Here is a 54,817-nt window from a genome sequence, read left to right on the forward strand (position 1 = left end):
CCGATGGCACATCAAGGGAGCTGCTGGTACCGCTGAAGGACCGCTGGCTGCATGGCTGCCTGCGCCGGGTGCCCAACAGCGATCACGAGACCCTGATCACCTTGACCGACAGCACCGCCGCCTGGCACTGCGAGATGGATACCCGAGTCCGGCTTACCGAGTGTCTGACCGCCGTGCGACGTCACGGCGCCGGCCTCTCAAGCGCCGCAGAAGCCCTCGGCCACCTGCACTCGTCAACTCATGCGACCAACCAGGCAACCAACCAGGCAACCAACCGGGCGACGGGGCACACGCATGATCAGGAAACGCAGCTGCCCGCCGCCCCCTCGATACCTTCCCACGAAGCGCTGCCGGCAGCCTCACTGGGCAGCCGCGAGGCTCCTCTGTCCTCGCGGCTCGCCGACATCATCGACGAAGAGAGCCAGGGCCTCGGTCAGGCAATAGACCAGCTTGGCAAGTCGCTGGAGGCCCTCCAGCGCCAGGGCGAACGGCTGGCCCCGCTGTGGTCGAACGATCTGTGGCAGGCCCTCAACGATCGCCTGGCCGGCTCGTCGCTGGTGCTTACCCCAATCGGCATGCCGGCCTGGTTCAAGGCCGATGCCCCGGCTCTGCTCGTGATGCTCGAGGCCTTGACCAGCCGTCTTGGTGAGCTGGCCGAAGTACGCCATCTTGACGCTGAAGTCTGCCTGGGCAACAGGCGCGTCTACCTGGACCTGATCTGGCTGGGCACGCCGATGACACAGCACCAGTTGGCCGGCTGGAAGGCCCTGCGGCTCGACGCCTTGCCGCTATCTCCCCGCATCGAGGACCTGCTGCACCAGCATGACAGCGACCTTTGGAGCCTTCAGGACCCTGATGGCCGTCATGCCCGGCTGCGATGTCCGCTACCGGCAGTCGAGCGGGTGGGTGCCCCACTCACTCGTCCATCGCCCCGCCCGGAGTTCCACGACTTCGGCATTGCTGACCTGCCGCCCCCCGAGGCTGAGCTGGCCGCCTGCCCGCTGGCCCAGCTCGAGGTAGTAGCTTTCGATACCGAGACCACGGGACTGGCCCTGCGCCTGGACGACCGGGTGATCAGCATCGGCGCCTGCCGCATCGTCAACGGGCGCCTGCTGGCCGATGACACCTTCGACGTGCGGGTCGACCCGGGGCGGCCGATCCCCCCGGCCAGCACCGCCATTCACGGCCTGACAGATAGTGATGTACTGGGCGCCCCGCCCCTGAGCCAGGCACTGCCACGCTTCCGCGACTATCTGGGCGATGCGGTGATTCTTGCTCACAACGCCGCCTTCGATCTCCTGGCTCTGCAGTCGCCGGGAGCCGAGGTGGCGCTCAACATGCCGGTGCTCGATACCCTGCTGCTGTCTCGTGCCCTGGACCCATCGCTCGACGGCCACGACCTGGACAGCCTGGCAGATCGCTACGCCCTGAGCTTTGCCGAAGGCACTCGCCACACGGCGCTGGGCGATGCCCGGGTCACCGCCGAGCTTTGGCTGGCTATGCGTACACGCCTGGAGGCGCGCGGCGTTCAAACTCTGGCCGATGCCTTGGCGCTGCAATCAAGCGCCTTCGACCATCAGGATGCCAGCGCATGATGGCGCCGCGCCGCACAGAACGCCTGGTGGCGCTGGTCATACTGGCCGCCCTGCTATTCACGCCACCGCTGATCCTGCTCGTCGACCGCCCGGTCGGCGGCCTCTCCTGGCTCGCCGCCTACCTGTTCGCGGCCTGGGCCCTGGTGATTGGCCTGGCGGCCTGGCTACTGGAGAGAGGGCCCAAGGAATGAGCATCACTTGCGAAAGCGGCCGGCATGGATAGTGAACTGAGCGTGATCGTGGCAGCGTTCGGTTACCTGGCGCTCCTGTTCGTGATCGCCGCCTGGGCCGACCGTCGCGCCAGACAGGGGCGCTCGGTGATCGCCTCCCCCTTCGTCTATACGCTGTCGATCGCCGTTTACTGCACTGCCTGGACCTTCTACGGCAGCGTGGGGCGTGCCGCCGACGCCGGCCCCAGCTTCCTGCTGATCTATCTGGGGCCGACGCTTGCCATGCTCTCCGGCCCGCTGATCATCCGCAAGATGGTGCGCATCGCCAGAGCTCAGCGCATTACCTCCATCGCCGACTTCATCAGCGCCCGCTATGGCAAGAGCAGTCGCCTCGGTGCGCTAGTGGCCCTGATCGCCCTGATCGGCATCACCCCCTACATCGCCCTGCAGCTCAAGGCCATCACCCTGAGCCACGCAGTGCTGATGCACTATCCGGTTGCTTCATCTGTTGCGACATCGGCGTCGAGCTTTCTGAGCGACAAGTCATTCTGGGTGGCGCTGGTACTGGCAGTATTCATCATGCTCTTCGGCACCCGGCATCTGGATGCCAGCGAGCGCCATGAAGGCATGGTTGCCGCCATCGCCGTGGAGTCACTGGTCAAGCTGGTGGCCTTCCTGGCGGTGGGCCTTTTCACCGTTTTCATGCTCTTCGACGGCCCTGCCGATCTGTTCGCCAGGGCCGCCGCCCAGCCACAGCTGCAGCAGGCACTGAGCCTGTCGGCGGTGCCGGGGGGTGCGCTGGGCTGGATCGGCACGCTGCTGCTGGCCTTTCTGGCCTTTCTCACCCTGCCCCGCCAATTTCAGGTGCTGGTGGTGGAGAACGTCGACGAGCGCCACCTGCTCAGGGCCAGCTGGCTATTCCCTCTCTACCTGCTGATCATCAACCTGATGGTCATTCCGATCGCCCTGGCCGGCCTGCTGCTGACCGGCACCGGCAGCGACCCGGACAGCTTCGTGCTGACCCTGCCGCTTTCTGCCGGCCGAGAGGGGCTGTCGCTTTTCGTGTTCATCGGCGGGCTGTCCGCAGCCACCGGCATGGTGATCGTCGAAACCATTGCGCTCTCGACCATGGTCAGCAATCAGCTGGTGATGCCTCTGCTGCTGCGGGCAACGCCGATATCCCGCCGCCTGCGCGGCGATCTCTCGGGCTGGCTGCTGGGCATCCGCCGGATCGCCATCGCGTTGATCCTGCTGCTGGGCTATCTCTACCATGCCCTGATTGGCGACGCCTACAGCCTGGTGACCATCGGCCTGGTGTCCTTCGCCGCCGTCAGCCAGTTTGCCCCGGCCCTGTTGCTGGGGCTCTATTGGCGGGGCGCCTGCGGCCTCGGTGCCGGGCTCGGCATGCTGGCCGGCATCGCCGTCTGGAGCTATACCCTGCTGCTACCGGGCTTCGCCCAGTCGGGCTGGTTGCCGATGAGCTTTGTCGAGCAAGGTCTTTATCATCTGGCCTGGCTGCGCCCCTATGCGCTGTTCGGTCTTGATGGCCTGGACATCTACAGCCATTCGCTGCTGTGGAGCCTCATGGCCAACATTGGCGTGCTGGTGGGCGTCTCGCTGTTCACCCGCCAGAACCGGCTCGAGCAAACACAGGCGGCGCTCTTCACCGGGGCCTTGACCGAAGGCATTGATACCGCTTCGCTATGGCAGGGACAGACCACCCGCGGCGCCCTTCGCGACCTGCTCAAACGCTACCTGGGTGGCACCGCGACTACTCGCGTGCTGGCAACAGCAGACGCTAGCGATCACACCACCGGCATGGAGGCCGGTGCCGGCACCACTGACGGTGAGAACGCAGCCGCCATGGACGCCTCCGCCTCGCCGCAGCTGATCGCCCGGGCCGAGCAGGCACTGGCGGGGGCGCTGGGCAGCGCCTCGGCCAGAGTCTTGATCAATTCAGTGGTGCGCGGTGAGGCACTGGATATGGAGGCGGTACTGCGCATCCTCGATACCACCTCCCAGACGCTTGAGTACAACCGCCGTCTGGAGCAGAAGTCGCGGGAGCTGGCACGCATCGGCGAAGAACTACGCGGTGCCAACGAACGGCTTCGAGAGCTCGACCGGCTCAAGGACGAATTCGTGGCCATGGTCAGTCATGAACTGCGCACGCCGTTGACCTCGATTCGCGCCTTCGCCGAAATCCTGCGCGACAGCCAGGACATGCCCGACGACAAGCGCGCCCAGTTCCTGGAGGTAGTGGTACTCGAGAGTCAGCGCCTGTCACGACTGATCGAGGAGATTCTCGACCTGGCACGGCTCGAGTCCGGGCGTCTGACACTGCACCCGAAGCCGCTGGATTTGGTCGCCCTGACCCGCCAGAGCCTGGCAGCCGTGCAGCACCCGATCGAGGAGCGAGGTGTCCACCTGGAGGCGATCATCGACCTCGACGAGGCCCAGGTGATCGGCGACCCGGATCGCCTCGAGCAGGTGATCATCAACCTGATCGACAATGCCGCCAAGTTTGCCGCCGAGCTGTCGCCACACGTGCTGCTGCGCCTCGGACGCCGCCAGGGTCAGGTCCGGCTGTGCGTGGAAGATAACGGGCCCGGCATCGCCGCCGAAGAACGCGAACGCGTCTTCGAGAAATTCCATCAGCTCGAGCAACAGGGCGTTGCCAGCGGCCACAGCCGTGGGCGCCCCCGGGGCAGCGGTCTTGGGCTGCCCATCAGCCGCGGCATCGTGTCCCAGCTCGGCGGACGACTGTGGGTCGAGGATGCCGCCACTCTGGACGGCGCCAGCCTGATCATGGAGCTGCCCGATGCGCCCCGGGAAACCCAGGCCCCTTGAGCTGCGCGCGAGCCACAAGTCACCGGACCTAGCGCGATGAGGCGCCAACCAGATCCTTCGCTCGACCCACCAGGCGGCGGATGGCCTTCAGATCGAGACGCAGCAGCGTTTGCTCGGCCTCGTCGAGATCGGCAAGCACGACCCAGCCATCGGCCAGTCCCCCTGCGCCAAGCCGGCGACACTGTGTTGCCAGCAGTATGGCCTGCAGCCGATTCATGGCAGTGTGCAGCGTCAACGCCTCACGGGCGTCCAGCGCACCGGCACACACCAGCTCGCTGAGACGCAAGCGAGTATCCACCCCGCGACAGCCGTACAGCACGCTCATCAGGCGCACGGCATTTTGAAGCGGTATCAGCCCCTGGCGCTTGAGATTCAAGGCGCCGCTCTGAGGCGCCTCCTTGTCATCACCGTGCAGGCGCCCAAGCCGGTCCAGTGCTACCGGGGTCTCCTCAAGAAGGTCTGCCATCTCGTCGAGAAAGCCACCGGCGCGGGCCAGTCGGGCAAGGGCCCGGTCACGCAGGGAATCGGCCAGGCCCGCGTCCCCGTAGACGGCGGCGAAGTCGAGCAGAATATTGGTCTGCTGCACGCGCTTGACCCGCCGCTCGGCGCTCCAGATGGCCAACTGGGCGTCCCACTCGGAGAGCCGCTTGCGCCACATCGGCCAGCGGGCCATGACATGGCCCTGACACAGGGGCAGGCCGGCGGCGGCCAAACGATCGGTGAAGCGCTCTCCCAGTGCCTGGAAGTAGCCGTCAACCTCGCTATGGCGAGCATCCGGGTAGTCGCCGATGATCATGGCATTATCCTGATCCGGCGCCAGCAGGCTCTCGTGGCGGGCCATCGAGCCCAGTACCAGCACGCAATAAGGACGTGGCGGCGGCCCCCAGCCGGTGGCCAGCATGTCATCAAGCGAGGTCGCCACGGCCTGACGGTAAAGCCAGTGACCGTGATCGCTGATCAATTGGCTGATGCGCCAGGCAGGCAGGTCCAGGCGCATGAGGGCCTCCACCAGCTCAAACTGCCAGGCCTTGGCCGCCGCCAGGCTGGGCGTGGGCCCCAGACTCTCCAGCGCATCCACCAGCGGCGCCAGCAGGGGTGCCAGTGCTGGCGCAAGCCCTGACGAAAGCCCGGCGGGATCGGGCAGGCTCTCGCCGGCGAACAACGCGCGCCACGGCGAGCTTCGATACAGAAAGCGCATAGGGGCTCCATTTCAGCCTCCCTGAACCTGGAGTGTAGTGCCTTCCCGTAAACAACGACGCCGCTGCCCGAAGGCAGCGGCGTCGTTGCGGATAGCTGTCGCAATGCTCGCCCATCGCAATGCAGGCCCATCACAATAGAGCCCCATCGCAATGGTGGTGGCGCGTTATCAGCGCGGCTTGAACATGTCGTCACCGACATCGTCGATAAAGCGCTCGGCCTTGCGCACCATCAGCTCGTCGCAGGCCTCGCGACCCGAGACGACGTCAGAGCGCTCGAAGCGGTGCTCGAGGGTTTCGCCGCCGGCGACCGGCTTGCGAATGAAGCCGCTGACGCGATACTGGCCGCCGGTATCCTGGGGATCTGACGCGATCAGATACCCCTGATACTCGACCGGTTCGGCCTCACGGGACTTGGCGGATTCTCCGGCCCCAAAGAGCCCGGGGAAGAGTTTCTTCAGCATCCTGCCCTCCTCTTCTCTTCTGCGCCTCGCCGCGCCAGGGCACGACATGGCCCCTGGCGGTCAGCCTCAGCTTTGGTCGCGCCCTTTGCCGGCGGCGATGCGCAGGCGCAGAGCGTTGAGCTTGATGAAACCTTCGGCATCTTTCTGATCGTAGGCGCCGGCGTCGTCTTCAAAGGTTGCGATGGACTCGTCGAACAGCGACTGATCGGACTTGCGGCCGACGACGGTGGCGCTGCCCTTGTAGAGCTTCATGCGAACCACGCCGGAGACGTCCTTCTGGGTCTCGTCAATGGCGGCCTGCAGCATCTTGCGCTCCGGGCTCCACCAGTAGCCGTTGTAGATGACCTCGGCGTACTTGGGCATCAACTCGTCCTTGAGGTGGGCCGCTTCGCGGTCCAGGGTCAGGGACTCGATGGCGCGATGGGCACGCAGCATGATGGTGCCGCCCGGTGTTTCGTAGCAGCCACGGGATTTCATGCCCACGTAGCGGTTCTCGACGATGTCGAGACGGCCGATACCGTTGTCGCCACCCAGCTGGTTGAGCTTGGACAGAACTTCGTGCGGTTTGAGGGTCTCGCCGTCGATGGCGACGATATCGCCCCGCTCATAGGTCAGTTCGATGTAGGTCGGCGTATCCGGCGCTGCCTCCGGAGAGACGCTCCAGCGCCACATGTCTTCTTCTGCTTCTTCCCACGGATCCTCGAGGTTGCCGCCCTCATAGGAGATGTGCAGCAGGTTGGCGTCCATGGAGTACGGAGACTTCTTCTTGCTGGTGGAGAAGTCGACCGGAATATCGTGCTGCTCGCAGTAGGCCATCAGCTTCTCGCGAGAGTTGAGGTCCCACTCACGCCACGGCGCGATAACCTTAACGCCCGGCTTCAGCGCGTAGGCGCCGAGCTCGAAGCGCACCTGGTCGTTACCCTTGCCGGTCGCACCGTGCGAGATGGCGTCGGCACCGGTCTTGTTGGCGATATCGATCAACCGCTTGGCGATCAGCGGGCGAGCGATGGAGGTGCCCAGCAGGTATTCACCCTCGTAAATGGTGTTGGCGCGGAACATCGGATAGACGTAGTCGCGCACATACTCTTCGCGCAGGTCCTCGATGTAGATTTCCTTGACGCCGAGAGCCTCTGCCTTGGCGCGCGCCGGCTCGACTTCCTCACCCTGGCCGATGTCGGCCGTGAAGGTCACCACCTCACAGTCGTAGGTCTCCTGCAACCATTTGACGATAACGGACGTGTCCAGGCCGCCGGAATAGGCGAGAACGACCTTCTTGACATCGGACATTCTGGGCTCCTTCGCTTGCTGTGTGTAGAGGCACGTCACCGCGGCGCCGTGCCCGTTAACATTGTGAGATAGCCATCAAGTATAGCGCCGATGAGCGCTGGAGAATACCGCCGGGGCGGGGCGCATGGCTGACAAAGATGGTAGACTCTCGCGCATTCGTCAGCCGATGCCGACGCAGATTTTCATTTTTGGTTAGGGAGAGGTGCATGAGCGAGGCGAGCGCCCAAGGCCTGATGGCTCAGCGATTTCGCAGCTTTCTGCCGGTGGTGGTGGACCTGGAAACCGGCGGCTTTGACGCCAAGGGTGACGCGATCCTCGAGATCGCCGCCGTAACGCTGAGCATGGATCCGGACGGCAACCTAATTCCGGACGCGACCTATGCCTTCCATGTCACTCCCTTCGAGGGAGCAAATGTCGAGCAGTCGGCACTGGATTTCACCGGCATCAACCTCGATGACTCGCTGCGCAAGCGAGTAGCGCTGAGCGAGTCAGAGGCCATGAACGAGATATTCCGGCCCGTGCGCAAGGCGATCAAGGCCCACAACTGTACGCGCGCGGTGCTGGTCGGGCACAACGCAGCCTTCGATCACGGCTTCCTGAACGCCGCGGTCAACCGCTGCAATATCAAGCGCAACCCCTTCCACCCGTTCTCGAGCTTCGACACCGCCAGCCTGTCGGGACTGGTGTATGGTCAAACGGTGCTGGCAAGAGCCTGTCGCGCTGCCGGCATCGAGTTCGACAACACCGAGGCCCACTCGGCCCGCTATGATACCGAGCGGACCGCTGAGCTGTTCTGCTCGATCGTCAACCGCTTCAAGGACCTCGGCGGCTGGAACCTGGCTCAGCGCGAACAGGGCATGGACGAACTCTAGCCCTGCCACTCACCATTACGGCCCCGCGCCATCACGGCCAGACGTCATCTCCGGCCAAGAGTGAAAGCTAAGGCCCAGGCCAAGAGATAGCGCCGGCCAAGAACGATCTGAACATGGAAAAGCCCCGCCAGCCAGGCTGACGGGGCTTTTTTATGCCACGAGCGAGTATCGCTACAGCGCTTATTCGCTGGCGCTTTCCTCGTTGGCCTTGGCACGCTCGGCGGCGGCTTTTACCAGCGTTTCGAGCTCACCGTTCTGGTGCATTTCAACGACAATGTCGCAGCCACCGACCAGCTCGCCCTCGACCCACAGCTGCGGGAAGGTCGGCCAGCTGGCGACCTTGGGCAGTTCGGCACGGATATCCGGGTTGTCGAGCACGTTGACAAAGGCAAAGCGCTCGCCGCAGGACATCAGAGCCTGAACGGTCTGGGCGGAGAAACCGCATTGCGGAAGCTGGGGTGTGCCCTTCATGTAGATCAGGATCGCGTTTTCGCTAATCTGCTGCTGGATGTTCTCAACGGTCGTGCTCATGAAGAATTCCTTCTGATGAATGCTTGGTGTCATAATCATTCTACTGATGCCAGCAAGACGAATATAGCCCCGCCATCGGCTCCCTCGTCGCATCGCGTTGCGTGATGTACAGCGGCTGGCTAGGATGGAGGTTTTTGCGCGCGGAGTAACCTCATGGCGACACGCCATTTCCTGACCCTGCTTGACCTCTCTCCCGAGGAACTGACGCACCTGGTGCGTCGTGCCATCACCATCAAGAATGGCCTCAAGACCCACGGCCCGACCTACACGCCGTTCGCCAACCGCACCCTGGCGATGATCTTCGAGAAGTCCTCGACCCGTACCCGGGTATCTTTCGAGACGGCCATGGCTCAGTTCGGCGGTCACGCCCTCTTCCTGTCCCCGCGTGATACCCAGTTGGGACGCGGCGAGCCGATCGGCGACACCGCACGCGTGCTCTCGGAAATGGTCGATGCGGTCATGATCCGCACCTTCGCCCATTCAGGGCTCGAGGAGTTCGCCGCCGCCAGCAGCGTGCCGGTCATCAACGCCCTGAGCGACGATTATCATCCCTGCCAGTTGCTGGCCGACGTCATGACATGGAGCGAGCTGCGCGGCAACGTGCGCGGCAAGACCGCGGTATGGATCGGCGACGGCAATAATATGTGCCATTCATGGATCAATGCCGCGCGCCAGTTCGGCTTCAAGCTGCGTATCTGCTGCCCCGAGGGCTATGATCCCGACCCGACGATTGTGGCCGCCGCTGGCGACCAAGTGAGCATCCTGCGCGACCCACAGGCGGCCGTCGCCGATGCCGACCTGGTCACGACCGACGTTTGGGCCTCGATGGGCCAGGAAGAAGAGCAGGCCAAGCGCGAGGCCGACTTCGCCGGCTTCCAGGTCACCGAAGCGATGCTCGATCTGGCATCCCGTGACGTGCTCTTCCTGCACTGCCTGCCGGCGCATCGCGGCGAAGAAATCAGCACCACCCTGCTTGATGATCCTCGTGCGGTGGTCTGGCAAGAAGCCGGCAACCGGCTGCACGCCCAAAAGGCCCTGCTGGAATTTCTGCTCTTGGGACGCGTTGAGAGCTGATGCGCCTGGAGGCCTGATAGCGATACCGGTATCGCCTTGGGGGCGATACCGGCCCTTCCTGTTCTACCTCGACGGCTGCCAACGTGCGCCATACCCGCCACGGGCACAAAAAAACGCCGCGAACCTAAGTTCACGGCGTTTTTCGGTATTCGGTTGGTGGAGCCTAGCGGGATCGAACCGCTGACCTCAACACTGCCAGTGTTGCGCTCTCCCAGCTGAGCTAAGGCCCCACAATGGCTACTTATCCAACCAATCGCAAACTTCACAAGAGTGTGATATCTGCTGTAGCGTGACTGGATGCAGCCTTGGCAACGAGGGCTTACCCCGAAGACGAGATGCATAATATACAATAGGTTAGGTATCGTCAATACTTTTTCCCCCAGCCCCCGGATCCGCCATAGCCCGGCCCAAGCCGCCATCGGCGCATACAGATAAAGACATGGCTATCATGTGCATCGCCGCACCCAGTAAATTAATGTAATCTAATGCATCAATGGCGGTATCATCCGCGCCCTGCCGAGAATGGCCACCCACCGCCGAAGGATCCACAGGAGGCATCTTGATCAAGGTTCTCATCGCCGACGACCACCACCTGGTCAGAACCAGTATTGCCCATCTACTCGACGCAGAAAACGGCATCAAGGTGGTGGGTGAAGCAGCCGATGGCGAAGATGCTGTGACGCTGGCTCGCCAGCTTCGGCCCGATGTCGTGCTGATGGATATCCGCATGCCGGGCATCGGCGGCCTGGAAGCGACGCGCAAGATTGCCAAGACCATGAACGACTGTCGCGTTCTGGTGCTGACGGCCTTCCTCGAGGAAACTTTTGCCCAGCGCTTGCTGGATGTGGGCGCCTGCGGCTTTATCGGCAAGGGCGCCGAGCCACCGGAAATGGTTCAGGCCATCCGTGCCGTATTCGACGGCAAGCGCTACGTCAGCCCAGCCATTGCCCAGCGCCTGGTGCTGTCCAAGCTCGACTCCCCGGAAAACCCCTTCGACAATCTGTCGCAACGCGAGCTGCAGGTGGCGATGATGATCGTCAACTGCCAGAGGGTCAGCGACATCTCGGACAGCCTTTTCCTGAGCCCCAAGACCGTCAACACCTACCGCTACCGCATTTTCGAGAAACTCGGCGTGCACTCGGACGTCGAGCTGACCCACCTGGGCCTGCGCCACGGACTGGTGGACGGCTACCAGCACGACGCCTGAATCGTCCCGGCCACGGGTTCTGGTATGCTGGTGCTTCACTCGTGAAGCACTAAGCCCCATGACCTTCGACGCCAAGCACTTCCTGAAGACCATCAGTCAATCACCCGGCGTCTATCGCATGTTCGACGCCAAGGGCGACACCCTCTATATCGGCAAGGCCAAACGGCTCAACGCTCGCTTGGCGAGCTATTTCCGCGGCGCCCTCAACACCAAGACTCAGGCGCTGGTAGTCCGCATCGCCGATATCCAGGTGACCGTGACCCACAGCGAGACCGAGGCCTTACTGCTCGAGCAGACGCTGATCAAGGAACTGCGGCCGCCCTACAACATCCTGCTGCGCGACGACAAATCCTACCCCTTCGTCTTCGTCAGCGACCGCCATCCGTATCCTGCCCTCGAATACAAGCGCGCTCGCAGCCGTCGAGATGACGGCCGCTATCTAGGCCCCTATCCGAGCAGTGGCGCGGTGCGCGAGACCCTGTCGCTGATGCAGAAGATCTTCCGCATCCGCAACTGTGAGGACAGCGTCTTTTCCCATCGCACGCGCCCCTGCCTGCAGTATCAGATCCAGCGCTGCAGTGCGCCCTGCGTCGACTACATCAGCGAGGAAGACTACCGGCGTGACCTGGAGCATGCGGTGATGTGCCTTCAGGGCAAAAGCGAGCAGGTCACCGAACAGCTGACCCGTCAGATGGAGGCCGCCAGCGAATCGCTGGCGTTCGAGGAAGCGGCCCGGCTTCGCGATCAGGTCCAGCAGCTGCGCAGCCTGCAGCGCCAGCAATATGTCGACACCGACGGGGGTGACGCCGATATCTTCGCCCTGGCACAGCGCCCAGGAGCCCTTTGCGTCTCGGTGCTTACCGTGCGCGAGGGGCGCATGCTCGGCGCACGCCACCACACGCCTGACAACGGCCTCGACCTGGGCCCTGAGGCGCTGCTCACCGAGTTCATCAGCCAATACTACCTGGGCCAGGTCCATGAACCCGTCGCCGAGATCATCACCTCACATCCGCTGGCGGACGCCGAACTGCTGCAGGGCGTCCTGTCGGAACAGGCCGGCCGCCAGGTCCGTCTGACCCATCGCGTGCGCGGCCACCGCGCTCAATGGCAGCAGCTCGCTCAGACCAACGCCGAGCAGCACCTGGCCACCCAGTTGGCCAATCAGACGCAACTGGCCAAACGCTTCGAAGCGCTGCGCGATGCGCTCGGCCTGGCCGAGGTGCCCAAACGCCTGGAGTGCTTTGACATCAGCCACAGCCATGGCGAGGCCACCGTGGCCTCCTGCGTGGTGTTCGATCATGACGGCCCGGTGAAGTCCGACTACCGGCGCTTCAATATCGAAGGCGTGGCCGCCGGCGACGACTATGCCGCCATGCAGCAGGCGCTAACCCGGCGCTTCAAGCGCCTCGCTGAGGGTGAAGGCAAGCGTCCGGACCTGCTGTTCGTCGACGGTGGCAAGGGGCAGTTGAACATGGCCCGCGAGGTCTTCACCGAGCTCGGCGTGACCGGTGTAGGGCTGATCGGCGTGGCCAAGGGCACCACTCGCAAGCCCGGCCTCGAGACCCTGTTCGTCGAGACCATCGACCACAGCCTGAGCCTCGAAGGCAGTTCACCGGCCCTGCACCTGGTTCAGCATATCCGCGACGAATCTCACCGCTTCGCGATCGCCGGCCATCGGGCGCGCCGCGACAAGGTCAGGCGCACCTCGACCCTCCAGGAGATCCCCGGCGTGGGCCCCAAACGCCGCCGCGAGCTGCTTCGCTTCTTCGGCGGGCTTCAAGGGGTACGCCAGGCCAGCCGTGAAGAACTCGCCCGAGTTCCCGGTATCAGTGACAGCATGGCGAAGGCGATTCATCAGGCGCTGCATGGATGATCGCGCGACGGCCATATAGAATGGTGACCCTCAGACTTCAGGCAAGGACAAGCGGCGCTCAGATGAACATCCCCAACATTCTCACCCTCGCCAGAATCGCCTTCATTCCGCTGTTGGTGGTCATCTTCTACCTGCCTTATAGCTGGAGCATGTTGTTGGCGGCGGCGTTGTTCGGGCTGGCCGCTATCACCGACTGGCTCGACGGCTATCTGGCCAGACGCTGGAACCAGAGCACGCCCTTCGGCGCTTTCCTCGACCCGGTAGCCGACAAGCTAATGGTCGCTGTCGCCCTCGCCTTGTTGATCGAACGCTACGATGCAGCCTGGCTGACCCTACCGGCACTGGTGATCATCGGCCGTGAGATCGTCATTTCCGCCCTGCGTGAGTGGATGGCCGAAATGGGCAAACGGGGTACCGTGGCGGTGTCGTCGATCGGCAAGGTCAAGACCACGCTGCAAATGGTCGCCCTGCTGCTGCTGCTCGGCTTCCCTCAGGACAGCCTGGTCGCCCAACTGGGCACCGTCACCCTGTACCTGGCGGCGGCGCTGACGCTGTGGTCCATGCAGCAATATCTGCGCGCTGCCTGGCCTCACCTGTCACGCTCGATGTAGCCCTGACAGAACAATGAGATGCGCATAAGCGCTTGACACTTACGCACTTATGCGTATAATTCGTCCTCGAGTCAGGCGGGAATAGCTCAGTGGTAGAGCATCGCCTTGCCAAGGCGAGGGTCGCGAGTTCGAATCTCGTTTCCCGCTCCATCATCGCGATGGTTGACTGACTCAGTGAGGCTGGATGGCAGAGTGGTTATGCAGCGGACTGCAACTCCGTGTACGCCGGTTCGATTCCGACTCCAGCCTCCATTTCTGTTTTGCCCCGCTCGAACCTCCCGCCCGGATGGCGAAATTGGTAGACGCAAGAGACTTAAAATCTCTCGGTGGTAACACCGTGCCGGTTCGAGCCCGGCTCCGGGCACCAGGTTATTGAGCCCCTCCCCCTGTTTTTATTCCTGATCACTCACAACATTGTGCGTGCTCGTTTTGCATGTCTTTTTTGCCGACCCCTTGTATGTGAGCGCGCATCAGGAAAGTCCCTGACGCTTTCATCTCCGCCTTGCTTCGTGACCATCGGCTAGTTTGCGGGACAGACCGTGACACAGTCCTTAAGACCGTCCTTGCAACTACCCTTGAGGATAGCGTCTGCCATGCCGCCAGGGTGCATGATACCCTAAGCACCTTCTAGCAGCGGGCGGCGCATACTGCGATTCTGGCGCTTCCCCCAACGCCCACCGCCGCTCTTTCGCTGCCGAACCGGCCACATTAGCAAGTACATCGACATGCCCCTTCCTCGCCTGCGCGACCCCTATATCAACTACCGCAATCGCCACCTGCTGCACGTGATGCGGGTCACCCTGGCGCTGACGATCACTTTCGCTTTCATCGATATCTTCAAGGTTCCCCACGCCAGCTGGGCGCTGGTCAGCACTGTGATGGTGATGGGCAACCTGCCCCATATCGGCGGCGTGCTCGATAAAGGCCGCCAGCGACTGATCGGCACCGTCCTGGGCGCCGCCTGGGGCATTCTCATTACACTAGCGCCCAACCCGCCACCTTTGGTGGTACCGATCTGGACGCTGGCCGGCATTGCCGCCGCTACCTACGTGACGTTCAAGGGCCGTTACGGCTACAGCGGCCTGATGTTCGCCATCAGCCTGTTACTGGTGGTCGGCGATGGCACGCAGGAGCTGGGTACGGCTCTATGGCGGTCGTTCAACGTGCTCGTCGGCACCCTGATCGGCATCCTGGTTACCGCCTTTGCCATGCCGCAGAAGGCCACCGACGTGCAGCGCTTCCTGATGGCCGAGACCCTCGACAAGCTGGCCCGGCTGTACCATGCCCACACCAGCTCTACCGGTTCTCCGGACCTCGATACTCAACCGCTGTTGAAGTCGTCGAGCAGCCTCGTCATCAAGCAGCGAGGCCTTGTCGATGCGATTCACCGCGAACGCCGCCTGAGGCGCGAAGAACTCGACACCATCATCTCTCTCGAGCGGCGGATGCTTTCGACCATCGAGCTGCTGCTCGAAACCCACTGGACGACCCGTGACGGCCATGATCATATCGCTGCCATGGAGGGACTGCGTGATCAGCAGCATCGCCTGGCTCGCGACCTGGGCACCCTGGCCTTCCAGGTGCGTACCGGCCAGCCTATCGACGTCGAGCTGGCCCCCTTCGATCTGGAGCGCTACGCAACCAATGCCCGCCAGGCCACGGCGACCAGCGGCCGAGCACTGTTCAGCCCGGCCGGCTACCTATGGCTCAACCGGGAGCTGGCCCGCCTCACCCAGGAACTGGTCGACACCCTCAGCGAACTGAGGCGCTTGCCCAGCCAGCGACTGCGCAAGCGGGCCAAGCATCACGTGCTGACCACGCACACGACCTTACCCGACGACAGCAACCCGCAAGGACCCGCCTCATGACGCGCGCTTCGCACCCGCAAGACGTTCTGATTCTCGGCGGCGGCGCGGCCGGCCTAGCCTTGGCACTCGAGCTGGCTGACAGTCGACCGGTTACTCTGCTGCGTCCAGCCAGCGACGATCACGGCGCCAGCCGCTGGGCCCAAGGAGGGATCGCCGCCGTGCTATCACCTCAGGACAACGTCGAAGACCATGTCCAGGACACCCTGATTGCCGGCGACGGCCTGTGTGACGAGAAGGCGGTACGCTTTACCGTCGAGCATGGCCGCGGTGCCATCGAATGGTTGCTGTCGCTGGGAGTCCCTTTCACGCTGGATGCCCGGGAAGACGCACCCTACCCCTACCACCTGACCCGGGAGGGCGGCCACGGGGCGCGGCGCATCATCCATGCCGCCGATGCGACCGGCCAAGCGCTGATCGAGACCCTGCTCGAGCATGCCCGCCGTCATCCTGCTATCACGCTGCGCGACGACCTCGGCGCCATCAGCCTGCTGCAAGATGCGAGCGGTGCCTGCCGCGGCGCCCGTTGCCTCGATCGACAAGGCAGCATCGAAGACATTACAGCCGCCGAGACGGTACTCGCCACCGGCGGTGCCAGCGGGCTCTGGCGCCACACCACCAGCCCACTACCGGCCTGCGGCGAGGGCATGGCGATGGCCGCCGAGCTAGGGGCCAGGCTGATGAACCTTGAGTTCCAGCAGTTTCACCCCACCTGCCTATACGACCCCGAGGGCACTCCTTTCCTGATCAGCGAGGCAGTGCGCGGCGAGGGCGGCATTCTGACCACGCTCGACGGCCATCGCTTCATGCCCGACATTGACTCGCGAGCCGAGCTGGCGCCTCGGGATATCGTGGCTCGCGCCATCGACGCCCAAATGCAGGAAACCGGTGCCAGTCATGTACTGCTGGACATCAGCCACCTGCCGGCGACCGCCCTCCAGGCACACTTCCCGACCATTCATGCCCACTGCCTGGGCCGCGGGATCGACATCACCCGACAGCCGATTCCGGTGGTGCCCGCCGCCCACTATAGCTGTGGCGGCGTGGCCACCGACCTCGACGGCCGCACCGGGGTAGAGGGATTATTCGCCATCGGCGAGGTGGCCTGCACCGGCCTGCACGGCGCCAACCGCATGGCCAGCAACTCCCTGCTGGAGTGCCTGGTATTCGCGCGAGCCGCCGCCGAGTCTCTCAAAGCCACGTCGCCAGAGCCTTCAGAACATGCTTCTCTGTCACGACAGCCCGAACTCGATGTGCCTGCCGACAACCGCACAGAGGCTCCTCGGCAGCATATCGATAGGTTATTCCAGCGACTGAGGGCGATCATGAGCCGACGCGTGGGCATCGTGCGAGACGATGCCGGACTTGGCCATGCCGAAAACGATATCGCCGGGCTCATCACGGAAAGCCGCGAACTGTGTCAGACCCATGCACCGGCCCTCCACCTGGCGAGCCTATGGCATGCAGTACGCCTGGCGGGCATGACCGTTCAGGCGGCCCAAGGGCGAGAGGAGTCTCGCGGCCTGCACTTTAACCGCGACCATTCCCACCAAGCACCAGGCAAAGCGCTTGCGTCGAGCGTTCAGTTGCCCGCCCAATGGCGGAACTAGGCATCAGATAGCATCGCGCCAGGTGGATCGCGCCAGGTGGATCGCGCCAGGTGGAAAGCAGCAAAGGGCGCGTCATGCAGGAAGGCTCTCAACAAGAAACGCATCGACACGCGAGAGCCAAAAGGCTAGAGGACGGGCGCGAGCGGCAAGTGGCTAATGCCGATGGGTTGAGAGTAGGGCTGAGGTGTAGACCCGATGAGAGTTGAACGCGGCCCAGAGAGCGTTAGATGTCGGCCTTCCCCGCCACCAGCAACCTGCGCAGGGCGCGGCCATCTTCTTTGCTCAGACTGTCCGGCCACAGCCAATGCGACTCATGGGCCAGCGTGAGCCCCACCAACCAGGGGCCGAGATAACCACAGCCCACAGAGCAGCGTGTCCAGCCAGCCTCACCGGCGGGCTGCACCTGCCACTCTCCGCTATCGCTCCACTCTGCCCCTAGCGGCCCCTCTCCCCCGGTTGCGTCCTGATCCACGAAGCGTAGCTGCCAGCCTCCTCGCCGCCGGCGGACATAGCCCCACAGCACTATCCCCAGACACAACGCCGCCGCAGCGGACAGCCACGGCGGCGCATAGACCATACTCACCATCAAGGCTCCCAGGGCCATGCCCAGATGGAGCGCAACGGCCAGTCTAGAGGGTACGATACTGATCGTTACCGGTGGTTTCGGCATAATCCACAATCATCTGCACCACGCGGCGACGCTGCGAATCCACAGGCCACTCGCGGCGCATCAGCCACACGAAAAGGTCCTGATCTTCTTCGGCAATCAAATCGCGATAGGTTTGCTTGTCGGCATCATCCAGGGCATCGAAGCGGTGCTCAAGGAAGGGGATCAACAGCAGGTCGAGCTCCCACATACCACGACGGGAGTGCCAGTAGAGCCGCTTGCGATCGATCTCATCGACGGTTTGCTGTTCGTTCAAGGTCAGCCTCGAAACTCTTACGGAATGTGCACACAGTATACGCTTGGCGACGCCGGGCGCCATGGGGTCAGGAACCGCATCCAGCCTCGCAATGGAAGACTCTTGCTAGTTCGTTGTTTTATCTCGGTTTGCACAGTATGCTGAATCAAACAATAGCGCCGAGATGTTGCCAATCTGCTGGCACCACTGCACGGAGTAAGTCGATGACCAAATCCGAGTTGATCGAACAGATAGCCATGCGACAGCCCGAGCTGTCAGTCAAGGATGTGGAAGCTGCTGTCCGCATCATTCTCGACGACGTCACCGATGCCCTGGCAGATGGCGGCCGCGTGGAGATCCGCGGCTTCGGCAGCTTCTCGTTGCACTATCGCGAACCCCGAACCGGGCGCAACCCCAAGACCGGCGATCCGGTCGAACTCGAGGGCAAATTCGTGCCTCACTTCAAGCCGGGCAAGGAACTTCGCGAACAGGTCAATGCCAGCAGAGCGCTGGGCTACTAGAATAGCGGCTTGCCCATCCGCCCCTTGTTGGCTTCACAAAGGACACTATCATGCGTTGGCTAAAAGGCGTTTTTCTGGGGATCATTCTGCTACTGGTGTTGCTGGTCGGCATCCTGTTTGCCGTCAACAACCAGCAGACCGTGCCTCTCAACCTGATCTGGACAGAGCTCCCGCCCGCTTCCTTGTCACTGTGGCTGCTGGGATCACTGACCGCTGGCGTCTTGCTGGGGATGCTTGCCATGACCGGCGTCTATATGCGGCTTCGTGCCCTGCTGACCCGGGCCCAGCGACACAATCAGCAGCAGCGCAAGGAACTCGACCGCCTGCGGATTCAGGAGCTCAAGGAAGTCGCCTAAATGCATGACCTCCTGCTGCTGGCCCTGTTGTTGGCAGCAGTCGCCATTGGCTGGTGGCTGGGCCGACGCGACCATCAGGGCACTGCCGATCAACCGGGACAGCACACGCTGTCCCGGGATTATTTCGTGGGGCTCAATTATCTGCTCAACGAACAGCCTGATCGTGCCATTGAGACCTTCGTCGCCGCTCTCGAAGTCAATAGCGATACCATCGAGACCCACATTGCCCTCGGCAACCTCTTCCGCTCGCGGGGAGAGACCGATCGTGCGGTCAAGATTCACCAGAACCTGCTGGCTCGCCCCGCGCTCACGCCCGCGCAAGGCAGCCTGGTGCAAATCGAGCTATCCCGAGACTTCCTCAACCTGGGCCTACTCGATCGCGCCGAGAAACTCCTCGAAAACCTGATCCACGACGGCGGCGATGAAAGCCAGCGCCAGCAGGCCAAGCTGCTGCTGGTCGACCTGCTGGAGCGCGAGAAAGAGTGGCAGGCGGCCCTCGATGTCGCTCAGCCAGGCCTGATTCGCCAGTATGACAATATCCAGCGGGCGGCCGCTCACTGGCTCTGCGAGCTTGCCGAACGAGACCTCGAGTCAGCCAGCCCATCGCTTGCTAGAAAGAAGCTTCGTCAGGCGCTCAATATCGACGGCCACTGTGTCAGGGCCACGCTGCTGCTGGCTCGCATGGAACATGACACCGGCCACTACAAGGCCGAACTCAAGCTGTTGAAGCGAATTCCCGACCAGGACGCGAGCTTTGCCGCGCTGATTCTCGAGCCGCTGCGGGATGCGTACCGGCTCCTGAATGATGAAGAAGGCCTCGAGAAGGCACTTCAGAAGTTGAACGAGAAGGTGCCGATGACCTCAACGGTCATCATGCTAGCCGAATGCGTTCAGCGGCGAGCCGGCCACCAAGAAGCGGCAGAGCTGATCCAGGCCCAAATGGAGCGCGCACCCAGTCTGCGCGGGCTTGATTACCTGCTTCATCTCTATCAGCAGGATGCGACCGCCGAGGAACAACGCTTTCTCGGCCCTCTCAACCACCACTCTCGCGCCCTGCTCGACGCCCGCCCCCGCTTTCGCTGCGGGCAGTGCGGTTTTTCGGGAACCGAATTGCATTGGCAGTGCCCCAGCTGCCGGCAATGGGGCACCACCCGGCCGATGACAGGCCGCAAGGGCGACTAACCGCTAGCCCGCGAGCTCGCTCTCGATGGCCGCCAGGGCCGCCATGGGGTCCGCTGCCTGCGTCACCGGACGACCTACGACCAGATGGGTGCTACCAGCCGCCATGGCATCGCTGGGGGTCAGCACCCGGCGCTGGTCATCGGCCCCCGCCGACGCCGGACGAATGCCCGGCGTGACCTTAAGGAAATCCTCTCCACACAGATCGCGCAGCGCGGTGGCTTCCTGCGCCGAGCACACCACGCCGTCCATGCCGCTTTGCTTGGCCAGACCCGCCAGCCTGGCTACCTGCTCGGCCGTTGACACCGTCACGCCCACCTCGGCCAGGTCCTCTGCACTCATGCTGGTCAGCACGGTCACCGCGATCAACTGTGTCGACAGCGCCTGGCTGTCCAGCCGCTCCCTGGCCGCCTCCATCATGCGGCGCCCGCCGCTGGCATGGACATTGACCATCCACACGCCCTGCTCCGCCGCAGCCTGTACGGCACCGGCAACGGTATTGGGAATGTCATGGAATTTGAGATCAAGAAACACCTCGAAACCACGGCCGTGCAGGGCTTCGAGCACATCAGGTCCGCTGCGGGTGTAGAGTTCCTTGCCGACCTTGACTCGGCAACGCGACGGGTCGAGCTGATCGGCCATGCACAGAGCAGCATCCAGAGAGGGGTAATCGAGGGCAATGATCAGCGGGGACGCAGGTGACATCGGACAGCGCACTCCAGGCGGGAAGAATTCGCGCGCAGTATATCAGGCAGACGCGGACTTCAGGACCCTTACCGCACACGGCTCCGATGACGACAGGCTCCAACGCTGCCAATCCCCAGGCCCTGGCAACTCCGTGCACTGCAATATCAGATTTTTCTTACCAAAAGGGTCGGCAATCGCTGACACACAGCATGCAGCGTGATGACTAGGCTGAATCAGGACACATGGAGTGTCGATTATCACCGTTAGCGGAGAATTCGCCCATGCAACGTCTCAGCCAGATCATCGCCCTGTCGTGCCTGCTCCTAGCCGCTATGCCGGCCCTTGCGCAGGAAACGTCGACCGCGCAACAGCCCGCGATCAACATCAATACCGCCAGCGCCGAACAGCTCGAGACCCTGCCGGGTATCGGCACCTCGCGAGCTGCCGACATCGTCGCCGACCGTGAAGCCAATGGCGACTACAGCAGTGCCGAGGACCTGATGCGCGTCAACGGCATCGGTGAGGCCACCGTCGACGGCATGCGCAACCGGTTAAACTTCTAGGCTTGTAACAACGCCATATCAGCAGCATGCAAAACGCCGGGCAAATGCCCGGCGTTTTGGCTGAGTTAGCGCAGGCGTGGCGCTAGACGCGCAGGCCGCCATCACACTCGATGACCCGTCCGCTGAAATAGTCGTTATCAAAGATATAGGCGACACTCTGAGCAATGTCTTCCGGCTGCCCCAGCTTCCCCAGCGGGATGCCCTTGGTGATCTTCTCCAGAACGTCCGGACGGATCGATGCCGTCATCTCGGTCTCGATGAAGCCCGGCGCCACCGCCCCGACCCGGATGCCGTTGCGTGCCAGCTCCTTGGCCCAGGTCACGGTCAGTGATGCGACACCCGCCTTGGCCGCAGAATAGTTACTCTGCCCCATGTTGCCGGCCCGCGAGATGCTGGAGATATTGACGATCACCCCGCCTTCGCCGGCTTCTACCATCCGGTAGGCCGCTTCCTGACCGCAGAGGAAGACCCCGGTCAGGTTGACGTCGATGACTTGCTGCCACTGCTTGAGACTCAGCCCCTTCTCGACCTTGCCGTCCTTGACCTTGACCAGCAGCCCGTCCCGAGTGATGCCGGCATTGTTGACCAGCCCCTTGAGCGGCCCCATATCGGCGACAATAGCCGCAAAGGTTTCACTGACCGAGGCTTGATCCGCGACGTCGAGCTCATAGGCCCGAGCCTCTATGCCTTGATCCAGAAGGGCATTGACGGCCTGATCCAGGGTGTCACGCTCCAGATCCAGAAGTGCCAGGCGAGCGCCCTGCTGGCCCAGATGCCGCGCCATGGCCAGCCCCAAACCACGCGCACCGCCGGTAATGGCAATCACCGCTCCTTTCATCTGCATGTCGACTCCCCTTGCGTAATCAAAGCTTGCATAATAAAAGCTTTCTTAATTTAACTTTAACTAATTCAATTATGATTAATTAAACCTTCGTTGCTTAAATCTTACATAATCCAAGATTTTGGGTGATTCAAGGTGATGTAAGCACATTGTGCAGTGCAGCATTTATCAATCTAGCATGTCTCGCCTCTTTACGCTCAACTCAATCACCACACTCAACCTACCCGCCAACGCCGCTCAAAACAGCAGAACACAGGCCCGATAGCCCAACATGCCTTGAAAAAGCCAATCCCGCCGCCATTATCCGTCTGTCACCGAACATGGAGTCATCATGCCCCTGCTCTTGTTTTTCAGTCTTTTTGCCTTGCTCGATTTCGTCATCTTGTTCTCTATCGGCAGCGAAATCGGCCTGTTGACCACCCTGCTGCTGGTCCTCGCCACTGGCTTCATCGGCCTGCATCTAATCCGCCGTGAAGGCACCGCCACGCTGGCGAGAGCCCAGCAGCGCTTTGCTCAGGGCGAGATACCCTCGAGTGAGCTAATGACCGGCGCGGCCCTTATCTTCGGCGGCGCCCTGCTGATGGCCCCGGGTTTCCTGTCTGATGGCCTGGGCCTGATGTGTCTGATACCCGATGCACGTCGCCTGCTTGGCAAGTTGCTGGCCCGTATAGGCATCAAGGGCCAAATTCTGGGCGGCACCACCAGCGCCGGTGCTCGGGGCGTGCCTCCCGACGGCTGGGAAGAGGCCAGCGGCGCCAAGCGTGAAGAGCGCCATGAAGAAGGTGCATCGTCTTATGCAAGCGACCAAGCACCTCTGGAAGGGGATTTCATCTCCCGGGATGAGCCACGTCGCTGAACGCAAACCTAAAATTTTTGCTCGTGAGCCCTTGAAAGGCCTTTGCCAGCCCCCACTCATGGCGTAGTGCTGAGAAGTAAGCTCAGCACCCCGTTTCGGCGACCGAGTCCAGGCCCGGTTGCCATCGACACAGAAGGCGCAAGCCTTCGCTTCGAAACCTCGGTTTCGAGGGTGATATGGACCCGCCAGGGGCATCCCTGGCACCGCTAAACTTCAGGAGAACGTGAGCAATGAACATCCGTCCCTTGCACGATCGCGTCATCGTCCGTCGCGTGGAAGAAGAACAGAAAACTGCTGGCGGTATCGTGCTTCCGGGCAGCGCCCAGGAAAAGCCGACGCGTGGTGAGATCCTCGCCGTTGGTAACGGCCGGATTCTCGACAGTGGCGAAGTCCGCGCGCTGGACGTCAAGGTCGGCAATACCGTCATCTTCAAGGACGGCTTCGGCGTCGAGAAAGAGAAGATCGACGGCGAAGAAGTCCTGATCATGAGCGAGAGCGACATCCTCGCCGTGGTCGAAGGCTGATTTCAGCTCACAGACACTTGCTCGTACATACTTGCTCAAGTTTCACGAACATCAAGTAGGAAGATCCAACAATGGCAGCGAAACAGGTTAAGTTCTCCGACGACGCCCGCAAGAAAATGTCTCGTGGCGTTGACATTCTCGCCAACGCCGTCAAGGCGACGCTGGGCCCGAAAGGCCGTAACGTCGTGCTCGAGAAGTCTTTCGGCGCACCGACCGTCACCAAGGACGGCGTTTCCGTCGCCAAGGAAATCGAACTGAAGGACAGGTTCGAGAACATGGGCGCACAGATGGTCAAGGAAGTCGCTTCCAAGACCTCTGACGTCGCTGGCGACGGTACCACCACCGCTACCGTGCTGGCGCAGGCCATCGTCACCGAAGGCATGAAGGGCGTTACCGCCGGCATGAACCCGATGGACCTGAAGCGCGGCATCGACAAGGCCGTGGCTGAAGCCGTCAAGCAGGTGCGTGAACTGTCCGTGCCCTGCACCGAGCCGAAGTCCATCGCCCAGGTTGGCACCATCTCCGCCAACGGCGACGCCAACATCGGTGAGATCATCGCTGATGCCATGCAGAAGGTCGGCAAGGAAGGCGTCATCACCGTCGATGAAGGTCGCGGCCTGGAAGACGAGCTGGAAGTGGTCGAAGGCATGCAGTTCGATCGCGGCTACCTCTCGCCGTACTTCGTGACCAACCAAGACACCATGGCGGTGGAGCTTGAAGACCCGTACCTGCTGCTGGTCGACAAGAAGATCTCCAACATCCGCGAGCTGCTGCCGGTGCTGGAAGCCGTCGCCAAGGCAGGCAAGCCGCTGGCGATCATCGCCGAAGACATCGAGGGCGAAGCCCTGGCGACCCTGGTGGTCAACACCATGCGCGGTATCGTCAAGGTCGCAGCCGCCAAGGCGCCTGGCTTCGGCGACCGTCGCAAGGCCATGCTGCAGGATATCGCTATCCTGACCAACGGCACTGTGATCTCCGAAGAAGTCGGTCTGACCCTCGAGCAGGCCAATCTGGATCACCTGGGCAGCGCCAAGCGCATCACCATGTCCAAGGAAAACACCACCATCATCGATGGTTCTGGTGAGGAAGCCGACATCGAAGCGCGCGTCGGTCAGATCCGCGCTCAGATCGAGGACACCTCCTCCGACTACGATCGCGAGAAGCTCCAGGAGCGCGTCGCCAAGCTGGCCGGCGGTGTTGCCGTGATCCGCGTCGGTGCCGCTACCGAAGTGGAGATGAAGGAGAAGAAGGCTCGCGTCGAAGATGCCCTGCACTCCACTCGCGCAGCCGTCGAGGAAGGCGTCGTACCGGGTGGTGGTACCGCTCTGGTCCGCGTGCTGACCATGATGCAGGAACTCCAGGGCGACAACGAAGACCAGACGCACGGCATCAAGCTGGCTCTGCGTGCCATGGAAGCGCCGCTGCGTCAGATCGTCACCAACGCCGGTCAGGAAGCATCCGTGATCCTGAACCGCGTCAAGGAAGGCGAAGGCAACTTCGGCTACAACGCCCAGACCGGCGAGTTCGGCGACCTGTTCGAAATGGGCGTGCTGGACCCGGCCAAGGTCACCCGCAGCGCCCTGCAGTCTGCCGGTTCCATCGCTGGCCTCATGATCACCACCGAGTGCATGATCGCCGATGATCCGGAAGAGAAAGAAGGCGGTGCCCCCGACATGGGTGGCATGGGCGGAATGGGTGGCATGGGCGGCATGATGTAAGCCAGCCCAGCCTCCTCAGGCCCTGATCAGGCCTTGCCTCGCTGCAAGGCCTGACGTCAAAGCCTGGAAAAGGGCCTAACGACAGGACCCTGAAGAAAGAGCCCTGAAGAAAGAGCCCTGAAAAATCAGCCCCACCGGCCAATGCCGGTGGGGCTTTTTTTTGCCTTCCTGCTTGCTGCCGGGCTCGCCTTCCCCACAACACCACCTCACGATCAGCCGTGAGGGCAGGCATCCGCCTAGCGTGTCGCGTAAACTAGTCGCCCCACTCTCCCAACGCCAGAACCGCAATGCTCTCCAACGTCCGAATCGTCCTCGTACAGACCTTCCACCCCGGCAATATCGGCCAGGCCGCCCGCGCCATGAAGACCATGGGGCTCGACGACCTGGTGCTGGTCAACCCGCGCTGCTTTCCCGACCCCGAGGCCACCCGGCTCGCCGCCGGGGCGGAAGACCTGGTCGACTCGGCTCGCGTCGTGGGAAGCCTCAAGGAAGCCGTCAGCGACTGCGTTCAGGTAGTCGGCGCCAGCGCCCGTCTACGAAGCTTGCCGCTGCCGCATTTCGATGAGCCTGACGATATGGCCAAAGAACTCACCGAGCATGCCGTCGATGCACCGGTCGCGCTGGTCTTCGGCCGCGAACGCTCGGGGCTGACCAACGACGAGATCGGCCACTGCACCCACCAGGTCAGCATCCCGGCCAATCCCGACTATGGCATTCTCAACCTCGCCCAGGCCGTGCAGGTGCTGGCCTATGAGGTCAATCGTACCTGGCGGCGCCGGCCGGACAGCGGCTATCACCCTACCCGGCCTACTGGCGAGAAGCTGCCCAGCCGCGAGCAGCTCGACCACTTCCACACCCACCTTGGTCGCGTCATGCAGGCCAGCGGCTTCCTGACCCAGCCCCATGCCCGCACCGAGGCACAGCTTCAGGCGCTGTTTGCCCGCGCCCAGCCGACCCGACGCGAACTGTCACTGCTGCGCGGCCTGCTCAGTGCCCTCGAGCCCAAGCAGCATTGACCCGACAACAGGCAAGCTTGATCGCTCTTCCAGTACACAAGAACCTTTCACGCGCTTTTTCTATCAATGACGCTCCCATCAAAGCGGCTTCCCTATTAAGCGCTTTGCCTATTAAGCGACTTCTCGATTCAGCGCCTTTCCTATCAAGCGCTTTGCTATATACAAAAAACGGCGCCCCAAGGGCGCCGTTTTGCGATCGCAATGTGCTCTGAGAACTGACTCTGTTTGCCTAAAACGTCATGGCCGCCAGCCACCCAAAGGCAATCAGCGGAATGTTGTAGTGCAGGAAGGTCGGCACCACGCTATCCCAGATATGATCGTGCTGGCGATCGACGTTGAGCCCCGACGTCGGCCCGAGGGTCGAGTCAGAGGCCGGCGAACCAGCATCACCCAGCGCGGCAGCAGTGCCCACCAGCGCCACGGTGGCTAGGTCGGAGAAGCCGAACTGCACGGACAGCGGCACGAAAATGGTGGCAATGATCGGGATGGTCGAGAACGACGAGCCAATCCCCAGGGTGATGAAGAGCCCAACGAGCAGCATCAGCAGCGCCGCCAGGCCCTGATTGTCACCGATCATGTTAAAGGAGCTCTGCACCAGCGTGTCGACCTCACCGGTCGCTTCCATCACCGCGGCAAAGCCCGAGGCAGAGATCATGATAAAGCCGATCAGCGCCATCATGCGCATGCCGCTGGTGAACAGATCATCCGCTTCGCGCCATTTGAAGATGCCACCCACCGAGAGCAAGGCGAAACCGACCAGGCCACCCAGCACCATCGAGCCGCTATAGAGCTGAATGCCCAGAGCCGCGAGAATGGCCACCACCGACATCACCAGACCAGAGGTGCGTGCTGCCGGGGCGCCGTCACCGTCATGGGCCGGATAGTGTGGCTGGTTGCTGGTGACCAGTTCGCTGTCGGCGTAGTCGCGCGGTTTGCGATAACTGAAAGCGATGGCCACCACCAGGCCCAGCGCCATGCCGGCCACCGGGACGCCCATGGCCAACGGCACCATACCGCGGGAGACTTCGAGGCCCAGCGCCTCGCCGGCGCTGTTGATATTGGCGAGCAGGATGTCATTGAGGAAGATGGCCCCAAAGCCCACCGGCAGCAGCATGTAAGGCGCCGTGAGACCAAAGGTCAGCGCGCAGGCCACTGCGCGACGGTCCAGACGCAGCTGGTTCATGACCTTGAGCAGCGGCGGAATCAGAATCGGGATGAAGGCAATGTGGACCGGAATCAGGTTCTGGGAGGAGATCGCCACCAGCAGCAACGAGCCCAGCAGCAGGTACTTTACTGCCCGCTGGCGGCGGTGGGTCGCGTCCTGGCCCAGAAGCCGAATCAGCTTCTGCGCCAGCATATCAGGGAGTCCAGACCGAGAGATCGCCACAGCGAAGGCGCCCAGGGTGGCATAGGCCAAAGCCACCTTGGCGCCGCCGCCTACTCCATCGTTGAAGGCTGCAAGCGTGCTTTCGAGAGACAGCCCGCCGGCCAGCCCACCGACCAGCGCGCCGACCACCAGCGCAAAGACCACCGACACCCGGGCCAGCGATAGGCCCACCATGACTAGTACCGCCAGAATTACCGCATTCATGCCTTTTTTCCACCGAAAGATATGTGTTAGGACGCGAAAGGCGGCGATTCTAGCAGAAATGAGCGCGTTACGGGGCGGTTCGTGTGGATTCCGGCCTGGATTGGCGCCGTCTAAATGTCACTATTTTGTTATTTAATTGTCACAAAATGTCGCTATACACTACCTTAAGGTCAGCAGGGAGTTGAGGGCAAACGACACCCCGCGGCATAAAGACAAGGGACACTGTCGACCAGACGCCACGGATGCGACGGCACAGGGAGTGCTCAAAGGACAGGCAGGACGCCTAAACACCCGGAGGGTGTTCAGGGAGGTCAGCATACCGCCATGGAGCCAATTCACTCCATGGCGTTTTTGTGCGCGTCGGATGGGTATTAACTGTGTATTGGGTAGGCCCATAGGAGAGCCCGGTCATGGCGGAAGAGCAACCACGCAAGCTGCTGCACAATGAATTGCCCGAGGAACACAGCGACCCGCTGATCCAGTCCCTGCACAGGATCATCCGCATCGCCGTGCGTGTGCTGGCAGTGCTGATGGTGTTCGTGATCATCTGGGGCATCGGCGATGTGCTTTATGTGCTCTATCAGCGCCTGATGGCACCACCGTTCCTACTGCTTGATATCAACGATATTTTCCAGACATTCGGTGCCTTCATGGCGGTGCTGATCGCCATCGAGATCTTCATCAACATTCGGCTCTATCTCGGCACTAACATCATTCCGATTCAACTGGTCATCGCCACTGCCCTGATGGCCATCGCGCGAAAGGTCATCGTCCTCGACCTGGACCAGGTCACGGCCATGGAAATTCTGGGCATCGCCGCCGTGGTCATCGCGCTTGGCATTACCCATTGGCTGGTCAGTCTTCACCGCTGAAGGCGCCGGCCTTACTCTCGGGCCTTTCGCATCAAGGGCCTTGCTCACGAACCTTTCTCAATGGCTTTTCTCAATGCCCTTTCATACCTGCGCTCACTTCAGTGCTCAGGCAGGCGTGAGCCATTCCTGATAGGCAGCCAGATCATCGCCCAAATCACCTCGGGTGACGCGACGATAGAGGCCCTGAAGCCGAGCGGTAAGCGAGTCCGGAGCGATCTCGCGCCCGGCCGCCCCGATGCGCCGACCATCGAGCTCACGCAGTGGCAGCAGTTCGGCAGCCGTGCCGGTCAAAAAGGCCTCGTCGGCCGTGTAGAGCTCATCGCGGGTAATACGCCGCTCCTGCACCTCGAGTCCCAGTACCTCGCGGGCCAGGCGGATCACGCTGTCACGCGTGATGCCCTGCAGACAGGAGGTCACCTCGGGGGTATGCAGCACGCCATCGCGCAGCAGGAAGACATTGGCCGCCGAGGCCTCGGCAACATAGCCTTCCGGATCGAGCATCAGGGTCTCGTCGAAGCCCGCCTTCACCGCGGTGTTAAGCGCCAGAATCGAGTTGACGTAATGGCCGTTGGTCTTGGCCCGGCACAGGCTGATGTTGACGTGGTGGCGCGCCCAGGATGAGGTCAGCGCCCGCAGGCCTTCACGAGACGCCGTCGCCGAGACGTAGTCACCCAGATCCCAGGCTGCCACCATCACATTGGTGGTCAGCCCCTTGGCACGCAGCCCCAGTCCTTCGGCGCCGAAATAAACGGTGGGCTTCAGGTAGGCGTTGGTCAGCCCATTGCGGCCCAGGCACTCCCGCTGCGCTTCAATCAGCTGCGCAGCGGAAAAAGATAACGGTATATCCAGGGAATGGGCGCTGTCGCAAAGCCGCCGGGTATGTTCGGCAACCCGGAAGAGGTGCGTGCCGTTGGGGCCGTCGTAGGCACGCACGCCCTCGAAGCAGCCCATTCCATAGTGCAGGGTGTGGGTCAGCAGGTGAGTGGTGGCCTCTCGCCAAGGCAGCCATTCACCGTTATGCCAGATGAAACCGTCGCGATCATAAAGGGGTGTCATCGCCGTCCTCTCAGAGTCTGATAGCGGAACAGGAATTTAGGACCGTGGATCTGCTATCGAAAAAATCGTTGTTTGATCAAGCATCTCGCCAGTCGCGCGCCCAGCCGTCGATCAGTTCGCGCTGGTGTGGCTGCAGGTCCTGGTATGCCCAGGCGGCGATCTCGTCATCCTGCGGGTCGGGCACATGAATCTCGCTGCCGGAAAGGGTCGCGATCACTGCATGACCGCACAGCGGCACGTAGCCCTCGCTGTAGCCGCCTTCGTGAATCATCACCAGGCGCCCCTCGCAGACGCGCTCTGCCAGCGCCTTGATATGCGATGTCATCTCGGCAAAGGCGCTGCTGTTGAGCAGCATCTTGCCTAGCGGATCCTTGGCGCAGGCGTCATATCCGCAGGCGATCACAATCATCTCGGGCGCAAAGGCCTCCAGGGCCGGCACGATCAATTGCTCGAATGCATAGCGATAGGCACCGATCCCAGCACCCGGCGGCATCGGCAGGTTGAGATTGGCACCCTGACCGGCCCCGCGCCCACGCTCCTCAATGAAGCCGCTATCCAGCGGAAAATTGCCGGCCTGATGGATCGAGACCGTGAACACCTCGGAATCGTCATAGAAGGCGTCCTGCTGGCCGTTGCCGTGATGCACGTCCCAATCGAGGATCGCCACCCGTCCGACCTGCCCCATGGCGCGAGCCCGTTTCACCGCCACGGGAATGTTGCCGAGCAGGCAGAACCCGCGACCGCGATCCGCCTCGGCGTGATGGCCCGGCGGCCGACACAGCGCATAGGCATTGTTAACTCGCCCGCAGGCAACCGCCTCGACAGCGGCCATCGCGAGCCCTGCGGACTGGTAGGCGGCCGCCACGCTGCCCGGGCGAAAGGGTGCACAATCTCCGGCATCACCGCCGCCGGCCTGCTCTCCCGCCGTCAGGGCATCAAGATAGGCCGAGGTGTGAAAATGCTCGAGATCTTCGCGACTGGCAGGCGTGGGCTTTTCCACCTCAAGCTCGTCGATCAGCCCCGAGACCTCCAGCAGATTCTTGAGCCGCCGCTTGCTCTCCGGACTTTCCGAGGCCGGCTGTGGCTGCAGGAATTCACCGGGGGAAGAAAAGACGCCGATCGCCCCCGGGTCATGCCAGAAGCAGCGCTCGTGCCAGAAAAAGCCGGTCCGCCCCTGCGGGCGGCTCGAGTTGGCGATGCTCATGCCGCCCCCTCTAGCTGCTCCCAGACCTCGATGGCGGCAGCCAGGTCCTCGAGCGAGGCGCCCACCGACTTAAAGACAGTAATGGCCTCGTCACTAGAGCGCCCGCTGCGCTCGCCGCGCAACAGTTCGGCCAGATCGGCGCGAATCTCATTGAAGGCAAAGGCCCCTTCCTCGATCGCCTGATGCACGTCGCCGGCCTCGCCCTGGGCGCCGGCATAGGTATCCACGAATACCTCGCCGCGCCGAAAGCAGTCGCCGTCACTTTCGCGCATGCTGTGACGAAAGGCACCTACCAAATCCAGATGGGCACCGGGCTTGAGCCAGGCGCCCTTTACCAGTGCCTGAGTCGATAGAGTCGCGCAGCTGACAATGTCCGCCTCGCCGACCGCCGCCTCCAGGTCCTCGACCGCCTCGGTCGCGAAGCGATCAGCATAGGCACGGGCCAGCTGCTCGGCCTTGGCGAGCTTACGCCCCCAGATCTTGACCCTTTTTATCGGGCGGACCGCCGCATGGGCTTCGATCAGCATCGGCGCCAGTTTGCCGGTACCAACGATCACCAGCGTTTCGGCGTCTTCCCGGGCCAGTTCCCCGGCCGCTAACGCCGAGGCCGCGGCAGTGCGTCGGCGCGTCAGCTCGCTGCCTTCCAGGCAAGCCAGCGGCTGCCCGTGCTGCCCCTCACTGAGGAAATAGACGCCGGCAATCGCCGGCAGTCCCTGATCGGCGTTCTGCGGAAAGACGTTGACCATCTTAACGCCGATATACCCAGCCGGCTCCCAGGCCGGCATCAGCAGCATGGTCGCCTCACCGTCCGGGCGGTGCATGGAGTGATGGTGGCGTGGCGGTGCCTCAACGCCCTCGCGAAAGACCTTGCCCAGACGCTGAATCAGCGCGCCCCAGGGCAGGCCCTGAGCGACCTCATCACTGGTAATCATCCGCATATCAGGCTCCCGGCAGCGCCGCCACGACCATGATCTCGACCTTCCACTCGGGCTTGGCCAGCTTGGCCTCCACCGCTGCACGCACCGGCGGACGACCGGGCACGACCCAGGCGTCCCAGGCTTCGTTCATCGCCGCGAACTCCTCCATGCTGGTCACCCAGATCTGCGCCGAGATCAGGTGCTCCTTGGAGGTACCAGCCTGCTTAAGCAGGCTATCGACGCTTGCCAGCACCTGCTCGGTCTGGCCCTTCATGTCGGCGCTTGTATCGTGGGGTACCTGGCCGGCCAGGTAGACGGTTTGATTATGCACGGCGACCTGGCTCATGCGGGCATTGCTGTCTTGGTAGGTAACGGTCATAAGATTTTCCTCTGGTGAATGGACGGCCTGTTGAAGCCGTCAAATATGAATCAATGAGCGCAAGAAGCATACGAAGCGTCATTAGTCGCCGCGAAAGCCCTTGAGAAAGCCCTTGAACTAGCGCTTGAGAAAGCCCTCGAGAAAGGCAGATAGATTGGCGCCCAGGGCAGCGGTCGGATAGCCGCCTTCCTGAATCAGTACCATCGGCACGCAAAGCTGGCCCAGGCGAGCGCCGATGCTGCGAAAATCCTCGGTCTCGAGCGAAAGCCCGGCAAGCGGATCATCCTTGTGGGCGTCGAGACCCAGCGCGACCACCACCGCCTCTGGTGCGAAGTCGTCGAGGCGCTGAAGCAGGGTCTCCACGGCATCGAGAAAGACCTTGCCATCACTGCCCAATGGCAACGGAAAATTGACGTTGGCCCCCTGCCCTTCACCGCTGCCGGTCTCGTCGGCGCCACCCCAGAAGAACGGATAGAACGCATCGGTATCGGCATGCACCGACCCGGTCCAGACATCGCCACGAGCATAGAAGATATCCTGGGTGCCGTTGCCGTGGTGAAGGTCGACATCGACGATGGCCACCCGATCGTGTTGCTCGCGCAGAATGGTGGCCGCCAGCGCCGAGTTATTGAGAAAGCAGAAGCCGCCGGCCCGCTCCGGCCCGGCGTGATGCCCCGGCGGCCGGCACAGCGCATAGGCACTTGGCTCGCCTTCGCACACGCTCATCGCCGCGGCTTCGGCACTAGCAGCGCTGGCCAGGATGCCGGCGAAGCTGTCGGCGCCGATCGGGCAAGCCATGTCATGCAGGTGCCAACCGGCCTGGCCCACGGGGTGGCTAGGATAATGATGTCCGCCGCCACAGGGGTGCACGTTGGGCGCTACTAGGGCTGATGCCCCCGGCATTGCCTGCCAGCGGGCATGGATGGTCTCCAGAAAGGTGAGATAACGCGGGGTATGAATGCGTGCCAGGCGCTCCCGCAGGCGCGGCGAATCCACCTCTGCGGGAGCATTGAGGGTCAGGCCCAGTTCACCAATAGCGTCAGCGAGGCGCACGGCCCGTTCGGGGCGCTCCGGCGACGGGGCCGGTTGGCCCCGCAGCAGAAAGGTCTCGGGGGCATGGCTATCCTGGGCGGCGGAATAGAAGAGTTTCATCAGGCTAAGTCCAGAAGGCTCAATCGAGAAGGTTTAATCGAGAAGACTAGGAATCCAGGTCGACAGCGCCGGGAAAGCGGCTAGCAGCACAATGACGGCCAGGAAGGAAAAATAGAACGGCAGTGAGGCGATGATGGCCCGCTCGTAGGGCACCTCGGCGATGCGTGCCGCCGTCATCAGCGTCATCCCCACCGGCGGCGTCACGTTGGAGATATTCAGCACCACGATCATCAGGATCGCGAAGTGCAGCGGATCGAAGCCAAGCTGAATCATCGCCGGCACTATCACCGGCGCCACCACCACCAGTGCCGGCAGCACGTCCATCACCGTACCGATGATGATCAGCAGCAGACAGACCATCATCAGCTGCACAAAGGCGACATCACTGAAGGTGGTGATGATCGAGGCGGCGTCCCGAGCAACCCCCGAGCGAGTCACGAACCAGCCGAGCACCGCCGACGTCGCCAGCAAGAAGAACACCACCCCGGAGAAGCGCACCGTGACCACCAGCGCGTGCCAGATCTTGGAAAGCGTCAGGCTGCGATAGACCAGCGCTCCAATCAGGATCGCGTAGACCGCCGCGAATCCCGATGCCTCGGTGATGGTCGTCATCCCCGAGAGAATGCCACCGAGAATGATCAGCGGTACCACCAGCGCCGGCAGCGCGGCCAGGAAGGCAAAGATCGCTGCCTTGAACGGCGTCGGCGCCTGCTTCGGGTAGTCACGTTTCCAGGCCAGGATCATGCTGGTGACCAGCAGGGCCGCGGCCAGCAGGATGCCCGGGATGATCCCGCCGGCGAACAGGTCAATCACCGAGATATCCCGCAGCAGCGTGGCGTACACCACCATCACCACGCTTGGCGGGATAATCGGGCCGATGATCGACGAACAGGCGGTAATCGCCGCGGCATACTCGGCGTCATAGCCCTGGGCCTTCATCTCCGGGATCATGATCTTGCCGATCGCCACGGTATCGGTGATGGCCGCCCCGGTCAGGCCGGCAAAAAACACCGACACGGTGACGTTGACATGCGAAAGCGCCCCGCGAACACGGCCGAAGAGCGCATTATTGAAGGCAATCAGCTTATGGGTCAGGCCGCCTTGGTTCATCAGCTCGGCGGTAAAGATGAAATACGGCACGGCGATCAACAGAAAGCCGGAAACGCCTGAGAACATGCGGTCGGCGATGATGCCCAGCATGCGTTCACCGCCGAGGGCAAAGCCGCCGGCGAGGCCCGACATGGCCATCACCACCGCTACCGGGGCGCCGATCAGCAACAGCACCACGAACATCAGAATGGCAGGGGTCATGAGGGAGTCTCCGCATCGCGATGGTGGGCAGACGAGTCGCTATCGGTGGTCTCGATCAGCTCGTCGATGAACGATTGGTCGTCGATGAAGTGCTCCAGCAGATCGAAGCCATGCACCAGGTGCAGAAGGATGATCAGCCCCGAAAGCGGCACCACGATCGCCGTGAAGCGGTTTGATATCTGGATATTGTCCGAGACCATGTACATCTGGGTGGCGTTGAGAAAGAAGTCCCAGCCGTACCAGACCAGCATCAGCGCGAAGAGCGCGATGACGGCAAGGCAAATCACGGCGGCCGCTTTCAGCAGCACCCTTGGCAGGCTCCTGACCAGCAGGGTCATGGCCACATGCTCGCCGTAGCGCAGCGAAATGGTCATCGACAAAAAGCCGATCCAGGGCAGAAACAGGCGCGCCAGGGAATAGGTCCAGCTCAGGGTCGAGCCGGTTGCCAACTTGTAAAGAAAGGCCGTGAAAGAGATGCCCAGCATCAACAGGATACAGGCCACGCAGACCACGATGGCCATCCGGTTGACGGCTTCACTGACACGGCGCAGGGGTTCGAGTATCGCCATCGACGTGGCTCCTGAGATAGCCCGACAGAGCGTCTAAAGATCCCGCACAGGGTCAAACGGCAGACAGGCAGCCGATGGCTGCCTGTCTGCAGCGGTTAGGCCAGCCTTACTGGCCGTAGCGGGAAATATCCTGCTCGGCGACTTCGTCGCCGACCCGCGCGACCTCACCGAGCATCTCGTCGACCAGCGACTTGTCCATGCCGTAATCGTTGACGATCCAGTTCTGCCAGGCCGGCCGGGCAATCTCGGCCATCCGCTCACGCTCGGGGGTGGGCATGATGTAGCACTCCTTGAAGCGCTCGCAGGATTCCTGCCAGCTGGCCGTGGCCAGCGCCCCGGACATGCCGTGGCTCATGGTGATGGCCTCGCGGGCGGAGGTCACGACCGCCTGCTGGTAGGCCTCCGGCAGTTCCTGGAACCAGCTCTCGCTGACCACCCAGGGCGCGCTGTTGTACACATGGCCAGTCAGGGTGGTGTAGTCGGTGACGGCATCGAAGTTGAAGGTGGTATTGAGTACCGGCGCGTTGAACTGGCCATCGGCGAGACCGGTTTCCAGCGCCGTGATCAGCTCGCCCCAGGGCAGCGGCGTTGCCGATGCGCCCAGCGACTGCATGATCGCCACGTGGGCCGGGTTTTCCTCGGTGCGGATATTCATGCCGTCCAGGTCTTCGACGGTCTTGATCAGGCGCTTGTTATTGGTGAAGGCCACGAAGCCGCCGCCGTCATCGAAGGTGCCGAGATAGCGCATGTCAGCTGCTTCGACGGTGCCCTTCATGAAGTCGGCGAACCAGGGGCCATCGAAGAAGGCCCAGGCCTGGCGCCAGTTAGAAAACAGGAAGGGCGCGGTGACCAGCTGATAGTCACCGTAGAAGGAAGACATGGCGCCGGAAGACATGATGGTCGACTGCAGGGTGCGGCCGCCTGCCTGCACCTCGGAACCGTTCTCGACCTCGGAGCCAAGCTGGCCACCGCCGAAGATCGACACGGTGAGATCGCCGTCGGTGCGGGTCTCGACCAGGTCCTTGAAGTGCACCAGCGCCGGGTAGATAGCGTTATTGCTCATGTTCTCAGGTATCTGAGTGGCAATCACCATCTCGTAGGATTGAGCCTGGGCCTGACTGGCGGCCATCGCCAGTGGCAGCGCGGCCAATGCAAGCGTCTTTGGCAAGCGTAGGGTAGGCATAAGTCGTCTCTTTCCATGTGTTGTGGTTGTTGGGGAAAGTGAATCGCACACCTTCTGGTAAAACGATCAGGCCTTGGCGACCGCCGCGCGATTCCTGCCTTCAGCCTATGTCGGAAAGGAACGCCTTGCTTGCCCAATCATCGGAAAGATTTGCCCGACACTCAGATATTGCCAAGTGCCCAAGCTAGCAAGGGAAAGGAAAGCCACTCACGGTGGAAGGAAAACAGCGAAGGAATCACCGAGCGAGGCGGCGGTACTCACTGGGCGTGTGCTGGAAGGTGCGACGGTAGGCGCGGGAAAAACTGCCCTGATCGCAAAAGCCGATGCGCTCGGCGATCTGCCCTAGGGTGAAGTCGCTTTCCTGAAGAAGGGTCTGCGCCAGCGCGAGCCGGCGGCGCTGCACGAAGTGAAGCGGGGTCTCACCTGTGGCCTCACGAAAGCAGGCATGAAAATGGCCGGGACTCAGGGCGCAAAGGCCGGCAAGGTCATCGACATGGATGGCCTCGGCCAGATGACGATCGATGTAGGCCTCGACGCGAGCCAGATCGAGACGTTCACGATAGGGCGAGCGCGCGGGCGATGTCGGCGTTTTGGGGAGTGCACGCTCATGCAGACTCAGATAGATGGCCCGCAGGATCAGCGTGGCAATTTCGCTCTGCAAGGTCGGCGAGGCCTCGACTTCGCCCATCAGGGTCTGGGCCAGAGACTGCAACCGCGGGGTCACGGAAAAGAAGCGTGGCGACTCGAAGAGCCGCTGCACCTCATCGCCGCAGCTTAACCTTGGCAAATGCGCGAGGGGCACATCGAGCACCAGGGTACGGTTGCGCCCGTCGCCCAGGTACTCGTGATGATAGGTGGAAGGAATCAGGCAGCCGCGCTCGCGGGTGACGCGCTCGCCACGCCCCTCGATACTCAGCTCGGTGACGCCCGACGTCGCCAGAATCAGCTGATGAAAGCCATGTTCATGGGCGACCGGTTGCTCAATCAGCGTACAGGTTTTCAGGCTGAAGAAAGACATGGCGCAGGCAGCGTTCCAGTATCAACGAATCGTTATAAGCCTACGCCAGCCTGCCCATAACACCAAGCTTAGGTCTCAGCAGCGGCCCTTCTTGGCCTGGCCGGGCGGACAGAAACCGCCACCGCCACTGTGTCCATCATGGTGGCCGCCATCGCCGATCTCGATGATCGGTTCCGGGTTGATGCGCGCGGGTTGATAACTGCAACCGGCCAGCATAAGGGCGGCAATCAAGGCCGTGAGAGCGAAGGTGGTCAATTTCATGTCCGACTCCTTCCCGAAAGATCAGGAAAATAGGGTAAAAAGCTCAGTGACCCAAGTTTATAAGCCCTATCTCGCGCCCCCAAATGTCGCATAAGTGAGACAGTCGACGATTCCGCCCTGCTCTCGCTGGACAGGCCAGGCATCATGCAGGTACACCTTGGCGAGCCCGATCCTATCGATCGATTCATCGCCCCATCGACTCATTGAGGACTCAGCATGCGATTTGCCATCTATGGAAGCGGCGGCGTGGGCGGCTATTTTGGCGCCCGTCTTGCCGACGCCGGTGAAGACGTCACCTTCATCGCCCGTGGGGATCACCTAGCGACGATCCAGCGCGACGGCCTGACGGTCAGGAGCATCAACGGCGACCTCCATCTCGACAAGGCACTGGCCAGCGACGATCCGGCGACCATTGGCGTGGTAGATGTGGTGATCGTGGCGGTAAAAGCCTGGCAGGTCGAAGAGATCGCCAGGGCGATGGCACCGCTGATCGGCCCCGAGACCCTGGTGCTTCCGCTTGAGAACGGCGTGGAGGCCACCGACGTGCTAGGTGAAGCCGTGGGGCACGATAAGGTGCTGCGCGGGCTTTGCGGCATCCTCGCCTACCGCGAGGCGCCGGGGGTGATTCGCCATGCAGGCGTCGAGCCGTTCGTGCGCTTCGGTGAGGCCGACAATCGCCAGAGCGAGCGCACCCAGCGCGTGAAGGCGGCCTTCGACAAGGCCTCTGGAGTCACCGCCGAAATACCGGACGACATTCAGGTCGCGGTGTGGAGCAAGTTCCTGTTCATCTGCGCCATGAGTGGTGTCGGCGCCGTGACCCGGGCGCCGATGGGCGTCAGCCGCCAGTTGCCGGAGAGTCGCCGGCTGCTCGAAGAGGTCATGGAAGAGATCACGGCGGTCGGCCGAGCCCGCGGTGTGGCGCTGCCCGAGGATGCGGTGGCGAAGGCGCTCAAGTTTATCGACACCCTCCCCGAGAACAGCACCGCCTCGATGCAGCGCGACATCATGGACGGCCTGCCCTCGGAGCTCGAGTCGCAGAACGGCGCCGTGGTACGCCTGGGCAAGGCGGCCGGTGTCGAGACGCCGATCAATGCCGCCCTCTATGCCGCCCTGCTTCCTCAGGAAGCTCGGGCCCGCGGTCAGGTCTCGTTCGACGATCGCTAAGCCAATGACTGCCGACGCCACCTCAGGCGTTATAAACGACCTCGCCGAGCCCGGTGAGGTCGTAGCCCTGCATCAGCGCGGCGCGCTCTGCGAACCTCGCCTCATGGGCGAAGGCCAGCAGGTGCTGCACCGGACGCTCGAAATAACTGCGACGGCGCATGGCCAGATCGAAGCATTCCTGCTGCAGCGGCACGAAGTCGAGCCCATGACGATGCGCCGCTGCTTCGACGCCCAGCCCCACGTCGGCCTGCCCCTGATGCACCGCCAGCGCCAGATCGTCTTCGCTGAGCATCGTGTCGGGCGCCAGCCGCAGGTCTTCAAGCGCAAGATCATGGCGTTTCAGCAGAAAGCGCAATAGCCGGTCGGCCCCAGCGCCGGGCTGACGCCTCGCTACCCGCGGCGCACCCTCCCCGTCGCTTTTTGCCAGTGCGGCCAACGAGTGAATCCCCCTCGGGTTGCCCGGCGGCAGCATCAATCCCTGGCGACGTCGTGCCCAGCGGATCATCACCAGATCACGCACACCGCCAAGACCCAGCGACTCGGGATGGTTATAGCCGCCCGCATCGTCGATCACATGCACGCCTGCCAACAGGGCATCGCCATCCAGCAGCCGGCGCACCCCATCGCCGCTGCCCTGGCAGAGCATCGCCAGCTCCGAGCCGCTTTCGCGCAGGCTCCACTCGAGCAGCGGGTCCTGACTGCCGGCCAACACCCGTGGCACCGGCCGCTGCCCGGGCTGACCGCCCTCCAGATGACTCATCAGCCACAGATCAATGCTCTGACGGGGAAAAAGCAGCTTGCCGGTCACCTTGGTGCAGGGAATCTCACCCTGGCGTACCAGATCGTAGACCTTGCGCTCCTTGAGCCGCAGGTAGTCGGCCGCCTCGGCAGTGGTCAGGTAGGCATGGCGATGCATCGGTGGTGAGTCATCTCTGAGCATGGGGGATATCCGCGTCGTTCACTCTTGTCGTTTATAGATCTTTCGCTGCATATTTTTCAGTATAGGATGCACTTAAGATGTTTAAACCACATGCTGCAAGCATTATCAGGAGATTGCCATGTCGACCAGCGGGATGACAGCCAGCGCGCTGCACAGCGACAGTGCCTTGCATACGGCCCTGGCGCTGGTCATCGACATGGACCCGGCGCTGGTAGACATCGTCGTCCTGTCGCTGCGTGTGTCGCTGAGTGCGGTGCTGACCGCCGCATTGATCGGCCTGCCCCTGGGGGCCGCCCTGGCACTCTGGCGCCTGCCTGGCCGCGGGGTGGTGATCGTGGCCCTCAATGCGCTCATGGGCCTGCCCCCGGTAGTGGCCGGGCTCGGCGTTTACCTGCTGCTGTCACGGGCCGGCCCGCTCGGAGAGCTGGGGCTGCTGTTCACCCCAAGCGCCATGATCATCGCCCAGGTGGTGCTAGTGCTGCCGATCATCGCCGCCCTGGCCCGCCAACTGGTCGAGGAGCTTTGGGGCGAGTACCGGGAGCAGCTTTCTTCCTTCGGCCTGAGCCGAGCCCGCGCCATCCCCACCCTGTTGTGGGATGCCCGCTTCGGCCTGATTACCGTGGTGCTGGCCGGTTTCGGCCGAGCCAGCGCCGAGGTCGGCGCAGTGTTGATCGTCGGCGGCAACATCGATGGGGTGACCCGAGTGATGACCACCGCCATCGCCCTCGAGACCAGCAAGGGCAACCTGCCGCTGGCACTGGGACTGGGGATCGTGCTGCTGAGTCTGGTGGCGCTGGTCAACGGCGCCGCCTACGTCATCGGTGAAACCTCCAGGAGACGACTGGGATGACCGACATGAGCATGGCAATGGGCATCCAGGAGGCATCCGCCAGCCTGACGCTTGACGCAGTGAGCTTCGAGCATCGCGGCCAAACCCTGCTCGAGGACGTGACCCTCACGCTCTCGACCACCGGCAAGACTCTGATCATGGGCCCCAACGGGGCCGGCAAGAGTCTCTTGATGCGCCTGGCCCACGGCCTGCTGCAACCCAGCCGCGGCCAGGTGCGATGGCCGGGCGGACTGCCACGCCAGGCCATGGTATTCCAGCGCCCGGTGCTGCTGCGTCGCTCGGCGCTGGCCAACCTGACCTACACCCTGAAGATCAACGCCGTGCCGCGGGCCAAGCGTCGCGCCCTCGCCCACGAGGCACTGGAGCACTTCGGTCTTGCCGCCCTCGCCAAACGCCCGGCGAGAGTGCTGTCCGGAGGCGAACAGCAGCGCCTGGCCCTGGCCCGAGCCTGGCTGATCAATCCCGAAGTGCTGTTCCTGGATGAGCCCACCGCGGCGCTGGACCCCGCCGCCATCAAGGCGGTGGAAGATGCCATCGCGGACTTCCACCGTCGCGGCACGCGCATCGTCATGACCAGCCACGACCTTCACCAGGCTCGCCGCCTGGCCGATGAGGTGATCTTTCTGTGTAACGGCCGACTGGTCGAGCACAGCAAGGCCGAGACCTTCTTCTCGGCTCCCCGCAGCGCGGAGGCCCGAGCCTTCGTGAAAGGAGAACTGGTGTGGTGACTCGCGTCGCTCAAGCCACACCTAACGCCATTACTATAAGGAAAGCTCGTATGCGCTATCGGATCCTCAGCCTCGCCGCCCTCGGCCTGATCGGCAGCACCCTCTCTGCTGCCGCACTGGCCCAGGACGACGCCCCCTTCATCACCCTGGCGTCGACCACATCCACCGAGCAGTCGGGGCTGTTCGGCTCGATCCTGCCCAAGTTCAAGGAAGACAGCGGCATCGACGTGCACGTGGTCGCGGTAGGTACCGGCCAGGCCTTCGAGATCGCTCGCCGTGGCGATGCCGACAGCCTGCTGGTGCATGACACCGCCGGCGAAAAACGCTTCGTCGCCGAGGGCTATGGCAGCGAACGCCAGAACGTCATGTACAACGACTTCGTGATCCTGGGCCCGGACAGCGACCCCGCCGGCGTGCGCGGTGCTAAAGACGTCGAGGAAGCCCTGACCCGCATCGCCGACGCCGAGGCGCCCTTCGCCTCACGCGGCGATGACAGCGGCACCAACCGCGCCGAGCTTCGCCTGTGGGACGCCGCCGACATCCAGCCGAGCGGTGAATGGTATCGGGAGCTGGGCAGCGGCATGGGGCCAACCCTCAACACCGCCGCCGGCATGGACGCCTATGTGATGTCCGACCGCGCCACCTGGGTGGCCTTCAAGAACCCGCAGAACCTGGCCATCGTCTTCGAAGGCGACGACGCCCTTTTCAACCAGTACGGCAGCATCCTGATCAGCGAGGAACGCTTCCCGGACCTCAAGCACGACCTGGCCAAGCAGTGGCATGACTGGCTGCTGTCGCAAAACGGCCAGGAAGCAATCGCCGATTACCGCGTCGATGGCCAGCAGCTGTTCTTCCCCAACGCCGACGGCTCCTGATGGCCAACGCCTTTACGTGGCAACCGGGTAAAGGCTGGCTAAAGGTCCGGCTCAAGGCCTGACACGACAATATTTGAAACACCCATTATCGGGCGCCCTGCGAGGCGCCCGATGTCGTTGCAGGGTCTCGGGCTGCAACCTTGGTCTACCCGCCGCAACCTTCACTTTACGTTAACGTCAACCAGTCCTAGGCTAGTCATATCAATCGACACGCGATATCCAACCAAGCGCCGCGCGGTGGCCTTCGATCTTTGTCGCCGCCGCCTGCCAACCACCTGCCCGGGAGCCACGCCATGCATACCCCCTATCAGCCCCTCGACTTCGGCCTCGATGAGACGATGGTCATGCTGCGCGATCAGGTGAACGCCTTCGCCCGCGACGAGATCGCCCCACGCGCCGCCGAGATCGATGAGAAAAACGAATTCCCCAACGACCTGTGGCAGAAGTTCGGCGACATGGGCCTTCTCGGCATCACCGTGTCAGAAGAAGACGGTGGTAGCGGCATGGGCTATCTGGCGCACTGTATCGCCGTGGAAGAAATTTCCCGGGCCAGCGCCTCGGTCGGGCTGTCCTACGGCGCCCACTCCAACCTCTGCGTCAACCAGTTGAAGATCAACGGCAATGCCGAGCAGAAGGCCAAGTATCTGCCCAAGCTGATCAGCGGCGAGCACGTCGGCGCACTGGCCATGTCCGAGCCGGGTGCAGGATCGGATGTGGTGTCGATGAAGCTGCGCGCCCGCCGCGACGGCGACCACTACGTGCTCAACGGCAACAAGATGTGGATCACCAACGGCCCCGACGCCCACGTGCTGGTGGTCTACGCCAAGACCGACCCGGCGGCCGGTTCCAAGGGCATCACCGCCTTCATCATCGAGAAGGACTTCCCCGGTTTCTCGACCGCCCAGAAGCTCGACAAGCTCGGCATGCGCGGCTCCAACACCTGCGAACTGGTGTTCCAGGACTGCCGCGTGCCGGCCGAGAACGTGCTGGGTGAGGAAGGCCGTGGCGTCAAGGTGCTGATGAGCGGGCTGGATTATGAACGCACCGTGCTCGCCGCCGGCCCCATCGGCATCATGCAGGCGGCCCTCGATGTGGTGGTGCCCTACGTGCACGAGCGCAAGCAGTTCGATCAGGCGATCGGCGAGTTCCAGCTCGTGCAGGGCAAGATCGCCGACATGTACACCACCCTCAGTGCCTGCCGGGCCTACCTGTATGCGGTGGCCGCCGGCTGCGACCGCGGCCAGACCTCACGCAAGGACTCCGCCGGGGTGATTCTTTACTGCGCCGAGAAGGCCACCCAGGTGGCGCTGGATGCCATCCAGCTGCTCGGCGGCAACGGCTACATCAACGAATATCCCACCGGGCGCCTGCTACGCGATGCCAAGCTCTATGAGATCGGCGCCGGCACCAGCGAGATCAGGCGCATGTTGATCGGCCGCGAGATCTTCAACGAATCCAAGTAAGGGCGGCGTTCCATGAGTATCCTGCATACCCAGATAAACCCGCGCAGCGAGGTCTTCCAGGCCAACGAGGCGGCGATGCGCGACACGGTCGCCTCCCTCAAGGAACTGACCGCGACCCTCGCCCAGGGCGGCGGCGACAAGGCACGCGCCCGCCACGAATCCCGCGGCAAGCTGTACGTGCGCGACCGCATCGATCATCTGCTCGACGAGGGCTCGCCCTTTCTCGAGCTCTCGGCGCTGGCCGCCTATGACGTCTACGACACCCCGCTGCCCGCCGCGGGCGTGATCACCGGCATCGGCCGGGTCAGTGGCGTCGAGTGCGTGATCGTTGCCAACGACGCCACCGTCAAGGGCGGCACCTACCACCCGCTGACCGTCAAGAAGCACCTGCGCGCCCAGGAAGTGGCCCGCAAGCATCGCCTGCCCTGCCTCTATCTCGTCGACTCCGGCGGCGCCTACCTGCCCGAGCAGGACGAGGTCTTTCCCGACCATGACGACTTCGGGCGCATCTTCTACAACCAGGCCACTCTCTCCGCCGCGGGCATTCCGCAGATAGCGGTAGTCATGGGTTCCTGCACCGCCGGCGGTGCCTATGTGCCGGCGATGGCCGACGAGTCGATCATCGTCAAGGGTCAGGGCACCATCTTCCTCGGCGGCCCGCCGCTGGTGAAGGCGGCCACCGGCGAAACCATCAGCGCCGAGGACCTGGGCGGCGCCGACGTGCACTGCAAGGTCAGCGGCGTGGCCGATCACTATGCCGACAACGACGCCCATGCCCTGCAAATTGCCCGCCGCGCCGTCTCGCGGCTGAACTGGCAGAAGCGCGGCCAGCTCGCACTCAAGGACTCACGCCCGCCGCGGCTCGACCCCGCCGAGCTCTATGGCATCGTCGGCACCGATCTCAAGAAGCCCTATGACGTGCGCGAGGTAATCGGCCGCCTGGTCGACGATTCTGACTTCGACGAGTTCAAACGCTACTACGGCGACACCCTGGTCACCGGCTTCGCCCACCTCCACGGCCACCCGGTGGGCATCGTCGCCAACAACGGCGTGCTGTTCTCGGAAAGCGCCGTCAAGGGCGCCCACTTCATCGAACTGTGCGCCCAGCGCAAGATCCCGCTGGTGTTCCTGCAGAACATCACCGGCTTCATGGTCGGCTCCAAGTACGAGCAGGAAGGCATCGCCAAGCACGGCGCCAAGCTGGTCACCGCGGTGGCCTGTGCTCAGGTCCCCAAGTTCACCGTGTTGATCGGCGGCAGCTTCGGCGCCGGCAACTACGGCATGTGCGGCCGCGCCTATGACCCGAACCTGCTGTTCATGTGGCCCAACGCCCGCATCTCGGTGATGGGCGGCGAGCAGGCCGCCAACGTGCTGGCCCAGGTCAAGCGCGACCAGTACGAGCGCGAGGGCCGCGAGTGGACGAAGGATGAAGAGGAAGCCTTCAAGGCGCCCACCCGCGAGCAGTACGAGCACCAGGGCCACCCCTACTACGCCAGCGCCCGGCTGTGGGACGACGGCGTGATCGACCCGCTGCAGACCCGCGACGTGCTCGGCCTGGCGCTGGCCGCGGCAATGAATGCCGAGATCGACGACACCCGCTTCGGCGTCTTCAGGATGTGAGGGCCTCATGACTAATACCACTTCGCAAGGGACAACTTCGCCAGAGACCAATCCGTCAGGGACAACGTCCTTTTCCCATCTCGCCATCGATGAGCGCGGTGTGGCCTGGCTGACGCTGGATCGCCCCGAGGTACTCAATGCCTTCGACGATCACCTGATCAGCGAGCTCAATGACCATCTCGACAGGGTCGCGATCGCCGCCGAACGCAGCGAGGTCCGCACCCTGGTGCTGCGCTCCGAGGGCAAGCACTTCTCGGCCGGCGCCGATCTTAGCTGGATGAAGCGCATGGTCGACTATTCACTCGAGGACAACCTCAAGGACTCCCGCGAGCTCTCACGCCTGATGCATGGCCTCGACACCCTGCCCTGCCCCACGCTCTGTCGCGTGCAGGGCGCAGCCTTCGGCGGTGCCGTGGGTCTCGCCGCCTGCTGCGATCTGGTGATCGCCTCCGAGAAGGCCAGGTTCTGCCTCTCCGAGGTCAAGATCGGCCTCGCGCCCGCGGTGATAAGCCCCTATGTGCAGCGCGCCATCGGCGCGCGCCAGATGCGCCGCTACGCACTGACCGCCGAAGTCATGCAGGCCGATACGGCACAGCGGCTGGGCCTCGTCCACCGGGTCGCCGAGCCGGATGACCTGGACGATGCCGTGTCGGCGATGCTCGACACCCTGCTCGCCGCCTCGCCCCAGGCTCAGCGTGCCACCAAGGCCCTGCTAGCCACCGTCGGCCGCGACTCCGACAGTGAGGCCACCCGCGAGCGCTGCTGCCGCGTGATCGGCCAGCTGCGGGTCAGCGATGAAGGCCAGGAAGGCCTCGCCGCCTTCTTCGACAAGCGCGCGCCGCGCTGGGACCACCACCCCAAGGATTCGACGTCATGACCTCCTTCACGCCCCCTCAGAGCACGCCCTTTTCCAAGGTCCTGATCGCCAACCGCGGCGAGATCGCCTGCCGGGTGATGCGCAGCGCCCGTGCCATGGGGATCGCCACCGTGGCCGTCTACTCCGACGCCGATGCCAATGCCCGCCACGTGCGCGAGGCCGACGAGGCCGTGCGCATCGGCCCGGCGGCGGCCCGTGACAGCTACCTGAAGGTCGACGCCGTGCTCGAGGCCGCCAAGCGCACCGGCGCTGGCGCCATTCATCCGGGCTACGGCTTTCTTTCCGAGAACGCCGACTTCGTCACCGCCTGCGCCGAGGCCGGCATCGTCTTCATCGGTCCGCCCGCCGCCGCCATCTCGGCGATGGGCGACAAGTCCGCCGCCAAGGCCCGCATGGCGCAGGCCGGCGTACCGCTGGTGCCCGGCTATCATGGCGATCATCAGGGCGATGAGCTGCTGCGCGCCGAGGCCGACCAGATCGGCTATCCGGTGCTGCTCAAGGCCAGCGCCGGCGGCGGCGGCAAGGGCATGCGGGTAGTCGAGTCCGGTGACGGCTTCCAGGCCGCCCTGGACGGCTGCCGCCGCGAATCCCAGGCCGCCTTCGGCGATCAGCGCATGCTGATCGAGAAGTACCTGACTCAGCCGCGCCACGTCGAGGTGCAGGTGTTCTGCGACCGTCACGGCAATGGCGTCTATCTCTTCGAGCGCGACTGCAGCGTGCAGCGGCGCCACCAGAAGGTGCTGGAAGAGGCCCCCGCCCCGGGCATGAGCGAGGCCCTGCGCCGCGAGATGGGTGAGGCCGCGGTGCGCGCCGCCCAGGAGATCGGCTATGTCGGCGCCGGTACCGTCGAATTTTTATTGGACTCTTCACAAGAGCAGGACGGCCGCTTCTACTTCATGGAGATGAACACCCGGCTGCAGGTCGAGCACCCGGTCACCGAGATGATCACCGGTCAGGATCTGGTCGCCTGGCAGCTCAAGGTGGCCATGGGCGACGCCCTGCCCTGCACTCAGGACGAACTCGCCATTCATGGCCACAGCTTCGAGGCGCGCCTGTATGCCGAGGACCCGGCGCAGGACTTCCTGCCCGCCACCGGTCACCTCGAGCACTTCGGGCTGGATCTGGTCGGCGCCGGCCTCGACCCTTTGCAGGTGCGGCTGGACAGCGGTGTGGAGAGCGGAGACGAAGTCTCGATGCACTACGACCCGATGCTCGCCAAGCTGATCGTGCATGGCGACGACCGCATCCAGGCGCTGGCCACCCTCAACCGGGCCCTGGCCGCGCTGGACGTGCGCGGCGTGGTCACCAATCGCGCCTTCCTGCAGCGGCTGGCGAGCCACCCGGCCTTCCAGGCCGCTAAGCTCGATACCCGCTTCATCGAACACCACCACGACGACCTGTTCGAGGTTAGCGAACCAAGCGCCGAGGACTACGCCAGCGCCGCCATGGTGGCGCTGGACCAGCTCGGCCGCGAGGGCGCGAGCGACTCCCCCTGGGACCGCCATGACGGCTTTCGCCTCAACGCCGATCATCGCATCCGTGTAGCCTTGAGCGACCCCAAAGCGAGCGACCCCACATCGAGCGACGCCGAGCCCGTCGTCGTCGACGGCAGCCGCCCTCATGACGCCGCCCCGTGGCGGCTCACCACTCAGGGCACGACGCTATCGGCCAACCTGCAGCGACTCGATGGTGATGCCGTGGCGGTGACGCTCGACGGCCACCGCCGTCGCCTGCTGGCAAGGCTCGATGGCAACGCCATCGTGCTGGCCGATGCCCAGGGCGAGACCCGCCTTGACTGGCTGCGCGCCGACGCCGTCGATCACGGCCAGCACGAAGCCGAATCGACCCTCACCGCCCCCATGCACGGCACCGTGGTCGCGCTATTGGTAGAACCCGGCACTCCGGTCGAGAAAGGCATGCCGCTGATGGTGATGGAGGCCATGAAGATGGAGCACACCCTGAGCGCCCCCGCGGATGGCCAGGTCGCGAGCTTCCACTTCGCGGCCGGCGACACCGTGGGCCAGGGCGAGGTGCTGCTCGAATTTGCCGTCGATGAGTGAAGCGCGCTAGCCCGAGAACGAGGAGACAGCAGATGACATTCCCCCAATCCGTGCGCCTGGTCGAGGTCGGCGCCCGCGACGGCCTGCAGAACGAGCCCGAACCGGTCAGCACCGACACCAAGCTCGAGCTGATCGACCGGCTCGGCGCCGCCGGCCTTCGCCACATCGAGGCAGCCAGCTTCGTCTCGCCCAAGTGGGTGCCGCAGATGGCCGACCACCGCGAGGTGATGGCCGGCCTCAAACGCCGCGAGGGCATCGTCTATTCGGCGCTGACCCCCAACCTCAAGGGGCTGGACGCCGCGCTCGAATGCGGCGTGGACGAGGTCGCGGTGTTCGGCGCCGCCAGCGAGTCCTTCTCGCAGAAGAACATCAACTGCTCGGTGAGGGAATCGCTCGAGCGCTTCGCCCCGGTACTCGACCGCGCGAAAGCCGCTAATGTGCGCGTGCGCGGCTATGTATCCTGCGTGCTTGGTTGCCCCTACGAAGGCGAGATCGCCCCCGCCAAGGTGGCCGAGGTGGCAAAGGCGCTTTTTGAGATGGGCTGCTACGAGGTCTCGCTCGGCGACACCATCGGCACCGGCACCCCGATCAAAGCCAAGCGCATGCTCGAGGCCGTGGCGCGCGACATCCCCATGGACAAGCTCGCCGCCCACTTCCACGACACCTACGGCCAGGCACTGGCCAACCTCTACGCCGTACTCGAAGAAGGCATCGGCGTGATCGACAGCTCCGTGGCCGGCCTCGGCGGCTGCCCCTATGCCAAGGGCGCCTCCGGCAACGTGGCAAGCGAAGACGTGATCTACCTGCTCAACGGGCTCGGCATCGAGAGCGGCATCGACCTCGATGCACTTGCCGCTACCGGTAACTGGATCACCCAGGCCATCGGGCGGCCCAACCGCTCCAAGGTGGGCGTAGCACTCGCTGCAAAGTAACAGAAGCGCAGAAATGAAAAGCCCCGAGCCGGAACACCGGCTCGGGGCTTTTCTTGTTACGGACATTTACTCTTGCTGAAATATAACGCCTGCGCAATAGGCGCGAGCTTGCGAGCGTCCTAATTGACGCATTTGTTAAGTTAATCTGAATGTTCTGACCAAATGTGCTTTATTGGCCGCAATACGCGCTTCAGCATAGAAAGCTCCTCCAAATGCAATTACTGCTGCGACAGGAACAGACCAAAACCCTATACCCCACATCATAGGTATTTTAAGACCAAACCATGACTCAGAGTATGACGGAAGGTGGAGCATTGTGATTAACGATAGAATGCCAATCGTCGCTGCTGTCGCTTGTCTGATACGAAGCCTTTCCTGTGGAGTAAGGCCATATTTGATTGTTCCCTGGCATCCAAGGCATACATGCACTCCATGCTGAAACGGAGTTGCACAATGTCCGCAGGTATGCATTTCAACCTGCGGTTCATGTGAAATACCTTGAGATTTTAGGACTGTAGTTTGGATAGCGTTGGCAACACGGTTTGCGTCACCGTTCCAAAGTTGAAACAACTTATCATTTAGAAGTGGGAATTCTTCTACTACTCCATCAACCTCAGCCTGAGTTCCAACCAAAATGGGAATAATGATTACCTTTCCGGACTTAGCTTCTAGATTAAGCACCGCCCATAGCTCTCTTTTTGGCCAATGCTTGGCCATGAAAGCACGACTTAAAATAACTACGGCAAAATCTGAGACTTTAAGCCCATCATTGACCCTTTCAGTAATGCTTTCTCCAGCGGATATCTCAGCCTCGTCGACCCAGTAAGAAAGACCTCGCTGTTCCAGACAGCTAGCCAAGGGTCTAGCAACAGAGACTTTATCTTCACTAGCGTGACATATAAATATGTCTTTTTTCATATGGTGCGATTTTCCTTGTGAACTTAACGCTTGCAGCATGCGCGCCCATGGAATGAAGCCGAAGTCGCAATGTACTGGGCGTCGCCGTGCCTGCACTGGTTATACGCTCTTCCGCGCCACCCACTGAGTATGTTCTCTGGAAAAAGCAGACTCACTATTTATCACAAACTCTGAGAGGTGGCGCTCCTCCGTTACGGAAACAGATTCTCCCTTTATCAAAACAATCTCATGCGCTGCCAATGCATATGATGAGTTGAGTTCATTATGTTTCTTGGCTTGAACCCATGTAAGTACTGCGCTCGCTGCTGTGGCAACAACCTCGACTGGCAACGATGTGGACGGCTCTTTAATTCGATAAAGAAGCATTAGTATTGCAAGGGAGTGCAATACTATTGAGACAATAAACCATTGTCTTGCCAAGCGTTTATTAAGTTGTGACTTCATTGAGTACCAATGTGACTGATTATCAATTCTGTCTGAGATATAGACTTCTAAACGTTGCTCCCATGGCAAAGAACGGACATTAATCATTTTTTCTGAAACTGCCTCTCCTAAATTTGGCGACCACTCAAGCACATGAGATAATGATCGATTTTGGTTTAGAATCGATTTTAAGTCATTAAGAAACTCTTTCTGTTCTTGCTGATTGGGCCCATCAGCCTCATACGGCTTTGCCTTCATAACCCAACGCCACGTGCGCGTCTTAACAGACTCAGCTACCGCTCGTCCGTTGTACCATGTATCTTCTGGCTTCTGAACTTTTATCCAGACAAGAATTCCTAAAGTGATCAGGAACAATGAGGCAGACGCTATAGCAGCATATACGTCTGCCGGATAAAAGAATGACACGGAAGCAGCGATTACCAAAAGCATGAGGTAGCACTTTAGAGCGTTAAAATACGCGCTCTGCGCTTTTAGAGAAGCACTGTCTGCGGAGTTGTATAGTGCAGGAAAATCCTCTTCCTCTATAGTCACATCAATACCCCAAGTTCTTGTAAACGTGTTCTTTGTAGTGGTAGTTATCGTTGTCATTATGCATTTGATAGTTCTGAATGGCATAAGCAACGATAGCAGGAGAGAAAGGAACAAAAATAGCTCCTATATCCCTGATAATAGGAGGACATGTATCCCTTACCATCGATCTTGAACCATCAAGATTTACCCCAATGATTGTGCATCCCTTTTCTATGGCAACCTGCGCTTCCCAGCGTACATATTTGTGCCTTCTTTTGGTATCTTCTCCGATTAGCATCACGTATTTTCCTGCCAAATTAATTCGTTCACGACATTTCCGCTTTATGTAGGCCTCATTCTCAGAATTTACTTCGGCATGGAGCTGACAGCTGGCAAAGTTAAAATCAATTTTTTTGTTGGCTTTCCATGCCTGCATTAGTCGCCAGTAATGAATATCTGTGCTACTAAACCCCACAAAAGCTCTTGGTAATGACATTCCTACCTCCTTACGTATAACGCCGCCAGCAGAGGCGCGAACTTGTGAGCGTCCTGCTGACTGGCATTGTTATAATTTACTTGGCGTGAGCTCTGATAGCAGTGATTATACTCTCTGTGTTCCAACGAACATCAACGATTGAGCGTGAAGATACAACAGATGATATCCGCTCTTGTCCACGTGGAATTACGCCAACAATCGGAATTCCTAAGTCAAGCGCCTTGTCCAGCTCCCATTCCATCCAAGAACTATGGCTTGCATATACTCCAGCAAGAGCCAAGATGACATCCGAGTCAACGATTTTTTTTGCCAATCTCGTCTTAACATAACTTTCATCTTCTGAATTAATCGGAGTATCTTTCGTGGATTCTTCGTATGCCGCACTGAAATACCCTCTACCATTTATCAAACTTCTTAGCGCCTCCAAAGTATCAGTGTATTGCCAAGAGTGACTTATAAATATTTTATATTCCTTTGCCATTCCAATTTAAACCTTTAGTAGCTCACTGAGTTTTTTCTTGCTTTCGAAATATGTTTCTGACTCCCACTCTACTGATGTCAGGGATAGAAATATTTTTTCGAACACATTACCGTTTTCTTCGTCACCTAGGCCAAAATAGCAACTGGCTAGGGTTGCATATGGCCATTTATTTACAGATTGAGTGCTTTCACCTTCATCAAGCAAGTATGCCAATGTATCTATTATTTCATACCTAGCTTTTTTTGCTGCAATTTTATAGAAAACCTTTTCCTCGGGATCTTCTTCTATACTTGCAGCAATATTCAAACAAATCGCGTAATTTTCACCATTGTAGTAATCTCTACGAATTTGGAATCCTTTTGAATAATAATCCATAGCTCGTCTTAAACACTCCCTATCGCTTGTTGCTTGCCATAAACGCTTATAAATGGCACCTGTAAGCCCAAGTGTTTCAGGATCATTTGTCTCATTATCTGGATCTAGCTTCTCAATTATTTGAAGAGCATCAGTTAGAGCAGATATTTCAGTAGGAACTTTAGACTTATACCTTGCAAGCGCATGCTGCTGGGTAAAGTATGATTCATTAGGAACTAAATCTTCTGCTTTCTGCCACAACTTAGCTGCTTCAGAAAAGTTAGAATCTTCCATGCAATGTGTGGCGCGTTCGGATATTGCAAATATACTATCTTCTCTATCGGAAAGATCCCCGATAATTCTTTGGTATTCTTTTTTTGTTAACTTAGGGGGTTCGATATCTTGTATATAATCATAAAGAGGGCTATCAACAGTACTATTTTTTAATAGAGAGCCAATCATATCTACTAGTGATTCTTTGCAACGCTCTGCCTCATCAACTCCGATATCATCACCCAAGTGTGAATAGTGAAAAATACGATTATGATTAATATCAAACGGTATCGTTCCTTCTTGCTCTTTTATGATTATTGTCGAAAAAGGTCTAACCGCATGGCGAACACCTAACTCATATATTGCATTTGGGTTATATGTAGATATATCCGCAACAACTAAATCAGCGTGCATTAATAGTGCATACATGCTTTTATCAATTAGACCAGAGTCTTGTATTTCATCAGCCCTTACGCATGTTAAGCCAGATTTTTCTACCGCAGGCCTAATGATATTTTTATATGTTTTGTCTAGATCTAATGTTTTTCCCGTGGATAAATCTGTCTTTTTTCCGAAGCCCATTATTACAAAACATAACTTTTTCCTTTTAGTCACTCAGCACATCCTTTTCATGAAATTATAACAGTGATTAGAGCGCGTGCTCGTGTATCGACTTGAACGAGCTGACACGTTCAACAATATTATCGATCGGGCTATTTGCCATCTAACCCATTGATAGTAATAGACACTAAGGTTAGTTCGGCTACCTATGCAGAATTCGCGCGCTTGCACGTTTTGCCGGACCCAATAATACTGTATGAAAATACATATATTCGGACAACAACGTATGGACGCGCAGAGCAGACCGTCCAAGCTGATGGATCGTGTGAAGGCCACCATGCGGGTAAAACGCTACAGCCCGCGTACCGAGAAGACCTACTGCTACTGGATACGCTACTTCATTCGTTTCCATGGCGTGCGTCACCCCGCCAGCATGGGTGCCCCTGAAGTGAAGGCTTTCCTGGAACACCTCGCGGTAGAACGCTATGTGGCGGCGGCCACGCAGAGCTAATCAACTCTGAACTACAACGAGAGAATGTGGACGTGAAGCGAAAACTTAGGTCGATATCAGCCGATTATCAGGAAAGCTCCAGCTCCATATAGTGAACTGCACTTTCGGTCTTACAAATTCGGAAACCAAGCCGTTCGTAAAGCGCCACGGCTGGATTCATGCTAAACACGCAAAGCCGAAGAAGTTTAACTCCTGTATCCTTGGCAATATCGCTGGCAAAACTGATAGCCTGCGAGCCTACTCCCCTGCCCTGCCAATCCGGCCTTATCTGTAGGTCTCGAATGTAATAAGCCATATCATCGTGACTCAACCGCAAGACACCCACCGCGCTGTCACCCAAGATGATCTCGTAGCTCTCGAACTCTTCCCAGTTCTTATCAAACAACGCCTGATCCCAATGAACCCCGATCTTTTGATAGTACGGCTCCATATTCTGGCGAGTCAGCCGTTCAACAAATTCCTTGTTTTTCGCTTGTCGGAACTCAGGCGTCATTTCTACTTTCCTGGCAGTGATCAAACTGCGTTACCGGTAATTACGTGAACGTGCCAGCGCACTCACCCATACGATCCGGCGCCAACCCTGGAGAGATACACTAATTATGAGCGAGTCAAAAAAAGGCTCGGCAGCCGAGGCGGGGTTTTCGCCCGTGCGTTGTTCCCAGGGTGGCAGACTCTTCACAGCGAGGAGCTAGGCACGCTACCGCCCCTACCTGGGCATGTGGTGATGGCGTCCTGCCATCCATGCAGTAGTCCCTACGTGTCGGGTCCCGCGTTAATAGTGACACCTTTATCCATGGCGCAACCGATCATCAAGAACCCTGCCCTTATTCACCATGTTTCAAGAATCTTCCCAATGAATGCCGCGCCGGTGGTTGACCCCGC

The 54,817-nt window shown here is 61.4% G+C and carries 57 protein-coding genes and 4 tRNA genes (2 of these 61 only partly in view); 32 read left to right on the top strand and 29 right to left on the bottom strand.

What is annotated here, in order from left to right; all coding sequences use genetic code 11:
• The 3 genes in view from Q2K57_RS00250 to Q2K57_RS00260 are tightly spaced (at most 24 nt apart) and all read left to right on the top strand, a layout consistent with a single transcriptional unit that may run on beyond the window.
• On the top strand, nucleotides 1-1,595 hold the 3' portion of the coding sequence (locus tag Q2K57_RS00250; protein WP_304525864.1) for a 3'-5' exonuclease. 601 nt of this gene lie to the left of the window's left edge; the window shows 1,595 of its 2,196 coding nt (coding positions 602-2,196); its start codon lies off the left edge, out of view; it ends in the stop codon at nucleotides 1,593-1,595.
• Nucleotides 1,592-1,786: a hypothetical protein gene (locus Q2K57_RS00255; protein ID WP_112054849.1), complete on the top strand. Its 195-nt coding sequence runs from the start codon at nucleotides 1,592-1,594 to the stop codon at nucleotides 1,784-1,786. Before Q2K57_RS00250 ends, Q2K57_RS00255 begins: the two co-directional genes overlap by 4 nt.
• A 24-nt stretch (nucleotides 1,787-1,810) precedes the next feature.
• Complete coding sequence (locus tag Q2K57_RS00260; protein ID WP_304525865.1) at nucleotides 1,811-4,612, top strand: sensor histidine kinase; 2,802 nt, start codon at nucleotides 1,811-1,813, stop codon at nucleotides 4,610-4,612.
• Between the two features lie 28 nt (nucleotides 4,613-4,640).
• On the opposite strand, the gene Q2K57_RS00265 is transcribed toward Q2K57_RS00260, so the two are convergent.
• The 3 genes from Q2K57_RS00265 to Q2K57_RS00275 form a co-directional block, all read right to left on the bottom strand.
• Nucleotides 4,641-5,810 (bottom strand): DUF294 nucleotidyltransferase-like domain-containing protein, encoded by a 1,170-nt coding sequence (locus Q2K57_RS00265; protein WP_304525866.1) that lies wholly within the window; start codon nucleotides 5,808-5,810, stop codon nucleotides 4,641-4,643.
• A 168-nt stretch (nucleotides 5,811-5,978) separates the two neighbouring features.
• On the bottom strand, nucleotides 5,979-6,272 hold the full coding sequence (locus Q2K57_RS00270) for an HlyU family transcriptional regulator (protein WP_304525867.1): 294 nt from the start codon (nucleotides 6,270-6,272) through the stop codon (nucleotides 5,979-5,981).
• Between the two features lie 66 nt (nucleotides 6,273-6,338).
• Entirely contained in the window at nucleotides 6,339-7,559 is a 1,221-nt protein-coding gene (locus tag Q2K57_RS00275) for an argininosuccinate synthase (protein ID WP_112054853.1), read from the bottom strand.
• A 206-nt stretch (nucleotides 7,560-7,765) separates the two neighbouring features.
• On the opposite strand from Q2K57_RS00275, the gene rnt reads away from it, so the two are divergent.
• The gene (rnt, locus tag Q2K57_RS00280) at nucleotides 7,766-8,431 is read left to right on the top strand and encodes a ribonuclease T (RefSeq protein WP_112054854.1); all 666 of its coding nucleotides are present in this window, start codon (nucleotides 7,766-7,768) and stop codon (nucleotides 8,429-8,431) included.
• 180 nt (nucleotides 8,432-8,611) lie between these two features.
• Here the strand turns inward: rnt and grxD are convergent, their stop codons facing one another.
• Nucleotides 8,612-8,962 carry a Grx4 family monothiol glutaredoxin gene (gene grxD, locus Q2K57_RS00285; protein WP_112054855.1) on the bottom strand — a complete coding sequence of 117 codons (351 nt, stop codon included), beginning with the start codon at nucleotides 8,960-8,962 and terminating at the stop codon, nucleotides 8,612-8,614.
• Nucleotides 8,963-9,115: 153 nt separating this feature from the next.
• Between grxD and argF the strand changes: the two genes are divergently transcribed.
• Complete coding sequence (gene argF / locus Q2K57_RS00290; RefSeq protein ID WP_112054856.1) at nucleotides 9,116-10,036, top strand: ornithine carbamoyltransferase; 921 nt, start codon at nucleotides 9,116-9,118, stop codon at nucleotides 10,034-10,036.
• 154 nt (nucleotides 10,037-10,190) lie between these two features.
• Here the strand turns inward: argF and Q2K57_RS00295 are convergent.
• Nucleotides 10,191-10,266 (bottom strand) — tRNA-Ala (locus Q2K57_RS00295).
• 124 nt (nucleotides 10,267-10,390) lie between these two features.
• Nucleotides 10,391-10,603 carry a hypothetical protein gene (locus Q2K57_RS00300; RefSeq protein WP_146742473.1) on the bottom strand — a complete coding sequence of 71 codons (213 nt, stop codon included), beginning with the start codon at nucleotides 10,601-10,603 and terminating at the stop codon, nucleotides 10,391-10,393.
• Between Q2K57_RS00300 and uvrY the strand changes: the two genes are divergently transcribed.
• From uvrY to nadB, 8 genes are all read left to right on the top strand, one after another.
• Nucleotides 10,596-11,243, top strand: coding sequence for a UvrY/SirA/GacA family response regulator transcription factor (gene uvrY, locus Q2K57_RS00305; RefSeq protein WP_112054858.1), 648 nt, complete (start codon nucleotides 10,596-10,598; stop codon nucleotides 11,241-11,243). The genes Q2K57_RS00300 and uvrY overlap by 8 nt on opposite strands.
• Before the next feature lie 58 nt (nucleotides 11,244-11,301).
• Complete coding sequence (uvrC, locus tag Q2K57_RS00310; protein ID WP_304525868.1) at nucleotides 11,302-13,116, top strand: excinuclease ABC subunit UvrC; 1,815 nt, start codon at nucleotides 11,302-11,304, stop codon at nucleotides 13,114-13,116.
• Between the two features lie 62 nt (nucleotides 13,117-13,178).
• Nucleotides 13,179-13,727, top strand: a complete 549-nt coding sequence (pgsA, locus tag Q2K57_RS00315) for a CDP-diacylglycerol--glycerol-3-phosphate 3-phosphatidyltransferase (protein WP_112054860.1) — start codon at nucleotides 13,179-13,181, stop codon at nucleotides 13,725-13,727.
• 75 nt (nucleotides 13,728-13,802) lie between these two features.
• Nucleotides 13,803-13,877 (top strand) — tRNA-Gly (locus tag Q2K57_RS00320).
• A 28-nt stretch (nucleotides 13,878-13,905) separates the two neighbouring features.
• A tRNA-Cys gene (locus Q2K57_RS00325) sits at nucleotides 13,906-13,979 on the top strand.
• A gap of 28 nt (nucleotides 13,980-14,007) precedes the next feature.
• Nucleotides 14,008-14,094: transfer RNA gene (locus tag Q2K57_RS00330), tRNA-Leu, on the top strand.
• Nucleotides 14,095-14,452: 358 nt separating this feature from the next.
• Nucleotides 14,453-15,595 carry an FUSC family protein gene (locus tag Q2K57_RS00335; RefSeq protein WP_304525869.1) on the top strand — a complete coding sequence of 381 codons (1,143 nt, stop codon included), beginning with the start codon at nucleotides 14,453-14,455 and terminating at the stop codon, nucleotides 15,593-15,595.
• Complete coding sequence (gene nadB, locus Q2K57_RS00340) at nucleotides 15,592-17,202, top strand: L-aspartate oxidase (RefSeq protein WP_304525870.1); 1,611 nt, start codon at nucleotides 15,592-15,594, stop codon at nucleotides 17,200-17,202. The genes Q2K57_RS00335 and nadB overlap by 4 nt, the downstream gene beginning before the upstream one ends.
• Before the next feature lie 223 nt (nucleotides 17,203-17,425).
• Here nadB and Q2K57_RS00345 read toward each other — a convergent pair whose 3' ends face one another.
• Entirely contained in the window at nucleotides 17,426-17,872 is a 447-nt protein-coding gene (locus tag Q2K57_RS00345) for a protein YgfX (RefSeq protein ID WP_369700279.1), read from the bottom strand.
• A complete protein-coding gene (locus Q2K57_RS00350) occupies nucleotides 17,832-18,125 on the bottom strand; it encodes a succinate dehydrogenase assembly factor 2 (protein WP_258396180.1) in 294 nt (97 codons plus the stop codon). Before Q2K57_RS00350 ends, Q2K57_RS00345 begins: the two co-directional genes overlap by 41 nt.
• Nucleotides 18,126-18,328: 203 nt before the next feature.
• Here Q2K57_RS00350 and Q2K57_RS00355 point away from each other — a divergent pair, with 203 nt between their 5' ends.
• From Q2K57_RS00355 to lapB, 3 genes are read left to right on the top strand one after another with little or no spacing between them, the layout of a single operon-like run.
• Complete coding sequence (locus Q2K57_RS00355) at nucleotides 18,329-18,625, top strand: integration host factor subunit beta (RefSeq protein WP_112054876.1); 297 nt, start codon at nucleotides 18,329-18,331, stop codon at nucleotides 18,623-18,625.
• A 50-nt stretch (nucleotides 18,626-18,675) separates the two neighbouring features.
• Nucleotides 18,676-18,981, top strand: a complete 306-nt coding sequence (locus tag Q2K57_RS00360; protein WP_112054877.1) for a lipopolysaccharide assembly protein LapA domain-containing protein — start codon at nucleotides 18,676-18,678, stop codon at nucleotides 18,979-18,981.
• The gene (gene lapB / locus Q2K57_RS00365) at nucleotides 18,982-20,163 is read left to right on the top strand and encodes a lipopolysaccharide assembly protein LapB (protein ID WP_304525872.1); all 1,182 of its coding nucleotides are present in this window, start codon (nucleotides 18,982-18,984) and stop codon (nucleotides 20,161-20,163) included.
• Between the two features lie 3 nt (nucleotides 20,164-20,166).
• Here lapB and pyrF read toward each other — a convergent pair whose 3' ends face one another.
• Entirely contained in the window at nucleotides 20,167-20,865 is a 699-nt protein-coding gene (gene pyrF / locus Q2K57_RS00370) for an orotidine-5'-phosphate decarboxylase (protein ID WP_112054879.1), read from the bottom strand.
• A 263-nt stretch (nucleotides 20,866-21,128) separates the two neighbouring features.
• On the opposite strand from pyrF, the gene Q2K57_RS00375 reads away from it, so the two are divergent.
• Nucleotides 21,129-21,410, top strand: coding sequence for a ComEA family DNA-binding protein (locus tag Q2K57_RS00375; protein WP_304525873.1), 282 nt, complete (start codon nucleotides 21,129-21,131; stop codon nucleotides 21,408-21,410).
• A gap of 82 nt (nucleotides 21,411-21,492) precedes the next feature.
• On the opposite strand, the gene Q2K57_RS00380 is transcribed toward Q2K57_RS00375, so the two are convergent.
• Entirely contained in the window at nucleotides 21,493-22,254 is a 762-nt protein-coding gene (locus Q2K57_RS00380) for an SDR family oxidoreductase (RefSeq protein WP_112054881.1), read from the bottom strand.
• Nucleotides 22,255-22,582: 328 nt separating this feature from the next.
• On the opposite strand from Q2K57_RS00380, the gene Q2K57_RS00385 reads away from it, so the two are divergent.
• From Q2K57_RS00385 to Q2K57_RS00400, 4 genes are all read left to right on the top strand, one after another.
• On the top strand, nucleotides 22,583-23,107 hold the full coding sequence (locus Q2K57_RS00385) for an FxsA family protein (protein WP_112054882.1): 525 nt from the start codon (nucleotides 22,583-22,585) through the stop codon (nucleotides 23,105-23,107).
• Between the two features lie 230 nt (nucleotides 23,108-23,337).
• Entirely contained in the window at nucleotides 23,338-23,631 is a 294-nt protein-coding gene (locus Q2K57_RS00390; protein ID WP_112054883.1) for a co-chaperone GroES, read from the top strand.
• A 71-nt stretch (nucleotides 23,632-23,702) separates the two neighbouring features.
• Nucleotides 23,703-25,349 (top strand): chaperonin GroEL, encoded by a 1,647-nt coding sequence (gene groL, locus Q2K57_RS00395; protein WP_112054884.1) that lies wholly within the window; start codon nucleotides 23,703-23,705, stop codon nucleotides 25,347-25,349.
• A gap of 287 nt (nucleotides 25,350-25,636) precedes the next feature.
• Nucleotides 25,637-26,365: an RNA methyltransferase gene (locus Q2K57_RS00400; protein WP_304525874.1), complete on the top strand. Its 729-nt coding sequence runs from the start codon at nucleotides 25,637-25,639 to the stop codon at nucleotides 26,363-26,365.
• A 229-nt stretch (nucleotides 26,366-26,594) separates the two neighbouring features.
• On the opposite strand, the gene Q2K57_RS00405 is transcribed toward Q2K57_RS00400, so the two are convergent.
• Nucleotides 26,595-27,956, bottom strand: coding sequence for a Na+/H+ antiporter family protein (locus Q2K57_RS00405; RefSeq protein WP_112054886.1), 1,362 nt, complete (start codon nucleotides 27,954-27,956; stop codon nucleotides 26,595-26,597).
• A gap of 410 nt (nucleotides 27,957-28,366) precedes the next feature.
• Between Q2K57_RS00405 and Q2K57_RS00410 the strand changes: the two genes are divergently transcribed.
• Nucleotides 28,367-28,828 carry a phosphate-starvation-inducible PsiE family protein gene (locus Q2K57_RS00410; protein ID WP_181463067.1) on the top strand — a complete coding sequence of 154 codons (462 nt, stop codon included), beginning with the start codon at nucleotides 28,367-28,369 and terminating at the stop codon, nucleotides 28,826-28,828.
• A gap of 105 nt (nucleotides 28,829-28,933) precedes the next feature.
• Here Q2K57_RS00410 and Q2K57_RS00415 read toward each other — a convergent pair whose 3' ends face one another.
• From Q2K57_RS00415 to Q2K57_RS00460, 10 genes are all read right to left on the bottom strand, one after another.
• The gene (locus Q2K57_RS00415; RefSeq protein WP_112054887.1) at nucleotides 28,934-29,884 is read right to left on the bottom strand and encodes a branched-chain amino acid transaminase; all 951 of its coding nucleotides are present in this window, start codon (nucleotides 29,882-29,884) and stop codon (nucleotides 28,934-28,936) included.
• Between the two features lie 76 nt (nucleotides 29,885-29,960).
• The gene (locus Q2K57_RS00420) at nucleotides 29,961-31,088 is read right to left on the bottom strand and encodes a class II histone deacetylase (protein WP_112054888.1); all 1,128 of its coding nucleotides are present in this window, start codon (nucleotides 31,086-31,088) and stop codon (nucleotides 29,961-29,963) included.
• Nucleotides 31,085-32,026: an ornithine cyclodeaminase family protein gene (locus Q2K57_RS00425; protein ID WP_304525875.1), complete on the bottom strand. Its 942-nt coding sequence runs from the start codon at nucleotides 32,024-32,026 to the stop codon at nucleotides 31,085-31,087. The genes Q2K57_RS00420 and Q2K57_RS00425 overlap by 4 nt, the downstream gene beginning before the upstream one ends.
• A 1-nt stretch (nucleotide 32,027) precedes the next feature.
• Entirely contained in the window at nucleotides 32,028-32,384 is a 357-nt protein-coding gene (locus Q2K57_RS00430; protein ID WP_112054890.1) for a RidA family protein, read from the bottom strand.
• 117 nt (nucleotides 32,385-32,501) lie between these two features.
• Nucleotides 32,502-33,536: a histone deacetylase family protein gene (locus Q2K57_RS00435; protein WP_112054891.1), complete on the bottom strand. Its 1,035-nt coding sequence runs from the start codon at nucleotides 33,534-33,536 to the stop codon at nucleotides 32,502-32,504.
• 33 nt (nucleotides 33,537-33,569) lie between these two features.
• Nucleotides 33,570-34,847, bottom strand: coding sequence for a TRAP transporter large permease (locus Q2K57_RS00440; protein WP_112054892.1), 1,278 nt, complete (start codon nucleotides 34,845-34,847; stop codon nucleotides 33,570-33,572).
• Entirely contained in the window at nucleotides 34,844-35,416 is a 573-nt protein-coding gene (locus Q2K57_RS00445) for a TRAP transporter small permease (RefSeq protein WP_112054893.1), read from the bottom strand. The genes Q2K57_RS00440 and Q2K57_RS00445 overlap by 4 nt, the downstream gene beginning before the upstream one ends.
• A gap of 106 nt (nucleotides 35,417-35,522) precedes the next feature.
• On the bottom strand, nucleotides 35,523-36,599 hold the full coding sequence (gene dctP / locus Q2K57_RS00450; protein WP_112054894.1) for a TRAP transporter substrate-binding protein DctP: 1,077 nt from the start codon (nucleotides 36,597-36,599) through the stop codon (nucleotides 35,523-35,525).
• A gap of 235 nt (nucleotides 36,600-36,834) precedes the next feature.
• Nucleotides 36,835-37,617, bottom strand: coding sequence for an AraC family transcriptional regulator (locus Q2K57_RS00455; protein WP_112054895.1), 783 nt, complete (start codon nucleotides 37,615-37,617; stop codon nucleotides 36,835-36,837).
• Nucleotides 37,618-37,692: 75 nt separating this feature from the next.
• Nucleotides 37,693-37,878 (bottom strand): hypothetical protein, encoded by a 186-nt coding sequence (locus Q2K57_RS00460; RefSeq protein WP_112054896.1) that lies wholly within the window; start codon nucleotides 37,876-37,878, stop codon nucleotides 37,693-37,695.
• Nucleotides 37,879-38,094: 216 nt separating this feature from the next.
• Between Q2K57_RS00460 and Q2K57_RS00465 the strand changes: the two genes are divergently transcribed.
• Nucleotides 38,095-39,042 carry a 2-dehydropantoate 2-reductase gene (locus Q2K57_RS00465; protein WP_112054897.1) on the top strand — a complete coding sequence of 316 codons (948 nt, stop codon included), beginning with the start codon at nucleotides 38,095-38,097 and terminating at the stop codon, nucleotides 39,040-39,042.
• A 22-nt stretch (nucleotides 39,043-39,064) separates the two neighbouring features.
• Here Q2K57_RS00465 and Q2K57_RS00470 read toward each other — a convergent pair whose 3' ends face one another.
• Nucleotides 39,065-39,982, bottom strand: coding sequence for a helix-turn-helix transcriptional regulator (locus tag Q2K57_RS00470; RefSeq protein ID WP_258396197.1), 918 nt, complete (start codon nucleotides 39,980-39,982; stop codon nucleotides 39,065-39,067).
• A 118-nt stretch (nucleotides 39,983-40,100) separates the two neighbouring features.
• Between Q2K57_RS00470 and Q2K57_RS00475 the strand changes: the two genes are divergently transcribed.
• The 8 genes from Q2K57_RS00475 to Q2K57_RS00510 all read left to right on the top strand — a co-directional run bounded on the left by Q2K57_RS00475 (nucleotide 40,101) and on the right by Q2K57_RS00510 (nucleotide 49,387).
• Nucleotides 40,101-40,832 (top strand): ABC transporter permease, encoded by a 732-nt coding sequence (locus Q2K57_RS00475; protein ID WP_258396201.1) that lies wholly within the window; start codon nucleotides 40,101-40,103, stop codon nucleotides 40,830-40,832.
• On the top strand, nucleotides 40,829-41,560 hold the full coding sequence (locus tag Q2K57_RS00480) for an ATP-binding cassette domain-containing protein (protein WP_258396204.1): 732 nt from the start codon (nucleotides 40,829-40,831) through the stop codon (nucleotides 41,558-41,560). The genes Q2K57_RS00475 and Q2K57_RS00480 overlap by 4 nt, the downstream gene beginning before the upstream one ends.
• Nucleotides 41,561-41,610: 50 nt before the next feature.
• Complete coding sequence (locus Q2K57_RS00485) at nucleotides 41,611-42,435, top strand: substrate-binding domain-containing protein (protein ID WP_112054899.1); 825 nt, start codon at nucleotides 41,611-41,613, stop codon at nucleotides 42,433-42,435.
• A 293-nt stretch (nucleotides 42,436-42,728) separates the two neighbouring features.
• Nucleotides 42,729-43,898, top strand: a complete 1,170-nt coding sequence (locus Q2K57_RS00490) for an isovaleryl-CoA dehydrogenase (RefSeq protein WP_112054900.1) — start codon at nucleotides 42,729-42,731, stop codon at nucleotides 43,896-43,898.
• 12 nt (nucleotides 43,899-43,910) lie between these two features.
• Nucleotides 43,911-45,518: a carboxyl transferase domain-containing protein gene (locus Q2K57_RS00495; RefSeq protein ID WP_112054901.1), complete on the top strand. Its 1,608-nt coding sequence runs from the start codon at nucleotides 43,911-43,913 to the stop codon at nucleotides 45,516-45,518.
• Between the two features lie 7 nt (nucleotides 45,519-45,525).
• Entirely contained in the window at nucleotides 45,526-46,395 is an 870-nt protein-coding gene (locus tag Q2K57_RS00500; protein ID WP_112054902.1) for an enoyl-CoA hydratase-related protein, read from the top strand.
• Complete coding sequence (locus tag Q2K57_RS00505; protein WP_304525876.1) at nucleotides 46,392-48,455, top strand: acetyl/propionyl/methylcrotonyl-CoA carboxylase subunit alpha; 2,064 nt, start codon at nucleotides 46,392-46,394, stop codon at nucleotides 48,453-48,455. The genes Q2K57_RS00500 and Q2K57_RS00505 overlap by 4 nt, the downstream gene beginning before the upstream one ends.
• A 32-nt stretch (nucleotides 48,456-48,487) precedes the next feature.
• Nucleotides 48,488-49,387 (top strand): hydroxymethylglutaryl-CoA lyase, encoded by a 900-nt coding sequence (locus Q2K57_RS00510; protein ID WP_304525877.1) that lies wholly within the window; start codon nucleotides 48,488-48,490, stop codon nucleotides 49,385-49,387.
• A gap of 135 nt (nucleotides 49,388-49,522) precedes the next feature.
• Here Q2K57_RS00510 and Q2K57_RS00515 read toward each other — a convergent pair whose 3' ends face one another.
• The 5 genes from Q2K57_RS00515 to Q2K57_RS00535 form a co-directional block, all read right to left on the bottom strand.
• Nucleotides 49,523-50,305, bottom strand: coding sequence for a toll/interleukin-1 receptor domain-containing protein (locus Q2K57_RS00515; RefSeq protein ID WP_304525878.1), 783 nt, complete (start codon nucleotides 50,303-50,305; stop codon nucleotides 49,523-49,525).
• A gap of 99 nt (nucleotides 50,306-50,404) precedes the next feature.
• Nucleotides 50,405-51,280, bottom strand: a complete 876-nt coding sequence (locus Q2K57_RS00520; RefSeq protein ID WP_304525879.1) for a DUF4231 domain-containing protein — start codon at nucleotides 51,278-51,280, stop codon at nucleotides 50,405-50,407.
• Nucleotide 51,281: 1 nt separating this feature from the next.
• Entirely contained in the window at nucleotides 51,282-51,755 is a 474-nt protein-coding gene (locus Q2K57_RS00525) for a TIR domain-containing protein (RefSeq protein ID WP_304525880.1), read from the bottom strand.
• 76 nt (nucleotides 51,756-51,831) lie between these two features.
• Nucleotides 51,832-52,236, bottom strand: coding sequence for a TIR domain-containing protein (locus Q2K57_RS00530; RefSeq protein ID WP_304525881.1), 405 nt, complete (start codon nucleotides 52,234-52,236; stop codon nucleotides 51,832-51,834).
• Nucleotides 52,237-52,242: 6 nt separating this feature from the next.
• Nucleotides 52,243-53,478 carry a TRAFs-binding domain-containing protein gene (locus Q2K57_RS00535; protein WP_304525882.1) on the bottom strand — a complete coding sequence of 412 codons (1,236 nt, stop codon included), beginning with the start codon at nucleotides 53,476-53,478 and terminating at the stop codon, nucleotides 52,243-52,245.
• 262 nt (nucleotides 53,479-53,740) lie between these two features.
• On the opposite strand from Q2K57_RS00535, the gene Q2K57_RS00540 reads away from it, so the two are divergent.
• Nucleotides 53,741-53,935, top strand: a complete 195-nt coding sequence (locus Q2K57_RS00540; RefSeq protein ID WP_304525883.1) for a phage integrase N-terminal SAM-like domain-containing protein — start codon at nucleotides 53,741-53,743, stop codon at nucleotides 53,933-53,935.
• A gap of 67 nt (nucleotides 53,936-54,002) precedes the next feature.
• On the opposite strand, the gene Q2K57_RS00545 is transcribed toward Q2K57_RS00540, so the two are convergent.
• Together Q2K57_RS00545 and Q2K57_RS00550 are read right to left on the bottom strand one after the other, a co-directional pair.
• Nucleotides 54,003-54,428 carry an N-acetyltransferase gene (locus Q2K57_RS00545; protein ID WP_304525884.1) on the bottom strand — a complete coding sequence of 142 codons (426 nt, stop codon included), beginning with the start codon at nucleotides 54,426-54,428 and terminating at the stop codon, nucleotides 54,003-54,005.
• A 335-nt stretch (nucleotides 54,429-54,763) separates the two neighbouring features.
• Nucleotides 54,764-54,817, bottom strand: the final stretch of a protein-coding gene (locus tag Q2K57_RS00550) for a cold shock and DUF1294 domain-containing protein (protein WP_304525885.1). Its footprint extends 555 nt past the window's final position; 54 of the gene's 609 nt are visible here — the last part of the coding sequence; its start codon lies beyond the right edge, outside the window; its stop codon occupies nucleotides 54,764-54,766.

The sequence above is a fragment of the Halomonas sp. I5-271120 genome (assembly GCF_030553075.1).
Lineage (GTDB): Bacteria > Pseudomonadota > Gammaproteobacteria > Pseudomonadales > Halomonadaceae > Onishia > Onishia taeanensis_A.

What these genes read in the sequence shown, in the direction of transcription:
- Q2K57_RS00255 (WP_112054849.1), top strand. Translation starts at nt 1,592, where the DNA reads ATGATGGCGCCGCGCCGCACAGAACGCCTGGTGGCGCTGGTCATACTG.
- Q2K57_RS00260 (WP_304525865.1), top strand. Translation starts at nt 1,811, where the DNA reads ATGGATAGTGAACTGAGCGTGATCGTGGCAGCGTTCGGTTACCTGGCG.
- Q2K57_RS00265 (WP_304525866.1), bottom strand. Translation starts at nt 5,810, where the DNA reads ATGCGCTTTCTGTATCGAAGCTCGCCGTGGCGCGCGTTGTTCGCCGGC.
- Q2K57_RS00270 (WP_304525867.1), bottom strand. Translation starts at nt 6,272, where the DNA reads ATGCTGAAGAAACTCTTCCCCGGGCTCTTTGGGGCCGGAGAATCCGCC.
- Q2K57_RS00275 (WP_112054853.1), bottom strand. Translation starts at nt 7,559, where the DNA reads ATGTCCGATGTCAAGAAGGTCGTTCTCGCCTATTCCGGCGGCCTGGAC.
- rnt (WP_112054854.1), top strand. Translation starts at nt 7,766, where the DNA reads ATGAGCGAGGCGAGCGCCCAAGGCCTGATGGCTCAGCGATTTCGCAGC.
- grxD (WP_112054855.1), bottom strand. Translation starts at nt 8,962, where the DNA reads ATGAGCACGACCGTTGAGAACATCCAGCAGCAGATTAGCGAAAACGCG.
- argF (WP_112054856.1), top strand. Translation starts at nt 9,116, where the DNA reads ATGGCGACACGCCATTTCCTGACCCTGCTTGACCTCTCTCCCGAGGAA.
- uvrC (WP_304525868.1), top strand. Translation starts at nt 11,302, where the DNA reads ATGACCTTCGACGCCAAGCACTTCCTGAAGACCATCAGTCAATCACCC.
- pgsA (WP_112054860.1), top strand. Translation starts at nt 13,179, where the DNA reads ATGAACATCCCCAACATTCTCACCCTCGCCAGAATCGCCTTCATTCCG.
- Q2K57_RS00335 (WP_304525869.1), top strand. Translation starts at nt 14,453, where the DNA reads ATGCCCCTTCCTCGCCTGCGCGACCCCTATATCAACTACCGCAATCGC.
- nadB (WP_304525870.1), top strand. Translation starts at nt 15,592, where the DNA reads ATGACGCGCGCTTCGCACCCGCAAGACGTTCTGATTCTCGGCGGCGGC.
- Q2K57_RS00345 (WP_369700279.1), bottom strand. Translation starts at nt 17,872, where the DNA reads ATGCCGAAACCACCGGTAACGATCAGTATCGTACCCTCTAGACTGGCC.
- Q2K57_RS00355 (WP_112054876.1), top strand. Translation starts at nt 18,329, where the DNA reads ATGACCAAATCCGAGTTGATCGAACAGATAGCCATGCGACAGCCCGAG.
- Q2K57_RS00360 (WP_112054877.1), top strand. Translation starts at nt 18,676, where the DNA reads ATGCGTTGGCTAAAAGGCGTTTTTCTGGGGATCATTCTGCTACTGGTG.
- lapB (WP_304525872.1), top strand. Translation starts at nt 18,982, where the DNA reads ATGCATGACCTCCTGCTGCTGGCCCTGTTGTTGGCAGCAGTCGCCATT.
- pyrF (WP_112054879.1), bottom strand. Translation starts at nt 20,865, where the DNA reads ATGTCACCTGCGTCCCCGCTGATCATTGCCCTCGATTACCCCTCTCTG.
- Q2K57_RS00375 (WP_304525873.1), top strand. Translation starts at nt 21,129, where the DNA reads ATGCAACGTCTCAGCCAGATCATCGCCCTGTCGTGCCTGCTCCTAGCC.
- Q2K57_RS00380 (WP_112054881.1), bottom strand. Translation starts at nt 22,254, where the DNA reads ATGCAGATGAAAGGAGCGGTGATTGCCATTACCGGCGGTGCGCGTGGT.
- Q2K57_RS00385 (WP_112054882.1), top strand. Translation starts at nt 22,583, where the DNA reads ATGCCCCTGCTCTTGTTTTTCAGTCTTTTTGCCTTGCTCGATTTCGTC.
- Q2K57_RS00390 (WP_112054883.1), top strand. Translation starts at nt 23,338, where the DNA reads ATGAACATCCGTCCCTTGCACGATCGCGTCATCGTCCGTCGCGTGGAA.
- groL (WP_112054884.1), top strand. Translation starts at nt 23,703, where the DNA reads ATGGCAGCGAAACAGGTTAAGTTCTCCGACGACGCCCGCAAGAAAATG.
- Q2K57_RS00400 (WP_304525874.1), top strand. Translation starts at nt 25,637, where the DNA reads ATGCTCTCCAACGTCCGAATCGTCCTCGTACAGACCTTCCACCCCGGC.
- Q2K57_RS00405 (WP_112054886.1), bottom strand. Translation starts at nt 27,956, where the DNA reads ATGAATGCGGTAATTCTGGCGGTACTAGTCATGGTGGGCCTATCGCTG.
- Q2K57_RS00410 (WP_181463067.1), top strand. Translation starts at nt 28,367, where the DNA reads ATGGCGGAAGAGCAACCACGCAAGCTGCTGCACAATGAATTGCCCGAG.
- Q2K57_RS00415 (WP_112054887.1), bottom strand. Translation starts at nt 29,884, where the DNA reads ATGACACCCCTTTATGATCGCGACGGTTTCATCTGGCATAACGGTGAA.
- Q2K57_RS00420 (WP_112054888.1), bottom strand. Translation starts at nt 31,088, where the DNA reads ATGAGCATCGCCAACTCGAGCCGCCCGCAGGGGCGGACCGGCTTTTTC.
- Q2K57_RS00425 (WP_304525875.1), bottom strand. Translation starts at nt 32,026, where the DNA reads ATGCGGATGATTACCAGTGATGAGGTCGCTCAGGGCCTGCCCTGGGGC.
- Q2K57_RS00430 (WP_112054890.1), bottom strand. Translation starts at nt 32,384, where the DNA reads ATGACCGTTACCTACCAAGACAGCAATGCCCGCATGAGCCAGGTCGCC.
- Q2K57_RS00435 (WP_112054891.1), bottom strand. Translation starts at nt 33,536, where the DNA reads ATGAAACTCTTCTATTCCGCCGCCCAGGATAGCCATGCCCCCGAGACC.
- Q2K57_RS00440 (WP_112054892.1), bottom strand. Translation starts at nt 34,847, where the DNA reads ATGACCCCTGCCATTCTGATGTTCGTGGTGCTGTTGCTGATCGGCGCC.
- Q2K57_RS00445 (WP_112054893.1), bottom strand. Translation starts at nt 35,416, where the DNA reads ATGGCGATACTCGAACCCCTGCGCCGTGTCAGTGAAGCCGTCAACCGG.
- dctP (WP_112054894.1), bottom strand. Translation starts at nt 36,599, where the DNA reads ATGCCTACCCTACGCTTGCCAAAGACGCTTGCATTGGCCGCGCTGCCA.
- Q2K57_RS00455 (WP_112054895.1), bottom strand. Translation starts at nt 37,617, where the DNA reads ATGTCTTTCTTCAGCCTGAAAACCTGTACGCTGATTGAGCAACCGGTC.
- Q2K57_RS00460 (WP_112054896.1), bottom strand. Translation starts at nt 37,878, where the DNA reads ATGAAATTGACCACCTTCGCTCTCACGGCCTTGATTGCCGCCCTTATG.
- Q2K57_RS00465 (WP_112054897.1), top strand. Translation starts at nt 38,095, where the DNA reads ATGCGATTTGCCATCTATGGAAGCGGCGGCGTGGGCGGCTATTTTGGC.
- Q2K57_RS00470 (WP_258396197.1), bottom strand. Translation starts at nt 39,982, where the DNA reads ATGCTCAGAGATGACTCACCACCGATGCATCGCCATGCCTACCTGACC.
- Q2K57_RS00475 (WP_258396201.1), top strand. Translation starts at nt 40,101, where the DNA reads ATGTCGACCAGCGGGATGACAGCCAGCGCGCTGCACAGCGACAGTGCC.
- Q2K57_RS00480 (WP_258396204.1), top strand. Translation starts at nt 40,829, where the DNA reads ATGACCGACATGAGCATGGCAATGGGCATCCAGGAGGCATCCGCCAGC.
- Q2K57_RS00485 (WP_112054899.1), top strand. Translation starts at nt 41,611, where the DNA reads ATGCGCTATCGGATCCTCAGCCTCGCCGCCCTCGGCCTGATCGGCAGC.
- Q2K57_RS00490 (WP_112054900.1), top strand. Translation starts at nt 42,729, where the DNA reads ATGCATACCCCCTATCAGCCCCTCGACTTCGGCCTCGATGAGACGATG.
- Q2K57_RS00495 (WP_112054901.1), top strand. Translation starts at nt 43,911, where the DNA reads ATGAGTATCCTGCATACCCAGATAAACCCGCGCAGCGAGGTCTTCCAG.
- Q2K57_RS00500 (WP_112054902.1), top strand. Translation starts at nt 45,526, where the DNA reads ATGACTAATACCACTTCGCAAGGGACAACTTCGCCAGAGACCAATCCG.
- Q2K57_RS00505 (WP_304525876.1), top strand. Translation starts at nt 46,392, where the DNA reads ATGACCTCCTTCACGCCCCCTCAGAGCACGCCCTTTTCCAAGGTCCTG.
- Q2K57_RS00510 (WP_304525877.1), top strand. Translation starts at nt 48,488, where the DNA reads ATGACATTCCCCCAATCCGTGCGCCTGGTCGAGGTCGGCGCCCGCGAC.
- Q2K57_RS00515 (WP_304525878.1), bottom strand. Translation starts at nt 50,305, where the DNA reads ATGAAAAAAGACATATTTATATGTCACGCTAGTGAAGATAAAGTCTCT.
- Q2K57_RS00525 (WP_304525880.1), bottom strand. Translation starts at nt 51,755, where the DNA reads ATGTCATTACCAAGAGCTTTTGTGGGGTTTAGTAGCACAGATATTCAT.
- Q2K57_RS00530 (WP_304525881.1), bottom strand. Translation starts at nt 52,236, where the DNA reads ATGGCAAAGGAATATAAAATATTTATAAGTCACTCTTGGCAATACACT.
- Q2K57_RS00540 (WP_304525883.1), top strand. Translation starts at nt 53,741, where the DNA reads ATGGATCGTGTGAAGGCCACCATGCGGGTAAAACGCTACAGCCCGCGT.
- Q2K57_RS00545 (WP_304525884.1), bottom strand. Translation starts at nt 54,428, where the DNA reads ATGACGCCTGAGTTCCGACAAGCGAAAAACAAGGAATTTGTTGAACGG.